Source organism: Bradyrhizobium sp. CCBAU 51745, from assembly GCF_028128715.1.
Classification (GTDB): Bacteria; Pseudomonadota; Alphaproteobacteria; order Rhizobiales; family Xanthobacteraceae; genus Bradyrhizobium; species Bradyrhizobium manausense.
This window is the reverse complement of sequence record NZ_LBJP01000078.1, coordinates 57,231-114,709: the sequence shown is the minus strand read 5'-3', so window position 1 is coordinate 114,709 and position 57,479 is coordinate 57,231. Positions and strand designations below refer to the sequence as shown.

52 protein-coding genes and 1 tRNA gene (2 of these 53 cut by a window edge) are annotated in these 57,479 nt (G+C 65.2%); 33 read left to right on the top strand and 20 right to left on the bottom strand.

Going from position 1 to position 57,479, the window contains the following annotated elements; genetic code table 11:
* Window positions 1-192: the 5' portion of a hypothetical protein gene (locus XH98_RS21010; RefSeq protein ID WP_057747080.1), read on the bottom strand. 45 nt of this gene lie to the left of the window's left edge; 192 of the gene's 237 nt are visible here — the first part of the coding sequence; it begins with the start codon at window positions 190-192; the stop codon falls past the left edge of the window.
* Between the two features lie 672 nt (window positions 193-864).
* Entirely contained in the window at window positions 865-1,389 is a 525-nt protein-coding gene (locus tag XH98_RS21005; protein ID WP_271619763.1) for a hypothetical protein, read from the bottom strand.
* A 154-nt stretch (window positions 1,390-1,543) separates the two neighbouring features.
* Between XH98_RS21005 and XH98_RS21000 the strand changes: the two genes are divergently transcribed.
* Window positions 1,544-2,350: a lytic murein transglycosylase gene (locus tag XH98_RS21000; RefSeq protein ID WP_271598367.1), complete on the top strand. Its 807-nt coding sequence runs from the start codon at window positions 1,544-1,546 to the stop codon at window positions 2,348-2,350.
* A 152-nt stretch (window positions 2,351-2,502) separates the two neighbouring features.
* On the opposite strand, the gene XH98_RS20995 is transcribed toward XH98_RS21000, so the two are convergent.
* On the bottom strand, window positions 2,503-3,327 hold the full coding sequence (locus XH98_RS20995) for an SDR family NAD(P)-dependent oxidoreductase (RefSeq protein ID WP_271619762.1): 825 nt from the start codon (window positions 3,325-3,327) through the stop codon (window positions 2,503-2,505).
* A 128-nt stretch (window positions 3,328-3,455) separates the two neighbouring features.
* Here XH98_RS20995 and XH98_RS20990 point away from each other — a divergent pair, with 128 nt between their 5' ends.
* The 4 genes from XH98_RS20990 to XH98_RS20975 all read left to right on the top strand — a co-directional run bounded on the left by XH98_RS20990 (window position 3,456) and on the right by XH98_RS20975 (window position 6,975).
* Entirely contained in the window at window positions 3,456-3,830 is a 375-nt protein-coding gene (locus XH98_RS20990) for a response regulator (protein WP_057747088.1), read from the top strand.
* A gap of 72 nt (window positions 3,831-3,902) precedes the next feature.
* Window positions 3,903-4,514 (top strand): LysE family translocator, encoded by a 612-nt coding sequence (locus XH98_RS20985; protein ID WP_271619761.1) that lies wholly within the window; start codon window positions 3,903-3,905, stop codon window positions 4,512-4,514.
* Window positions 4,515-5,116: 602 nt separating this feature from the next.
* Window positions 5,117-6,319, top strand: coding sequence for a GGDEF domain-containing protein (locus tag XH98_RS20980; RefSeq protein WP_271619760.1), 1,203 nt, complete (start codon window positions 5,117-5,119; stop codon window positions 6,317-6,319).
* Window positions 6,320-6,354: 35 nt separating this feature from the next.
* Window positions 6,355-6,975, top strand: coding sequence for a peptidoglycan recognition protein family protein (locus tag XH98_RS20975; protein ID WP_271619759.1), 621 nt, complete (start codon window positions 6,355-6,357; stop codon window positions 6,973-6,975).
* A 130-nt stretch (window positions 6,976-7,105) separates the two neighbouring features.
* On the opposite strand, the gene XH98_RS20970 is transcribed toward XH98_RS20975, so the two are convergent.
* From XH98_RS20970 to XH98_RS20960, 3 genes are all read right to left on the bottom strand, one after another.
* The gene (locus XH98_RS20970) at window positions 7,106-7,447 is read right to left on the bottom strand and encodes a hypothetical protein (RefSeq protein ID WP_271598371.1); all 342 of its coding nucleotides are present in this window, start codon (window positions 7,445-7,447) and stop codon (window positions 7,106-7,108) included.
* A gap of 183 nt (window positions 7,448-7,630) precedes the next feature.
* Window positions 7,631-8,530 (bottom strand): RNA polymerase sigma factor RpoH, encoded by a 900-nt coding sequence (rpoH, locus tag XH98_RS20965; protein WP_057747064.1) that lies wholly within the window; start codon window positions 8,528-8,530, stop codon window positions 7,631-7,633.
* Window positions 8,531-8,749: 219 nt separating this feature from the next.
* Window positions 8,750-9,757, bottom strand: a complete 1,008-nt coding sequence (locus XH98_RS20960) for an RluA family pseudouridine synthase (RefSeq protein ID WP_271619758.1) — start codon at window positions 9,755-9,757, stop codon at window positions 8,750-8,752.
* Here XH98_RS20960 and XH98_RS20955 point away from each other — a divergent pair.
* Both XH98_RS20955 and XH98_RS20950 read left to right on the top strand, forming a co-directional pair.
* Window positions 9,756-10,100, top strand: a complete 345-nt coding sequence (locus XH98_RS20955) for a hypothetical protein (RefSeq protein WP_271598373.1) — start codon at window positions 9,756-9,758, stop codon at window positions 10,098-10,100. The two genes, XH98_RS20960 and XH98_RS20955, sit on opposite strands and share 2 nt — an antisense overlap.
* A 230-nt stretch (window positions 10,101-10,330) precedes the next feature.
* Window positions 10,331-10,405 (top strand) — tRNA-Glu (locus tag XH98_RS20950).
* A 27-nt stretch (window positions 10,406-10,432) separates the two neighbouring features.
* On the opposite strand, the gene XH98_RS20945 is transcribed toward XH98_RS20950, so the two are convergent.
* Window positions 10,433-10,756 (bottom strand): hypothetical protein, encoded by a 324-nt coding sequence (locus tag XH98_RS20945; RefSeq protein ID WP_271619757.1) that lies wholly within the window; start codon window positions 10,754-10,756, stop codon window positions 10,433-10,435.
* Window positions 10,757-11,516: 760 nt separating this feature from the next.
* Here XH98_RS20945 and XH98_RS20940 point away from each other — a divergent pair.
* From XH98_RS20940 to XH98_RS20905, 8 genes are all read left to right on the top strand, one after another.
* Complete coding sequence (locus XH98_RS20940) at window positions 11,517-12,323, top strand: transporter substrate-binding domain-containing protein (protein WP_409363907.1); 807 nt, start codon at window positions 11,517-11,519, stop codon at window positions 12,321-12,323.
* A gap of 63 nt (window positions 12,324-12,386) precedes the next feature.
* On the top strand, window positions 12,387-13,049 hold the full coding sequence (locus XH98_RS20935) for an amino acid ABC transporter permease (RefSeq protein ID WP_271619756.1): 663 nt from the start codon (window positions 12,387-12,389) through the stop codon (window positions 13,047-13,049).
* A 6-nt stretch (window positions 13,050-13,055) separates the two neighbouring features.
* Window positions 13,056-13,718, top strand: a complete 663-nt coding sequence (locus XH98_RS20930; RefSeq protein ID WP_271619755.1) for an amino acid ABC transporter permease — start codon at window positions 13,056-13,058, stop codon at window positions 13,716-13,718.
* Window positions 13,719-13,729: 11 nt separating this feature from the next.
* The gene (locus XH98_RS20925; RefSeq protein WP_057747007.1) at window positions 13,730-14,500 is read left to right on the top strand and encodes an amino acid ABC transporter ATP-binding protein; all 771 of its coding nucleotides are present in this window, start codon (window positions 13,730-13,732) and stop codon (window positions 14,498-14,500) included.
* A 511-nt stretch (window positions 14,501-15,011) separates the two neighbouring features.
* On the top strand, window positions 15,012-15,479 hold the full coding sequence (locus XH98_RS20920; protein WP_271619754.1) for a hypothetical protein: 468 nt from the start codon (window positions 15,012-15,014) through the stop codon (window positions 15,477-15,479).
* A gap of 257 nt (window positions 15,480-15,736) precedes the next feature.
* Window positions 15,737-17,227 carry an amidohydrolase family protein gene (locus XH98_RS20915; RefSeq protein WP_442868613.1) on the top strand — a complete coding sequence of 497 codons (1,491 nt, stop codon included), beginning with the start codon at window positions 15,737-15,739 and terminating at the stop codon, window positions 17,225-17,227.
* Window positions 17,228-17,230: 3 nt separating this feature from the next.
* Window positions 17,231-18,157, top strand: coding sequence for a CobW family GTP-binding protein (locus XH98_RS20910; protein WP_271619752.1), 927 nt, complete (start codon window positions 17,231-17,233; stop codon window positions 18,155-18,157).
* Between the two features lie 67 nt (window positions 18,158-18,224).
* Window positions 18,225-19,094 carry an urea carboxylase-associated family protein gene (locus tag XH98_RS20905; RefSeq protein ID WP_271598378.1) on the top strand — a complete coding sequence of 290 codons (870 nt, stop codon included), beginning with the start codon at window positions 18,225-18,227 and terminating at the stop codon, window positions 19,092-19,094.
* Window positions 19,095-19,097: 3 nt separating this feature from the next.
* Here XH98_RS20905 and XH98_RS20900 read toward each other — a convergent pair whose 3' ends face one another.
* A complete protein-coding gene (locus XH98_RS20900; protein WP_271619751.1) occupies window positions 19,098-19,493 on the bottom strand; it encodes a GFA family protein in 396 nt (131 codons plus the stop codon).
* A gap of 47 nt (window positions 19,494-19,540) precedes the next feature.
* Window positions 19,541-19,918 (bottom strand): tautomerase family protein, encoded by a 378-nt coding sequence (locus XH98_RS20895; protein WP_271619750.1) that lies wholly within the window; start codon window positions 19,916-19,918, stop codon window positions 19,541-19,543.
* A gap of 156 nt (window positions 19,919-20,074) precedes the next feature.
* On the opposite strand from XH98_RS20895, the gene XH98_RS20890 reads away from it, so the two are divergent.
* The 5 genes from XH98_RS20890 (at window position 20,075) to XH98_RS20870 (ending at window position 29,721) form a co-directional block, all read left to right on the top strand.
* Window positions 20,075-20,674, top strand: a complete 600-nt coding sequence (locus tag XH98_RS20890) for a TetR/AcrR family transcriptional regulator (RefSeq protein WP_271619749.1) — start codon at window positions 20,075-20,077, stop codon at window positions 20,672-20,674.
* Window positions 20,675-20,812: 138 nt separating this feature from the next.
* The gene (locus tag XH98_RS20885; protein WP_271619748.1) at window positions 20,813-22,495 is read left to right on the top strand and encodes a methyl-accepting chemotaxis protein; all 1,683 of its coding nucleotides are present in this window, start codon (window positions 20,813-20,815) and stop codon (window positions 22,493-22,495) included.
* 153 nt (window positions 22,496-22,648) lie between these two features.
* Window positions 22,649-24,370 (top strand): AMP-binding protein, encoded by a 1,722-nt coding sequence (locus XH98_RS20880; RefSeq protein WP_271619747.1) that lies wholly within the window; start codon window positions 22,649-22,651, stop codon window positions 24,368-24,370.
* Window positions 24,371-24,382: 12 nt separating this feature from the next.
* Window positions 24,383-27,688 (top strand): acetyl-CoA carboxylase family protein, encoded by a 3,306-nt coding sequence (locus XH98_RS20875; RefSeq protein WP_271619746.1) that lies wholly within the window; start codon window positions 24,383-24,385, stop codon window positions 27,686-27,688.
* Window positions 27,689-27,870: 182 nt separating this feature from the next.
* Window positions 27,871-29,721, top strand: a complete 1,851-nt coding sequence (locus XH98_RS20870) for a sigma-54-dependent Fis family transcriptional regulator (RefSeq protein WP_271619745.1) — start codon at window positions 27,871-27,873, stop codon at window positions 29,719-29,721.
* 654 nt (window positions 29,722-30,375) lie between these two features.
* Here XH98_RS20870 and XH98_RS20865 read toward each other — a convergent pair.
* The gene (locus XH98_RS20865; RefSeq protein ID WP_271619744.1) at window positions 30,376-30,930 is read right to left on the bottom strand and encodes a flavin reductase family protein; all 555 of its coding nucleotides are present in this window, start codon (window positions 30,928-30,930) and stop codon (window positions 30,376-30,378) included.
* Between the two features lie 57 nt (window positions 30,931-30,987).
* Complete coding sequence (locus tag XH98_RS20860) at window positions 30,988-32,085, bottom strand: LLM class flavin-dependent oxidoreductase (RefSeq protein WP_271598386.1); 1,098 nt, start codon at window positions 32,083-32,085, stop codon at window positions 30,988-30,990.
* Between the two features lie 219 nt (window positions 32,086-32,304).
* Between XH98_RS20860 and XH98_RS20855 the strand changes: the two genes are divergently transcribed.
* The 3 genes from XH98_RS20855 (at window position 32,305) to poxB (ending at window position 35,682) form a co-directional block, all read left to right on the top strand.
* Entirely contained in the window at window positions 32,305-33,219 is a 915-nt protein-coding gene (locus tag XH98_RS20855; RefSeq protein WP_271619743.1) for a 2-dehydro-3-deoxygalactonokinase, read from the top strand.
* A 13-nt stretch (window positions 33,220-33,232) separates the two neighbouring features.
* The gene (locus tag XH98_RS20850; protein ID WP_271619742.1) at window positions 33,233-33,865 is read left to right on the top strand and encodes a 2-dehydro-3-deoxy-6-phosphogalactonate aldolase; all 633 of its coding nucleotides are present in this window, start codon (window positions 33,233-33,235) and stop codon (window positions 33,863-33,865) included.
* Window positions 33,866-33,945: 80 nt separating this feature from the next.
* Entirely contained in the window at window positions 33,946-35,682 is a 1,737-nt protein-coding gene (poxB, locus tag XH98_RS20845; protein ID WP_271619741.1) for a ubiquinone-dependent pyruvate dehydrogenase, read from the top strand.
* Between the two features lie 53 nt (window positions 35,683-35,735).
* On the opposite strand, the gene XH98_RS20840 is transcribed toward poxB, so the two are convergent.
* Entirely contained in the window at window positions 35,736-36,101 is a 366-nt protein-coding gene (locus XH98_RS20840; RefSeq protein WP_271619740.1) for a hypothetical protein, read from the bottom strand.
* Window positions 36,102-36,180: 79 nt separating this feature from the next.
* A complete protein-coding gene (locus tag XH98_RS20835; RefSeq protein WP_271619739.1) occupies window positions 36,181-37,089 on the bottom strand; it encodes a PaaI family thioesterase in 909 nt (302 codons plus the stop codon).
* A 132-nt stretch (window positions 37,090-37,221) separates the two neighbouring features.
* Here XH98_RS20835 and XH98_RS20830 point away from each other — a divergent pair, with 132 nt between their 5' ends.
* A complete protein-coding gene (locus tag XH98_RS20830) occupies window positions 37,222-37,539 on the top strand; it encodes a hypothetical protein (RefSeq protein ID WP_271598392.1) in 318 nt (105 codons plus the stop codon).
* Between the two features lie 122 nt (window positions 37,540-37,661).
* Here XH98_RS20830 and XH98_RS20825 read toward each other — a convergent pair whose 3' ends face one another.
* Both XH98_RS20825 and XH98_RS20820 read right to left on the bottom strand, forming a co-directional pair.
* Complete coding sequence (locus XH98_RS20825; RefSeq protein ID WP_271619738.1) at window positions 37,662-39,131, bottom strand: amidase; 1,470 nt, start codon at window positions 39,129-39,131, stop codon at window positions 37,662-37,664.
* A gap of 220 nt (window positions 39,132-39,351) precedes the next feature.
* The gene (locus tag XH98_RS20820; protein WP_271619737.1) at window positions 39,352-40,461 is read right to left on the bottom strand and encodes a ring-opening amidohydrolase; all 1,110 of its coding nucleotides are present in this window, start codon (window positions 40,459-40,461) and stop codon (window positions 39,352-39,354) included.
* 1,256 nt (window positions 40,462-41,717) lie between these two features.
* Between XH98_RS20820 and XH98_RS20815 the strand changes: the two genes are divergently transcribed.
* The 5 genes from XH98_RS20815 (at window position 41,718) to XH98_RS20795 (ending at window position 47,852) form a co-directional block, all read left to right on the top strand.
* Window positions 41,718-44,051, top strand: a complete 2,334-nt coding sequence (locus XH98_RS20815; protein WP_271619736.1) for a Tex family protein — start codon at window positions 41,718-41,720, stop codon at window positions 44,049-44,051.
* 155 nt (window positions 44,052-44,206) lie between these two features.
* Window positions 44,207-44,716, top strand: a complete 510-nt coding sequence (locus XH98_RS20810) for a hypothetical protein (protein WP_271598396.1) — start codon at window positions 44,207-44,209, stop codon at window positions 44,714-44,716.
* Between the two features lie 97 nt (window positions 44,717-44,813).
* Complete coding sequence (locus XH98_RS20805) at window positions 44,814-45,506, top strand: response regulator transcription factor (protein WP_057744614.1); 693 nt, start codon at window positions 44,814-44,816, stop codon at window positions 45,504-45,506.
* Window positions 45,493-46,581, top strand: a complete 1,089-nt coding sequence (locus XH98_RS20800; protein ID WP_271598397.1) for a sensor histidine kinase — start codon at window positions 45,493-45,495, stop codon at window positions 46,579-46,581. The genes XH98_RS20805 and XH98_RS20800 overlap by 14 nt, the downstream gene beginning before the upstream one ends.
* 29 nt (window positions 46,582-46,610) lie before the next feature.
* Entirely contained in the window at window positions 46,611-47,852 is a 1,242-nt protein-coding gene (locus XH98_RS20795; RefSeq protein WP_271619735.1) for an amidohydrolase family protein, read from the top strand.
* A 10-nt stretch (window positions 47,853-47,862) separates the two neighbouring features.
* Here the strand turns inward: XH98_RS20795 and XH98_RS20790 are convergent, their stop codons facing one another.
* Together XH98_RS20790 and XH98_RS20785 are read right to left on the bottom strand one after the other, a co-directional pair.
* A complete protein-coding gene (locus XH98_RS20790; protein ID WP_220006170.1) occupies window positions 47,863-48,234 on the bottom strand; it encodes a response regulator transcription factor in 372 nt (123 codons plus the stop codon).
* Window positions 48,231-49,097: a S1C family serine protease gene (locus XH98_RS20785; protein ID WP_271619734.1), complete on the bottom strand. Its 867-nt coding sequence runs from the start codon at window positions 49,095-49,097 to the stop codon at window positions 48,231-48,233. Before XH98_RS20785 ends, XH98_RS20790 begins: the two co-directional genes overlap by 4 nt.
* A 180-nt stretch (window positions 49,098-49,277) precedes the next feature.
* On the opposite strand from XH98_RS20785, the gene XH98_RS20780 reads away from it, so the two are divergent.
* From XH98_RS20780 to XH98_RS20770, 3 genes are all read left to right on the top strand, one after another.
* A complete protein-coding gene (locus tag XH98_RS20780) occupies window positions 49,278-50,243 on the top strand; it encodes a VOC family protein (RefSeq protein WP_271619733.1) in 966 nt (321 codons plus the stop codon).
* 100 nt (window positions 50,244-50,343) lie between these two features.
* Complete coding sequence (locus XH98_RS20775) at window positions 50,344-51,219, top strand: dihydrodipicolinate synthase family protein (protein ID WP_271619732.1); 876 nt, start codon at window positions 50,344-50,346, stop codon at window positions 51,217-51,219.
* Between the two features lie 334 nt (window positions 51,220-51,553).
* On the top strand, window positions 51,554-53,875 hold the full coding sequence (locus XH98_RS20770) for a xanthine dehydrogenase family protein molybdopterin-binding subunit (RefSeq protein WP_271619731.1): 2,322 nt from the start codon (window positions 51,554-51,556) through the stop codon (window positions 53,873-53,875).
* A gap of 195 nt (window positions 53,876-54,070) precedes the next feature.
* On the opposite strand, the gene XH98_RS20765 is transcribed toward XH98_RS20770, so the two are convergent.
* Genes XH98_RS20765 through XH98_RS20755 form a run of 3 tightly spaced genes read right to left on the bottom strand, consistent with a single transcriptional unit; the run spans window position 54,071 to window position 57,285 of the window.
* Entirely contained in the window at window positions 54,071-55,267 is a 1,197-nt protein-coding gene (locus XH98_RS20765; RefSeq protein WP_271619730.1) for an acyl-CoA dehydrogenase family protein, read from the bottom strand.
* A gap of 12 nt (window positions 55,268-55,279) precedes the next feature.
* On the bottom strand, window positions 55,280-56,428 hold the full coding sequence (locus tag XH98_RS20760; RefSeq protein WP_271619729.1) for an acyl-CoA dehydrogenase family protein: 1,149 nt from the start codon (window positions 56,426-56,428) through the stop codon (window positions 55,280-55,282).
* A gap of 5 nt (window positions 56,429-56,433) precedes the next feature.
* Complete coding sequence (locus XH98_RS20755) at window positions 56,434-57,285, bottom strand: enoyl-CoA hydratase (RefSeq protein WP_271598408.1); 852 nt, start codon at window positions 57,283-57,285, stop codon at window positions 56,434-56,436.
* 174 nt (window positions 57,286-57,459) lie between these two features.
* Here XH98_RS20755 and XH98_RS20750 point away from each other — a divergent pair, with 174 nt between their 5' ends.
* On the top strand, window positions 57,460-57,479 hold the beginning of the coding sequence (locus XH98_RS20750; protein ID WP_220006177.1) for a LemA family protein. 589 nt of this gene lie beyond the right edge of the window; 20 of the gene's 609 nt are visible here — the first part of the coding sequence; it begins with the start codon at window positions 57,460-57,462; the stop codon falls past the right edge of the window.

Below are 57,479 nucleotides of genomic sequence, written 5' to 3'. Positions count from 1 at the left end.
CGCCGGCCGTCCGCTCTTTTCCGCGATCTCGCGGTCCTGCTCCCTGATGAAGTTGCGCGCGGGTTCGTCGCCGTCGAGGCCGCCGAGCAGCTCGCTGGGGACGCGGCGGTTGGAGCGTTGCGAGCCGTCTTCGTAGACGACGTTGAAGAAGGCGAACTCGCCTTTCGGGTTGGTTCCGGGTTTCTTGGCCATGGCGGCTTGTCGTCGATCAGGGCGCCGCAGTCAAATGACTTCGCGCGGGAAGTCGACGTTCTTCGCGACCCGAATACCGGCGGAGCTCATGGATAGGGCTTGTCGTCGGCCAGCAGCGTCCTGATATCTGCGCGCGGCCCATCACCTCAATAAGCGGCGGGCCGATAAGCCCGCCGCTTATCTTGGGGTCCTCAGCGTCGGCCCGGGGCTGGCAGGGCGACAACCTGAGATAGAAAGCTATCGCTTGTGCGCCATGATGGCAAGGCAAATCGTGATGGCGACGATGTCGCAGCCAGCGCATCAGAATGCGGAAGATGTCACAAGCGGGTTCCCGTGATCCCGAGAGCAGATGCTTGGATATTAGAAATAATTCGTTCATCCTGCTGCGCTCTCGCAATGCAGCGAGAACGGGTGCGGTGACCGGGATTAAGCCCAGCGATCATGCTGCGGCGGGATGTGGTGATGGTGGATCGCACGACGCATCGCAGGATCGTTGCGAGGGCAGGCGCCTACGCCCGGAGTCTGCGATGCTGACACCATACTCCTGTTTTGCCCGACGGGTCAAACCGAAATTCGGAAAAAGAGCATCCTGTTGTGGCCCGGCTCCTACTGTGCATGGGGTTGTTTTGCGGTTTCTGTTTCGGCGCAGCTGGTCGCACGCCCTGCAGGCTCTCACGCCGCCGGCGCGATGTGGTCGTCCGCCTTGGTCTGCTGCATCTGCTGACGCGCCATCATGTCCTGCCAGAGCGTTGCGATGCTGGCCTGCGTCTGCGGCGCGATCAGGCAATGGCCTTCATTGTCGAAGCCGCAGAACCGCGCGGACGGGTCCTTCCTGACCACGGTCAGCGCCTGGTTGATCATTTCGAGGCAGGTCATGACCTGCTCGATCTGTTGCAGCCGGGTGTGGTGCAGGATGTCCATGAGGCGGAACGTCATCACCGCGGGCTGTCCGTAATTGATGCCGGGCCGGCCGAATTCGAACAGCACGTTCACCGCCGGGAAGGTGCCGCGGATGTGCTCGAGCACGCCGGCGACGTCGTCCACACTGCAGGCGACGAGATGGGCGGCTTGAGCCGGGATGGCCGCAGGCGCCCGCGGTGTCAGGCCGAGCGAAGTGATGACCTCCTGCTCGATCCATTGCCGCACCGGCGCAGGTGCATTGCGTATCTGGTCGGTGGTCAGGGTGATTCCGGTCATGGGCTGATCTCCTCGGCAGGCGCACCGTTTGCTCGAATTTATGAACAGGAGCGTGAGGCACGTTGATGCGGATCAAACCTGCTGCTTTGACCGTGCCCGCGTTCCCGGGCATGATCGCCTTCTGTTTCGCGCCACGCCATGAGGAATCTTTCGAATGTTGAGACCGCTTCTCGCCGCCGCCGTCATGGTTTGTCTCGCCGGCGGGTCGGCGAAGGCCGCGCGCTGCGGCGGCGACTTCAACAGCTTCATCGCCAGCATGGCTGCGGAAGCGCAAGGAGCCGGCGTCTCGGCCGCCGTGACCAGTGCGGCATTCGGCGGCATCACCCAGGATGGCGCCGTGCTCGCCTTCGACCGGCGCCAGCGCTACACCTTCAACAAGAGCTTCGAGCAGTATGTCTCGACCCGCGTCGGCCCCGGCCGCATCAATGGCGGACGCGCGCTCTTGCAGCGCCATGCCGCGCTGCTCTCGCGCATCGAGCAGCAGTTCGGCGTGCCCAGGCAGATCCTGGTTGCGATCTGGGGGCTGGAGAGCGATTTCGGCAAGGGCGACATGGGCAAGCTGCCTGTGATCCGCACGCTGGCGACGCTCGCGCATGATTGCCGCCGCACCGAGCTGTTCCAGGGCGAGCTGCTCGCTGCGCTCAAGATCGTGCAACGGGGCGACCTGCCCTTGCGCGACCTCATCGGCGCCTATGCCGGCGAGATCGGCCAGACCCAGTTCCTGCCGTCGTCCTACATCAAATACGGCGTCGATTTCGACGGCGACGGCCATGTCGACCTCCGCCACAGCGTCGCCGACGTGCTGGCCTCGACCGCGAACCTGTTGCACTCGAACGGCTTCAAGATGGGCCAGCCCTATGGCGAGGGCTCGGCCAATTTCGAGGCCATGCGCGAGTGGAACAGGGCGGTGGTCTACCGCAAGACGATCGGGTATTTTGCCGACCGGCTGGTGGGGCAGTAGCCCCATACGCGCGCTCGTAGGTCTCGTAGGGTGGGCAAAGGCGCAAAGCGCCGTGCCCACCATTCCCATCCGTCGCCGGAAAGTCGTGGGCACGCTTCGCTTTGCCCACCCTGCGGCAGCGGAGAATGAGGCGATGCCATCGCGTCCCTGACCTACTTCCCCAGCTTCTCCAGCCGCCGCTGCAACGGCGCCCAATACGTGCCCGGGCGAAAGCGCTGCAGGAGGTCCATGAACCTCGCATCGTTGCCGATCAGGATGCGCGGCTCATTGCGTTCGATCCCCCTGATGATGCGCAGCGCCGCGTCCTTTGGCGTCGTCTTTGCAGCACGTTCGAACCGCTCGATCGCCTCGGCGCGGCGCGCATTGTCGGTGACGCCGACCCCGGTGCGCGAGGAGCGCGCGATGGAGGTGGCGACGCCGCCGGGATGCACCACCGAGAGCCGCACCGGGCTGCGAGCGACCGCGAGCTCATGCCGCACGCTCTCGGAAAAGCCGCGTACCGCGAACTTGGCCGCCGCATAGGCTGATTGCCCCGGCGGCGCGATGATGCCGAAGATCGAGGAGATGTTGACGACATGCGCCTCCGCTTGCGTTTTCAGATGCGGCAGGAAGGCGCGGGTGCCGTGCACCACGCCCCAGAAATTGATGTCGAACAGCCAGTCCATCTGCGCCTGGTCGATCTCCTCGAACGTCCCCATCAGCGCCACGCCGGCATTGTTGATGACGATGTTGAGCGCGGGATGCGTAGCGACGGCCTCGGCTGCGAATTGCGCGATGTCATCGGGCTCGCTGACATCGACGCGATGCACGCTGATCTTGCGCTGTGCGCCGATCTCGGCGGCCAGCGATTTCAGCCCGGCCTCGTCGCGATCGGCGAGCGCGAGGTCGCAGCCGCGGTGAGCGAATTCGATGGCGAGCGCGCGGCCGATGCCGCTGGCCGCCCCCGTGATAGCCGCCGCGCCGCGAATCGTTGTCATGATGGCCCCCCGTCAAGCCCCGCATGCGGGAACAAGGATTTACATTTTTTCAGTTTGGAACCGAACCGTTGTCCCGCTCCATCTTTAACATGCGTTACTTGAACGGAGGCAAGCATTGGGAGCCGCCGATGGGACAATCAGAACCATTTCGTGCCACCGCCCTCGTCGTTGAAGACGACCTCATGCAGCGGGAGATGCTCTGCCTCCTGCTCGAGGAGAGCGGCTACCAGGTCATCCAGTGCGAAAGCGCGGAGGCCGCCGAGCGTGTGCTGGACAAGAACGCCGGCGCGCTCTGCCTGATGCTGACCGACGTGCAGCTGGCCGGTCGCATGAACGGCGTCGAGCTGGCGCATGTCGCCAAGGACCGCAATCCGAAGCTCGACGTCGTCGTCACCTCCGGCCGCCCCCTGGTGCAGGCGTTGCCCGCCGGTGCAAAATTCTGGGCCAAGCCCTGGGCGCCGCTGGACGTGTTGCGCGAAGCCGAGCTCGCCCAGCTGAACTGAGGCGCGCCCGGCGCGGCAGCGCTGACCGTGTCGTGACTTCTCGGCAAGCGGCAGGGGTGGTAGGGACGAGGCATGTCCTGGTCCTTCCTGCTCACCTCGCTCATCGTCGTCGCTTCGCCCGGCACCGGCGTGCTCTACACCCTGGCTGCGGCACTGACGCGCGGCTCGCGCGCCAGTGTGGCTGCGGCGTTCGGCTGCACGCTCGGGATCGTGCCGCACATGTGTGCTGCGATGCTCGGGCTTGCCGCCGTGCTCCATACCAGCGCGCTCGCCTTTGCCGCACTGAAATGGTGCGGCGTGGCCTACCTGCTCTACATGTCCTGGCAGGCGCTGCGGGAGACGGGGGCGCTTGCGGTCGACGGCGAGATCAAGGAACGTTCGGGCGGCCGCGTCATCGTCACCGGCTTCCTGATCAACATCCTCAACCCCAAGCTCTCGATCTTCTTCCTCGCCTTCCTGCCGCAGTTCATCGCGGTGGACGAAGCGCATATGCTGGCGCGGATGCTGGAATTGAGCGGCGCGTTCATGGCGATGACCTTTGTGGTGTTCGTCATCTACGGCCTCTGCGCCGCCTCCGTGCGCGAGCGCGTCATCTCCCGTCCCGGCGTGATGGCCTGGTTGCGCCGCTCCTTTGCGGCGGGCTTCGCCTTGCTGGGTGCCAAGCTGGCCTTCGCCGAGCGGTAGCCAATAAAAAAGCGGGCCTCGCGCCCGCCGTCTTCAAACTCTCTTAGCCTTGTCGCCTGTAGCTTTGCCGACGCCCGGGCGGAGCATGCTCCACCCGGGCAAAGAACATCCGCGCTACTTCTTCTTCGCGGCCTTCTTGGCCTTTTTCTTCGTCGCCTTCTTCGCCTTCTTCGCTTTCTTAGCCATAGGATCCTCTTAAGGGTTAATGGTGAAACGCGACACGAGGATCGCTCGGCGGAGGGCCAGCCTCGCAACATCCTCGTTGACGAACTCAGCAGATTCGCGCGTCTATGCCCCGCGCTGTCACATCTGCGTCATCACGTTATCCACAGCTCAGATGCGTTTTCAGGTGATTTTGGCCCGCGAATCCGCTTCGCGGTCGGCGTCGACGCGATCGCGCCTCGACCCCGGCGACGTGCCTAACGATCGATAACCGAGACGCTGCGTTCATGAATCCAAAACCAAGGGCGCGCTTTCGACAATCGCAGTGAGGTTCCGTTAAGTGCAACCAGCGCATGATCCTCCGCAAGAACGCGGGGGCGGGTCATGGACGAACTTCTGCTGGAGACAGGGGGCGGCACGCTGCGCGTATCGCGGCCGCCGTGCTGAACGTACCGACGCTCTGGATGGTCTTCGTCGTCAACTTCTCGGCGCTCGGTCTGATCTGGGCCTATGTGACGCGCTCTTATCCGAAATTCGAAGCTGCACGGTTCTGGATGGCGTCGGCTTTCGTCGGCGCAGCCGGCGCGAGCACGGCATTGACCGGCCTGTTCGTCAATTCCGTGGTGCCGCTGCTGTTCGGGGCTGCCGGCATCATTGCCGCGAGCTGTTTTGCGGCTGCGGGCATTCAGCGTTTCTACGATCGGCGGGCGTCCTGGCGCCTTATGACCGCGACCGCGATCGCAAGTCTCGCCGGTGTCATGTTCTTTAAGTTCGGCTTCGACCAGATGCAGCTGCGAATGCTCTGCTACACCATCGGCCAGGGCTGGCCGCTGGTGTTGTCGTTGCGCCTGCTGCTGTCGCCGCCGGAGGGCCGCGCCAGCCCCGGCGCGCGGCTTGCCGGCATCGTCATCCTCACCATGATCGCGGTGTTCGTGGCCCGTACGGTCGGCAACGCGCTTGGCGGCGATTTCTCGGCAGTCGCGCGCGGTCAGAACCATGCCGTCATGGTGCTGGTGCTGCTCTTCCTGTCGATGACGCTCAATTTCGGCTTCCTGCTGATGGCGATGGATCGCCTCCGCAACGAGGTCGCCGACCTTGCGCTGCTCGACGATCTCACCGGCGTCGCCAATCGCCGCCATCTGTTGCAGCGCCTGTCCGAGGAATGCGCCCGTTCGGAGCGCAGCGGTGAGCCGTTCTCGCTGCTGGTGATCGATCTCGACGGCTTCAAGTCCATCAACGACACCTATGGCCACGCCGCGGGCGACGCCTGCCTCCGGCACTTCACCCTGATGGCGCAGACGCGCCTCCGGCCCGGCGACATGCTCGCCCGGACCGGCGGCGACGAGTTCTGCGTCGTGCTGCCGTCCTCGTCGTTGCGCGAGGGTGCGCTGATCGCCCGCCGCATCCTCGAGGTCTGCCGCCAGGACGCCGCCGGTTGCTCGGGCAACGACATACCGATCGCGATCTCGATCGGCGTTGCGGAATGGGATCGCGGCATCGGCCAGTTCCCGGACAGGCTGATCGCCCACGCCGACCATGCCCTCTATGCCGCCAAGAAGAACGGCAAGAACGATTTTGCGATCTACGATCAGGCCCCGCCGCTCTCGCCCGAGCCGGTCGAACCCGCGCGCAAATTCGCGTAAATCTGCTACGCTGGGGTCCGTTGTTGGATCCTGTGATGATATCTCGCCTCGTTGCGGCGGTTCTCGCCGCCTTCCTGATCGTCCCTGCCGCTGCCATGGATGCCGAGCTCGCAAAGCTCGCGCGCAGCAGCGGCACGCCCGATATTCCCGGGCTGAAGATCGTCTGGCTGGCGCCGTGGGGCGATGTCGCGAACGCCCATCCCTGGCGCAACATCATCGTGCACCAGACCGAAGGTCCATCAGGCTCGGCGCGCGGCGGCGCGCAGGAGCAGTTCAAGAATCCCACCCGGCGTGGCGTGATGGTCTGGGTCGAGACCGATGGCACGGTCTATTGGTCGGTCGCGGACAATCTGGTGCCGACCCACACCGACGGCGCCAACCGCAACGACAACAAATACATCAACAACAGCACGACCTATCATCAGGTCGTGCGCGACAATTCGATCGGCGTCGAGTTCGCCGGCAACTATCCCGATGTCGCGATCGGTCCGACCGAAGCGCAGGTCGCGGCCTGGAAGATCCTGGTCCAGGTCCTGCGCGCGCGCTACGGCATCCCGCTCGATCACGTCTATGCCCACAACTGGATCGACTTCAAGGACGCCCGCTATTGCGAAGGCTGCTGGCTCGCGACGCTGGCAAGGATTTGGGGGGAGTAGCGCTGTCATTCTGCGGCGCGACGAAGTCGCGAACTATGATGCGCAATAGCGCATCTGAGAATCCATTGATCCACTAACTCCGTCGCCTGATGGATTCCAGGCTCGCGCTGCGCGCGCCCCGGAATGACATTCACACCGGCTGTGCCATCCAGCCGAACAGGCGCCGGATCAATCCCGGCTGCTCAGGCAATTCCGGCGGGCCGTCCGCGGCCAGCACGCGTTTGAGGAAGTAATCCAGGAACACCATGTCGTTAGGCTCGGTGACGGTGAATTCCTCCTCGCCGAAATAGACGCTGTAATTGAAGAAGAACGGGCGCATCAACGGAATCGTCGCGGTCGAGGCATAGTCCTTGGAGATCACGAACTCTGCCGGATCGAAGCCGTGGTCGCGCATGGCCTGCTCGACCAGCGGCAGCTTGCGCATGAACTGGGCGGAGAAGCCGCCGACGGTGGATTGCAGGATGATCGACACAATGCGTGTCCGTTCTCTGGATAGGGTCCGACAATCTTTGGTCGGTCGAGCCGTCACCTGCGTTCAACAGCCTCGCCGGCACAACGGGCGACCATACTGCGGCTCACACAACAAAAAGCCGGCGTTACCGCCGGCTTTTCGTCAATCTCGATCCGCCAATTCCTGGCGCAGGAAACGCCGCGCTTAGTGCGCGGCTTCCAGCGCGGCCTGCTCCTGCCTCGCGATCGTGCCCTTGACCGCGGACTGCACCTTCTCGAAGGCGCGGACCTCGATCTGGCGGACGCGCTCGCGCGACACGCCGAACTCGGCGGCAAGGTCTTCCAGCGTCATCGGCTCATCGGCGAGGCGGCGGGCCTCGAAGATGCGGCGTTCGCGCGGGTTGAGCACGCCCATGGCGCCATTCAGCGCGTCACGGCGATGGTCATATTCCTCGTGCTCCGCCATCATGGCTTCCTGGTTGGGCGTATTGTCGACCAGCCAGTCCTGCCATTCGCCGGCCTCGCCGTCGTCCCGGATCGGCGCGTTGAGCGACGCGTCGCCACCGAGGCGGCGGTTCATGTCGATCACGTCCTGATCGGTGACGCCGAGGCGCTTGGCAATGACCTTCACCTGGTCGGGACGGAGATCGCCCTCGTCCAGCGCGTTGATCTTGCTCTTCGCCTTGCGCAGGTTGAAGAACAGCTTCTTCTGGTTCGCGGTGGTGCCCATCTTCACGAGCGACCAGGAACGCAGGATGTACTCTTGAATCGACGCCTTGATCCACCACATCGCGTAGGTGGCGAGACGGAAGCCCTTTTCGGGCTCGAAGCGCTTGACCGCCTGCATCAGGCCGACATTGCCTTCCGAGACGACCTCGGAGATCGGCAAGCCGTAGCCGCGATAGCCCATGGCGATCTTGGCGACGAGCCGGAGATGGCTGGTGACGAGTTGATGTGCCGCGTCGCGATCGTCATGCTCGCGCCAACGCTTGGCGAGCATGTATTCCTGCTGGGGCTCCAGCATCGGGAACTTGCGGATCTCGGCGAGGTAGCGAGAGAGGCCGGATTCTCCATTGAGGACCGGCAAAGCAGCGGTACGGGCCATTATGAAGCCCTCCAAAGGTTCAGGCCCCCGATAGCGGCGGGCCAGGCAGACGACCGCTTGGTTAAAGCCGGTCGTACCTGCGATGTTCCACGTTGGTCACTTCCAACGCAGGCGCAATATACCCCATCGGGGGTCAAAAAGGGAAGGATTGCTGACGTCACGTCCCCGTGTGGCAGCTATAACTTTTTGTAATGTAACGCTTTTCTTAAAGCCCCTGCGTCATAGCGCCGCTTTCAGAGCGCTTTCAAGGAGAAGCAAATCCTCTGGTAGAGCTGCCTCCCAGTGAAGAAGTTCTCCGGTTCTGGGGTGCTCTAGTACCAGCAGATAGGCATGCAGAGCCTGCCGCCCAAGCGCCGTCAAAGCGGCTTGCGACTCGGGTCCGAGCTGGTTGGCCTTGGTCTTGAAATGCGGGCCATAGACCGCGTCCCCCATCAGGGGGTGACCGATATGGGCGAGGTGGACGCGGATCTGGTGGGTGCGTCCGGTCTCGAGCTCGCAGGCCAGCAGCGCTGCGACCGGCTTGCCGTCGCGGCCGTTAAAACTCTCCAGCAACTCCCAATGCGTCACCGCCTCGCGGCCGTCCTGGCGCACCGCCATCTTTTCCCGGGCATGCGGATGGCGGTCGATCGGCGCATCGACGGTGCCGCGATGCCGGCCCGGCAGCCCCCAGGCGAACGCCATGTAGCCGCGCCGCATCGCACCCGTCCGGCCGTGATCGGCGAATTGGGCGGTGAGCGAGGCGTGTGCGAGGTCGTTCTTGGCAACCACCATCAATCCCGTCGTGTCCTTGTCCAGTCGGTGCACGATGCCGGGCCGGCGCACTCCGCCAATGCCCGACAGCGAGCTGCCGCAATGGGCGATGAGGGCGTTCACCAAGGTGCCGGTCTCGTGCCCGGCAGCGGGATGCACAACCAGGCCTTTGGGCTTGTTGATAACGACGAGGTCGTCGTCCTCGAACACGATATCCAGAGCGATATCCTCGCCCTTGGGCTCGGGCGGGGCTGCCTCCGGCACGTCGATTCTGATCGTATCGCCTGAGGCGACGTGATAAGCGGGGTCGCGGATCTCGGCGTCCTTGAGGCTCACCGCGCCCGCCAGAATCAGGGCTTTCAGCCGTGATCGCGACAGCTCCGGCAGGCGCGCCGCCAGCACGCGGTCGAGCCGGGCCGAGCCCTCGTCGCCTTCGACCACGACTTCCAATCTCTGCGCTGAACCCAGGCTTTCCATGACGACGTCTGATACCGTTGTTCCCGAACCGACCCCCGAGCAGGCCGCGCTGTTCGCGCGGGTGCGACGGATGATGCTGATCGCGGGGTTGACCACGGCGCTGGCCGTCTGCGCCGTCCTGATCGCGGTGGGCTACCGCCTTTTCAAGTCGGAGGGAAGGGCGCCCGAGCCCACGGGCGACGTCATCGCGACCCTGCCGAAAGGCGCCAAAATCGTCTCCACGGGCGTTGCCGGCGACCGCCTCGTGGTGACCCTGGATATCGGCGGCGTCACCGAGATCCGCACCTTCGATGCCCACACGCTCAAGCCGGCCGGAAAGCTGAAATTTGCCAACGAGCCGTGAGGGCGGCCCGGATAGGCGCCCCAACCCCCCGCTATCGTCCTGGCGAAGGCCAGGACCCATAGCCACCGAATTCGGTTGCGTGAACGAGATCGGCACTCCGATGTGCCTTAACCACGACCATTCGGGGTAATGGGTCGTGACTTTCGCCAGGACGAGGCTGCGGAGACGTTCGAAACCCGTCAATCCCACCTTGCCGTCGGCAAAATTCGCGGCTATGTCCTCTCCCTCACGCTCCCTTCGTCTAGCGGTTAGGACGCGGCCCTCTCAAGGCTGAAACAGGGGTTCGATTCCCCTAGGGAGCGCCAGTTTCAAGGCCGCGCCTCACGCGTGGCTCAGCCGGACCGAAGCCACTGCTCGGCGGTCAGGGCCTTCAGCTGCTCGAAATATCTGACATTCGGATCCTCGCCGGCTCCTGTTCCGGGCTTCGCGCCACGCTCTTCGAACTTGCGGACCAGCTCGTTCATGTGTCCGGCAAGGACAGAGCCGACCGCATGAATGGTCTCGTGGCGATCGAGCCCCTCGTCCATCAGTCGTTCCACCGTGCTTCGCACCGGCAGTTCGGGATCGGCAATCTGGCTCTCGACCACGGCATGGAGGGTCGCGTGCAGTTCGGGCCGCGGAAGGCGGATTCCGGCGCGGCGATGGTAATCCGTCACGAGATCGATCCGTTCTTCCTCACCAATGCAAGCCATTGCTCGGGGGGCCGGAGAACGCGAATGATCGCATCCAGCCCTGCGCGATGGGCCAATGCGTAGCCGTTCACCATGGCCCAGAGCTCGCCAACGTCTGGCGCGACGCGCGCGCGAAGCGCGGCACCGAGATCAGCCAAGGCGTCGATCTGGCGATCTTTCGTTTGGCCCAATCGACCGGCGACCTTCGCGAAGTAATTTCAGTCTCTCAAACCAATTCAAACCAAAAGTCTCCGCAATGCAAAGCAGCGCATTGGTAGATCGTCGTCACAACCGTCGTGCCGGATGTGCCTGCCAACGATTATGCGATGGCCTGCATCATCAACCAGAGATTAAGATGATGCACTATGGCGAGACCGGCTGTGAAAGCCGTGAGCTGTCTAACGACGAATTCCCGATTGGATCGCGCATTCCGCAACAGCCGAAGACTTCGTTCGGGTCCCGCCGCCGCAACCGGCGAGATTGGCCAGCTTATGGGTCTTGATGTGGGGGCGAACGGCCAGACCTGCCCGGTCGAATGACCTTGTGCTGCGTGCGATGTTCCGCAGCACGACGCGAAATCGATCACCTACCGCCGAGGTCCAGCTTCCACGTGCTCCAAAAGCAGTTGACAAAGATCAGGGCATGTCCACTGATAAGGTAGTCCGCTGTAGCGTTTGTATGTCTACTATAATGGACACAGGGGTAGAGCATGGCAATGAATCCGAAGGCAGTGGTGCTGGGGCTCATGGCGACCGCGTCCGTCGCCCTTCTTCCGAACGGCGCGATGGCGGCCAAGCTCGACGACGTGCTGGCACGCGGCAAGCTCGTGGTGGGCACCGGCTCGACCAACCCGCCTTGGCACTTCAAGGACGCGTCCGACACGCTTCAGGGCTTCGATGTCGACATGGCCAAGATCATCGCCAAGGCACTGTTCGGCGACGCGAAGAAGGTCGAGTTCGTCAACCAGTCGTCTGACGCGCGCATCCCCAACATCACCACCGGCAAGGTCGATATAACCTGCCAATTCATGACCGTGACCGGCGAGCGCGCCCAGCAGGTCAACTTCACGATCCCGTATTACCGTGAGGGCGTTGGCCTGATGCTGAAGGAAGGCGGCCAGTACGCCGACTACGCCGCACTGAAGGCGGCCGGCTCGTCCGCGACCATCGCCGTTCTCCAGAACGTCTATGCCAAGGAACTCGTCCACAAGGCGCTTCCCAAGGCGAGCGTCGACCAATACGAGTCCCAGGACCTGCTCTACCAGGCGCTTCAGTCGGGCCGCGCGGATGCCGCCGCCACCGACCAGTCGTCCATCGCTTGGTACGTCACACAGAACCCCGGCCAGTACAAGGACGCCGGGTACGGTTGGAGCCCGCAGACCTATGCCTGCGCCGTTGCCAAAGGCGATCAGGACTGGCTGAACTTCGTCAACACTGCCCTGCACGAAGCGATGACGGGCGTCGAGTTCGACACCTACGCCGCCTCCTTCAAGAAGTGGTTCGGCAAGGATCTGCCGCCCCCGGCGATCGGCTTCCCGGTCGAGTTCAAGTAACCGGCTGAGCTGGCGGTCCAGGCTCCGCGCCCGCACCGCCCCACGCCCAAGCGAGTGATCCCGATGGGATACACCCTGAACTTCGACGCCGTCTGGCGCAACTTCGACAACCTGCTCTGGGGTCTGGGCCTCAGCCTCACCCTGGCCTTTGTGGCGATCGGGATCGGCTGCGCCCTCGGCCTGATTCTCGCCTTCGGGCGGATCAGCCGATCCCGGCCCCTGTCGGTGCCCTCGGGTGCCTACGTCACACTGTTCCGCAACCTGCCCCTTCTCGTTATCGTCCTGTTCTCCTTCTTCGCGTTGCCGCAGCTTGGGCTGCGTCTGTCGAAGGCGAACTCGTTCGTGCTGGCGCTGGCCCTGTATTCGGCGGCCTATCTGGCCGAGGTGTTCCGCGGCGGCCTTCTGGGCCTGCCCAAAGGCCTGCGCGAGGCGGGCCTCGCCATCGGCCTGACGGAAGGGCAGATCCGCCGGCGGCTCGTCCTGCCCGTGATGTTCCGAGCCGTCCTGCCGGCGCTGGGGAGCACCTTCATCGGCCTGTTCAAGGACACTTCGCTCGCCGCCGCGATCGCGGTGCCCGAGCTGACCTTCGAGGCGCGCAAGATCAACGTCGAGACCTTCCGCGTGATTGAGACGTGGATCGTGGCGAGCGGGCTCTACATCGCGACCTGCGCGATCCTTGCCGCCCTTCTGCGCCGCCTCGAAGCGCGACTCGCCGTTTCGAGGTAAGGCCCCGTGACCCCACCTCTCTCTTTCTTCGAGATCGTCTGGCTCGCGCGCTGGCCGTTGCTCTACGGCCTCGGCACCACGGTCGCGATCTCCGCCCTCGCCATTCTGGGCGGCACGGTGCTCGGCACCGGCCTCGGCCTCGCTCTAACCTACGGCAACCGCGCCATGCGGGGAATCGCCCGCGTCTACACCGACGTGATCCGCGGCACGCCGGTCCTCGTCCTGGTGCTGGCGAGCTTCTACATTCTCGGCACTGTCGGCCTCGATCTGTCCGCCTTCCAAGCTGGCGTCCTTGCGCTCACCCTGTTTTGCGCTTCGCATGTCGGCGAGATCACACGCGGGGCGCTGCAAACCCTGCACAAAGGACAAACGGAGGCCGCCAAGGCGATCGGCCTGACGTTCGGGCAAACCTTTCGCTACGTACTCGGTCCCCAAGCGCTGCGTCTGGCTCTCCCGCCGCTCATCAACACAGCGGCTGAGATGGTGAAGGCCTCGACGCTTCTCTCGGTCATCGGTGTTGCCGAGCTTCTCCTGCGCACGCAGGAGGTCATCAGCCGCGCCTTCCACAGCCTCGAATTCTATCTCCTCGCCGGCTTCCTATACTTCCTCGTCAACTTCGCCATCGAGCGCCTCGGCCGGTACGTCGAGCGCCGCGTGAGCCTCGCGTGAAAGGCGCTTTAATGACCGCGAACCTTCTGGAAATCCGGGACCTACGAAAAAGCTACGGTCCGGTCGAGGTGCTCAAGGGCGTCGACTGCGACGTGCGGGCGGGCGAGGTGATCTCGATCATCGGCTCGTCGGGCTCCGGCAAGACCACGATTCTGCGCTGTGTCAACATGCTGGAGGAGTTCGAGGGCGGCACGATCCGCATTGACGGCGAGGAGATCGGCTATTCCACCGCCGGCGGCCAGCGCAAGCGCAAGGCCGAGAAGGAGATCGCCCGCCAGCGCGCGCTCACCGGCATGGCCTTCCAGCAGTTCAACCTGTTCCCGCACATGACGGCGTTGGAGAACGTCACGCTCGGCCTGACGCTCGTGCGCAGGATGGGCCGCGAGGAGGCGCGCGCCCTCGGCGAAACTTGGCTCGACCGCGTCGGTCTCCTCCAGCGCAAGGACTACTACCCCGCCAAGCTCTCCGGCGGCCAGCAGCAGCGGGTGGCCATCGCGCGCGCCATAGCCATGAGCCCGCGCCTGATGCTGTTCGATGAGGTGACCTCGGCGCTCGACCCCGAACTCGTGGCGGAGGTCCTGCAGGTGGTGCGCTCGCTCGCCGACGATGGCATGACCATGCTTCTGGTCACCCACGAGATGCGTTTCGCCTACGAGGTATCGAGCCGCGTCATCTTCATGAACGGCGGACGCATCGGCGAGGAGGGGAACCCGCGCGAGATGTTCGCCGCCCCGAAGACCGAGCGCCTTGCCGCATTTCTCCAATCTTCCCGCTTCAACTGACAAGACAGGATACATACAGCACGACCCGCAAGCGCCATGGAGCCGGCGAGAGCGGCGAACGGAAAATCATCTCGCAAGGTCGAGGGGCACCTAATCGTGGGAGCGGCAGCGCTGGCAGCGCACTCGGCCTGTTCGACCTAGTTATTGGTCGGTGTTCATAAAGATGATTGGATTCATTTCAACAACATACGAGTTCGGTTCTGCTCTGAAGGCGCACCATTCGCACCCATCGCAGTGTTAAGATCCCCGTTCGTCCGCGCCGGTTTCCGACGAGCTCTGGTTGATTTCACACCCGCCGGTCATTGACTTGCCACACCGAATCCCGAGGCGCAGATTGCGCTTCGCGGTTTCCGTCCATGCTTCGGGGGGAATGGTACTTGGACAAGGGCGAAAATGATCGCAATGGTCGCTACGCCATTAAGCCCGTCGCCGCGAAGGCGGATTTGCAGGCCATCGGATCGCCGCTCGCAGCTGACTTGCTCGGCTCCCGCACTGCAGAGATATTCGACAGTTGCGCAGCGGTATCGGTTTCCGCCTGCTGGCGGCCGTTCTGCTGTTCAGCTCGCTCGTCACGCTGACGCTGACTGCGCTTCAACTTTATCTCGACTATGATCATGAGGTCGGCGTCATCGAGACGCGTCTCGACGAGATCGGCCCGAGCTACCTTGCGAGCCTCAGCGACGCCTTTGGGCGCTCGACCAGAACCATCTCAAGCTTGCAGCTCAATGGCATTCGGCGCCTGCCCGGTATCCGCGCGGTCGAGATTCGCGAAGTCATCGATGGTCCGAATCCGATTCACATCTCCGTCGGCAACCGCAGTGCGCGCGCCAGCATCGCCCGCGAATATCCGCTCGACTACATCGTTCGCGGCACCAAGCGTCCGATCGGGATCCTTTCTGTCGAAGCGACACTCACCGAGGTCTACCGCCATCTGCACAAGACCCAAGCCGACTCGCGCGGCGCCTCGCTGCCGTTCTGAAACAGATGAAGGCGGAGGGCCTGCTGGAACGATACAGGCAGGAAGCGCGCGAGAAGTGATGGTGGTGTCATTTGCGCCCAAGAGTAGCGGCCTGACACCCCTGGCTGCGGCGGCCGGACCTCCGGTCCGGGCATGATGCATCGGCTTCCGTGGAGGTGGTGGCTGGCTTGGAAATCTGTCTCTATAGAGATGATCTCGCCTCCGAAGCTGCTGCCGGGCCTTTGGGGGCTTTGGAAATGGCTTGGCGGAGTGGCGATATGAGCGGTTTGGTGATCTCGGGCGGCCGGGTGGTGGATCCTGCGAGCGGAATGGATGCCATCGGCGACGTGGCCGTGGTCGACGGCAAGATCGCCGCGGTCGGCGCCTCGCTCGGCGGCGCCGAGCGGGTGATCGATGCGACCGGCCTCGTGGTCGCGCCCGGCTTCATCGATCTGCACGCCCATGGCCAGTCGATTCCCGCCGACCGCATGCAGGCGTTCGACGGCGTCACGACGACGCTGGATCTCGAGGCCGGCGTGCTGCCGGTCGGCTCCTGGTACGAGCGTCAGGCGCGGAAGGGTCGCGTGCTGAACTACGGCGCGGCCACCAACTGGGCCTTTGCGCGCATCGGCGCGATGACCGGCTCCAATGCGGAGAGCTCGCTGGAGGCGTTCGGCAATGCCATGCGCGACCGACGCTGGATTGATAACGTGGCGAGCGATGCCGAGGTGACGGGTATCCTCGATCGGCTTGCGCGCGGCCTCAACGAAGGCGGCATCGGCATCGGCATCCTGAACGCCTACGCCCCGGGCGCCGGCGTGCAGGAGCTGACCGCGGTTTGCCAGCTCGCCGCCGAGCAGAACGTGCCGACCTTCACCCATGTCGCCTACATGTCGCGCATCGACCCTGAAAGTGCGGCGGAAGCCTATATCCGCCTGATCGGCTATGCCGGCGCCACCGGCGCGCATATGCACATCTGCCATTTCAATTCGTCGAGCAAGACCGACGTCGAACGCTGCCGCGTGCTGATCGAGAAGGCGCAGGCGCAAGGCCTGCCCATCACGGTCGAGGCCTATCCTTACGGCACCGGCTCGACGGTGCTGGCGGCGGCCTTCTTCAGCGATCCCGAGTTCGTCGAGCGCAACGGCACCGGCTACGATTCCGTGCAGCGCGTGACCGACGGCTACCGCTTCCACGACCGCGAGGAGCTCTTGAAGGCGCAGGCCGAGGAGCCGTCCTCGCTGGTGCTCTGGCACATCCTCGACACCGAGCACAATGCGCATCATCGCGATCTGCTCGACATGTCGGTGCTCTATCCCGGCGGCGCGATCGCCTCCGACGCGATGCCGTGGACGACGTCGGACGGCAAGACCTACACCGGCGACGCCTGGCCGCTGCCTGACGATGCCACCTCGCATCCGCGCTCGGCCGGCTGCTTCACGAAATTCATCCGCGAATGGGTGCGCGAGCGCAAGACCGTGTCGCTGCTCGAAGGCGTGCGCAAATGCGCGCTGATCCCCGCCGAGATCCTGTCGCAGAGCACGCCCGCGATGCGCGCCAAGGGCCGGCTCGCCAGGGACGCCGACGCCGACATCGTCGTGTTCGACTACGAGAAGCTGTCGGACCGTGCGACTTTCACCGCGATGAATCGTCCGGCGGAAGGCGTGCGGCATCTCGTCGTCAGCGGTCAGCTGTTGATCACTGACGGCGTGCTGGATGTCGCGGCACGGCCCGGAAAGCCCATCCGCCGTCCCGTCATTGCGAGCTGATCCATGCCGGTCCCCATTCTGCTGGTGACGGGCTTTCTGGGGGCGGGCAAGACCACGGTCGTCAATCGTCTGCTGGCTCACGCGGAGGGACGGCGCATCGCCGCCGTCGTCAACGATTTCGGCGCGATCAATATCGATGCGGAGTTGATCGCAGGCGCAAGCGATGGCGTTGTCAGTCTCGCCAATGGCTGCATCTGCTGCTCGCTCGAAGGTGATCTGCTCCGCACGCTCTCCACCTTGCTGCGGCGTGATCCCAGGCCGGAATACATCGTCATCGAGACCAGCGGCGTCGCCGATCCCGCCGACATCGTGCGCAATCTGATGGATCCGGTGATCCTGCGCGAGGCGCCGCTGGAAACGGTGCTGTGTGTGATCGACGCGGCAACGCCGGCGGCGGCGCTGGACGATGCGCTGCAGCGCTCGCAGCTGCGCGTCGCCGATATCGTGGCGTTGAGCAAGCTGGATCTGGCCGGCGAAGGCGCAGGCGCGCGGATGCGCAAGGCGATCCGCGCCCAGCGCGTGCCCGCCGTCGTGGTCGATGCCAGGCACGGCGAGATTCCATCCGCCTTGCTGTTTCCCGCCAGCGATCGCGCGCCCGCGCCGCGCCAGCCGGGGCCGAAACGTCCGGCCGAAGAACGCTTCGAGACGCTGAGCTGGACCTCTGACCATCAGCTCTCGCTGCCGCGCCTGCAGCAGGTGATCGGCAAGCTGGCACCGAAACTGGCGCGCGCCAAAGGCCTGTTCGAAACCGTCGAGCAGCCCGGCCGCCAGATGGTGTTCCAATTCGCCGGCGGCCGCGCAACGCTTGCGCCGGGTGACGCGCCCGCACCAGGCATGCCCCGCGCGCGCATCGTCTTCATCGCCGAGCTCGGCGTGCTCTCCAAGGCCGAGCTCGACGCGCTGATGGAGGGGTGCATTGCTTCGCCTTGAGGTGAGGCGATAAAATCACTTCTCCAGTGTGAGCCGCCGCCTGTCTTGCCCCGTGATTGAGGCCATCATGTCCCTGAAGAACTCATCCGTCCCCACCGATGCAGACTCACGCCGTGCTGCCAAGCCGGCCATCGTCTATCCGGCGGGGTCGATGCCCGGGCCTGACATGACCACGCTCGAATCGGCGCGGCAGACGATGGTCAAGACGCACGAGCTCATCGTGCCGCCGCGCGATGCGCGCGCCTTTCGCGTGGCGCGCGGCCAGTTTGTCCGCATCGTCAGCATCGAAGGCCCGCAGGTCGGCGACCTCAATCTCTGGAACGAAGCTGATCTCTCCGAGCGCTTCTTCAGCGGCAAGACGCGGGCGCTTCACGGTACGCATGTCGGCCTCGGTAACAGGCTCTGGAGCACGATGCCTTATCTGCGGCCGATGGCGACCATCAGTCACGATACGCTGGGCTGGTATGGTTTCGACGCCGACGGCGCCGGCATCCATGATGTGATCGGCACGCGCTGCGATCCCTACACCAATCTCCTGCTGAACGGCACGAGTTACGATTTCTGCTGCCACTCCAACCTGTCGCGCGCGCTCGCCGCCGAATTGAAGCTCGATCCCGCCGCGGTGGAGCATCATGTCCACGATGTGCTGAACGTCTTCATGTGCACCGGCTTCACAAAGGACACGCACCAATATTTCATGAAGGCAAGTCCGGTCCGTCCCGGCGACTTCATCGAGTTGTTTGCCGAGATCGACCTGCTCGGCGCGTTGTCGGCCTGTCCCGGCGGGGACTGCAGCGCAACTCATTCCAGCGATGCCGCAGCCTGTCATCCGCTCAAGATCGAAATCTTCGAGCCGGATCGATCGACATTGAAAGGCTGGTCCTGGCCGGCGCCGAGCGCGTATCACCGTCACCACGGCGCGCCTGCGGGAAGCTGAGCCTTAGTGCTCGACCGGCAATTCATCTCCGTGCACATACCATTCCGCACGCGAGGCCCACTGCACATGTCGGTCGGGCCTTGCGCCCAGCGGCTCGTCGAACGCGCCGGCGTGGATGATCGCCTCGCGCCCGCTGCGCGTCAGATGCGGCATCGGGCTGCCGCAGGTCTTGCAGAATGCGGTGGCAAAGCTGCGCGCGTCGGGCAGATCGAAGCGCGCGACCGATGCTTCACCGCGCAGCCAGCGCAGCGCGCTTGCCCTGACGATCACCTCGCACGAATGTGCCGTGCCGGTCGCCTTGCGGCATCGCGAGCAATGGCAGTTGAGGAAGCGATCGAACGGCCCCTCGACCTCGAACGCAACCTCGCCGCACAGACAGCTTCCCCGGAACGTCGTCATGTCACGCCTCCTTCGCAAGTCTCAAGAAGGTGACAGGTCCTCAGCGGTCACGCAAACTGAGCAACGCCGTGTCCGACCGACCAGTTCTCCGCGGGGGCATCGAGCACGTTGACGAAAACGTCCTCGGGGCGGATGCCGGGGTTGTCGCCGAGCAGCTCGGCGATCCGGCGGTACAGCGCCTTCTTCTGCTGAGGGGTGCGCGAGGCGAACACGGTGATCTGGATCAGCACGGCGTCGTCGCTGCGGTTGACGCCGTAGGCGTTGCCGCAGCGGAAGTTTGCCGGCGATAGCTCGCTGATGGTCATGAACTCGTCGCCCTCAGGCACGTTCAGCGCTTCGTGCATGGCACGATAGAGACCGTCGAGGATTGCCTGCCGGTAGGCGTCGGGCTTTCCGGCCCGCATCGAGATGTGAAGCAGGGGCATCGGCTGGTCCCTTTACGTGCGACGCCGACCGGCCCGGTGTATGCACGCACCGGTCGTTCGGCCCCTTGGCGAAACGGGCTATCAATCCCGCCTGGTTTTTGACACGATGTCTAGAAATCACATTCTTGACGCTGTGTCAAATACTCGGAGTGTCCATTGAGGCCGCGCGAATTCGATCATGACGAGGTCCTGCGCATCGCATTCGATCAGTTCTGGCGCAAAGGCGTGCGCGGTGCCTCACTGTCGGACATCGCGCGCGCTTCAGGCGTTCAGCGCGGCAGCCTCTACAACGCCTTCGGCAGCAAGGAGGCGCTGTTCCTCCAGGCCTATGAGCGTTACGCCGGCGACTACCTGCTCGCCCTGCAAAAGAGGCTTGCCACCGGCTCATTGCGCAAACGACTGATGTCGTTTTTCGACCTCACCATCACCAATTTCCGCTCCGGCTCGCCGCCGCGCGGCTGTCCGACCACGCGCGGGCTGATGGAGCTTGGTGCGGCCGAAGGTGAAGGTCTTGACGAGGACGCGCGGGAGGCCTTTGCGAACCTGATATCGCGCATCGCCGCACTGGTTCAGGACGCATTGCAAGCAGCCGCCGCGCGCGGCGAGTTCAGCGGCGACCCGGCCGCCGCTGCGCTGCACATCATCACGGTGACGCGCGGCCTCGCCGTGCTCGAACGCGCCTTCGATGACGAGCCCCAGTTGCGCAAGATCGCCGCCCACACCATCGACCTCGTGCTCGGCAAGGGCGGCCGCTAGGCGTAACCAACAGCATTGATCTGGTTTCGGTGCCAGCGATTCGCAGAAGATCCGCCTCGGGAACCCGAATGCTTAAAGCTTTGCTAAGGGGGAGCGGGATAATCTGGCATATCTCCCCGCCAAATCTTGCGAGCACCGATGATTTTCTCACGCATCAGTTTCAAGCTGGTCCTCATTGTCGGCATCAGCCTCGTCGGCATGATCGTGCTGGCGCCGATCGCGCTGTCGACCCTGCGCAGCCAGATGATTGCCGACCGCCAGGCCAAGACCCAGCACATGGTCGATGTCGGCTACGGCATCCTCGCGCATTACCAGAAGCTCGAGAGCGACGGAAAGCTCACGCGCGAGCAGGCGCAGGCCGGCGCCATGGCGGAGATCAAGAGCCTTCGGTACGACAAGGTCGAGTATTTCTGGATCAACGACATGGCCCCGAAGATGATCATGCATCCGATCAAGCCCGAGCTTGACGGCAAGGATCTCGCCGCAATGAAGGATCCGTCCGGCAACGCGCTGTTCGTCGGCTTCGTTGACGTCGTCAAGAAACAGGGCGCGGGCTTCTACAGCTATCTTTGGCCGAAGCCCGGCTTCGAGCAGCCGGTCGCGAAGATCTCCTATGTGAAGGGCTTTACGCCCTGGGGCTGGATCATCGGCACCGGCATCTATCTCGACGACGTCGACGTCGTCTTCCGCCAGGATGCGACGACGTTTGGTCTGGTGTGCCTCGCGGTGTTCGTGCTCGTGCTCGGCGCTTCCTTCGTGATCGGCCGCAGCGTGACCCGGCCGCTGGCGAAAATTACTGACCTCACCGAACGCCTCGCAGCCGGCGACAGCGCGTTCGAGGTGCCCTACACCAATCGCGCCGACGAGGTCGGCGGCCTCGCCAAGGCGCTGGCCGTGTTCAAGGACAATGCGTCGGCCGTAAGCCGTATGCATGCCGAGCAGCAGGAAGCCAAGCAGAAGGCCGACGACGAGAAGCGCAAGACCATGGCCGATCTCGCCGGCAAGTTCGAGGCGAGCGTCCACGCCGTGGTCCGCGACGTCTTCAACGAGGCGCGCGCGATGCAGCAGGCCGCGCAATGCATGTCGGAGACCGCCGACAAGGCAACCGAGCGCGCCAGCTTCGTCGCCACCGCCTGCCAGCAGGCCTCGCACAATGTGCAGACGGTTGCGTCCGCCGCCGGGCAGCTGTCGGCCTCGATCACCGACATCAGCCAGCGCGTCGCGCAGGCGGCGACCGTCGCCGACAAGGCGGCCGCCGACGGCCAGCGCACCAACGACACCGTGCAGGGGCTCGCGCAGGCCGCCCACAAGATCGGTGAGGTCATCGATCTCATCAACCAGATCGCCTCGCAGACCAACCTGCTCGCGCTCAATGCGACGATCGAAGCTGCGCGCGCCGGCGAGGCCGGCAAGGGCTTTGCAGTGGTCGCGAGCGAAGTGAAGTCGCTGGCGAGCCAGACCGCGAAGGCCACCGACGAGATCGGCGCGCAGATCACCGCGATCCAGGCCGAGACCAACCAGGTCGTCGGCAACATCGAGAGCATCCGCGCCACCATCATGGAGGTCAACGAGATCTCCTCGTCGATCGCGGCCGCGGTCGAGGAGCAGGGCGCCGCGACGCAGGCCATTGCCAACAGCGTGCAGGAGGCAGCGTCCGGCACCGACCAGGTCTCGCAGAACATCTCCCGCGTCACCGATGCGACGGCCGAGACCGGTCAGGCCGCAGGCCTCGTGCTGCAATCGAGCGGACGGCTCGCCGAGAAACTGCAATCGCTGGAGAACGAGGTCGGCGCCTTCGTTTCCGGCGTGCGGGCGGCCTGACGCGCGCACCCGCTCGGCGTTTTTCCGCGTCACGGCATCGCCCGGGATGCGGATGAACTGTTTGTCTTGACATGACGTTCGCCGTGCTCGACGTGTAATCACGTCGATAAGGCACATCTGTGCCAGAAAAGAAAAAGCACCGGGAAAGACGTCATGAGTGCAGGCCTCAACGAAAAGGACTACCTCGCCACCTTGCACGGGCTGTGGGAGAAGGCCTGGCCCAAGGGCCTGCCGCGCTCGCCGAACTATCTGCATGGCGAAGTTCCCCTGACGGAATATCTGCGCGCCTGGGCGAAGCAGAGCCCGACGCGCCCGGCGGTGATCTTCTACGGTCACGTCACGACCTATGCCGATCTCGACCAGCAGAGCGAGCGCTTTGCGGCGCTGCTGCAGGCCAAGGGTGTGCGCAAGGGCGACCGCGTCGCGGTGTTCCTGCCGAACTGCCCGCAATTCCACATCGTGTTCTTCGGCATTTTGAAGCTCGGCGCGGTCCATGTTCCCGTGAGCCCGCTGTCGCGTGCGTTCGAGCTGTCCTACGAGCTCAACGACACTCAGGCGGAAGTGATTGTGGCGCTGGATCATTTGATGCCCGTCGTCGAGCAGGTGAGGGGCGAGGTGAAGCTGCGCGAGATTATCGTCACCAGCTTTGCCGATGTCGTGCCGGCAACGCCGGCCTTTCCGACGCCGGAGTCGATCCGCACGCCGCGCATCGCGGTCGCAGGCGCGACCGACCTGCTGCCGGCGCTTGCCGCGCTGCCTGCACCGGCGCCGCTGCCGCCGCCCGGCCTCGATGAGGTCGCGGCGCTCAACTACACCGGCGGCACCACCGGCATGCCCAAGGGCTGCGTCCATACCCACCGCGACATGGTCTATACGGCCGCCGCCAACTATGGCGTCTCGATGCAATCAGATGAGAGCAGCGTCTCCCTGTCGTTCTTTCCGGAGTTCTGGATCGCCGGCGAAAACGCCGGCCTGATCTTCCCGCTGTTCGCCGGAGGGACGCTGGTGTTGCTGGCCCGCTGGGACGCCGTCGGCGCGATGGCCGCGATTGACAAGTACAAGGTCACGATCACGGCGATGCCGGTCGATTGCGCCGTCGAGCTGATGGACCATCCGCGCTGGAGCGAGTTCGATCTGTCATCGCTGCAGCAGGTTCGCGTCGTCTCCTTCGTCAAGAAGCTCAATGCCGATTATCGCAAGCGCTGGAAGGACCTCACCGGCACCATCCTGATGGAGGCGGCCTGGGGCATGACCGAGACCCACACCTCCAACACCTTCACCGCGGGCTTCCAGGACGACGATTTCGACCTCAACAACCAGCCGATCTTCGTCGGCCTGCCGGTCCCCGGCGCCGAGTTCAAGATCACCGATTTCGAGACCGGCGCGCTGCTGCCGCTCGGTGCGGAAGGCGAGATTCGCGTCCGCACGCCCTCGTTGCTCAAGAGCTACTGGAATAAGCCGGAGGCCACCGCGGAGTCGCTGATCGACGGCTGGCTGCGCACCGGTGACATCGGCGTCATCGACAAGGACGGTTTTCTGCACTTCCTCGGCCGCCGCAAGGAGATGCTGAAGGTCAAGGGCATGAGCGTGTTTCCGCCGGAGATCGAGGCGCTGCTGGGACAGCACCCGAAGGTGCTGGGCTCGGGCGTGGTCGGGCGCGACGATCCTGACAAGGGGCAAGTGCCGGTAGCCTATATCCAGCTCAAGCCGGAGGCATCAGGCACCATCTCCGCCGAAGACATTCGCGCCTGGTGCGCCGAGCGCATGGCCGTCTACAAGGTGCCGGAGATACGCATCATCGAGGCATTGCCGTTGACCGCGACGGGCAAGGTGAAGAAGCAGGATCTCAACCCGAACCAGCCTGCCGCAGTCTGAGCGAGAGAGACGATGTCGTTCAAGAAACTTCTCATCGCCAATCGCGGCGAGATCGCCATCCGCGTCGCCCGCGCCGCGGCTGATGCCGGGATCGCCACGGTCGCGATCCATCCCGCTGACGATTCGCTCTCGCTGCATGTGCGCGTCGCGGACGAGGCGGTCGAAATCCCCGGCCGCGGCGCAAGGGCCTATCTCGACATCGAGGCGGTGGTGAAGGCGGCGAAGCGCGCGGGCTGCGATGCCGTGCATCCCGGCTATGGCTTTCTCAGCGAGAACGCGGCATTCGCAAAAGCCTGCACTGACGCGGGCATCGCCTTCGTTGGACCAAAGCCGGCCGCACTGGAGCTGTTCGGCGACAAGGTCGCGGCGCGACAATCGGCAAAGCGCTGCGGCGTGCCCGTCATCGCCGGCACCAGCGGTCCCTCGGGCCTGGAGGAGATTTCGGCGTTCTTCACCTCGCTCGGCGGCAATGCGGCGATCGTGATCAAGGCGATGGCGGGCGGCGGTGGCCGCGGCATGCGCGTCGTCGAGAACGCCGCCGATCTCGCCGAGGCTTATGCGCGCTGCCAGTCCGAGGCCAAGGCGGCGTTCGGCTTCGACGGCGTCTATGCCGAGAAGTTGATCCGGCAGGCACGCCACATCGAGGTGCAGATCATCGGCGACCGTCACGGTGCGATCTCGCATCTCTGGGAGCGCGAATGCACCATCCAGCGCCGGCACCAGAAGCTGATCGAGGTGGCGCCGAGCCCGTCACTGAGTGACAGCTTGCGCGGCCGTATCATCGAGGCCGCGAAGCAGCTTGCGGCTGCGGCATCGTATGACAATCTCGGCACCTTCGAATTCCTCATCGACGGCACCGCCGAGGACAGCTTTGCCTTTATCGAGGCCAATCCGCGGCTCCAGGTCGAGCACACTGTCACCGAAGAAGTGCTCGGCCTCGACCTCGTCCGTGCCCAGCTCGCGATTGCCGCGGGCTCGTCGCTGGCAACGCTCGGTCTCGCGCAAGGTGCGATTCCCAAGCCGCGCGGCTATGCGATGCAGCTGCGCGTCAACATGGAGACGCTGGACGAGACGGGCGCGACGCATCCGACCGGCGGCGTGCTCGCGGTGTTCGAGCCGCCGTCAGGCCCCGGCGTCCGCGTCGATAGTTTTGGCTATGCCGGCTACAAGACCAGCGCGGCCTTCGATTCGCTGCTTGCAAAAGTCATCGTGCATACGCCGGGCGAGTCCTGGCACGACGTGGTCGCAAAGGCCTCGCGCGCGCTGCGCGAGTTCCGGATCGACGGCGTCGTCACCAACATCGCCTTTCTCCAGGCGGTGCTGGCGCATCCCGATTTCCGGACCAACCGCATCGCGACCGATTTCATCGATCGCAACATCGCCAAGCTGGTCGAGGCGGCCGACGGTGCGGCCAAGCCGCTCTATTTTGCCGCAACCGAGCACGGCGGTGCACACGCCGCCGAGGCGCACGTGGCGCAAGTGGTGCCCGAGGGCGCGGTCATGGTGGCCGCACCGCTGCAGGGAACCATCGTCACCATTCAGGTCAAGGAGGGCGAGATCGTGCGCCCCGGCCAGCAGCTCGCCGTGATCGAATCCATGAAGATGGAGCATCTCGTCATGGCCGAGCAGGGTGGCCGCGTCATGAAGGTCGCGGCCGGCGACGGCGTCACGCTGCTGCATGGCGAGCCGATCCTTTATCTGGAGCCGCTCGACGTGGCGGCCGATAGCGCTGATGTCGAGGCCGACATCGATCTCGATCACATCCGCCCTGATCTCGCCGAGCTGATTGCGCGCCAGGCCAACACGCTCGATGAAAACCGCCCGGCCGCGGTCGAGCGCCGCCGCAACACCAACCAGCGCACCGCGCGCGAGAACGTCGCGCAGCTGGTCGATGACGGCTCGTTCATGGAGTATGGCAGCCTCGCCATCGCGGCGCAGCGGCGCCGGCGCAAGCTCGACGATCTCATCAAGAACACGCCGGCCGATGGCCTCATCATGGGCGTCGCCACCGTCAACGCCGAGAAGTTCGGACCCGAGGGGGCGCGCTGCATCGTCCTGGCCTATGACTACACCGTGCTCGCGGGCACGCAGGGCCACATGAACCACAAGAAGATCGACCGCATGCTGACGCTTGCGGAAGACTGGCGCGTGCCGCTGGTGTTTTACGCCGAAGGCGGCGGCGGCCGGCCGGGCGACACCGACCGGCTCGGCATGACCGGCCTCGATGGTCCGTCCTTCGTGCAGTTCGCAAGGCTTTCCGGCCTCGTGCCTGTCATCGGAATCGTCTCCGGCTATTGCTTCGCCGGCAATGCCGCGATGCTCGGCTGCTGCGACGTCATCATCGCCACCAGAAACGCCTCGATCGGCATGGGCGGCCCTGCGATGATCGAGGGCGGCGGGCTCGGCGTCTATCACCCGGCCGAGGTCGGCCCCGTCTCGTTCCAGTCCCCGAACGGCGTCATCGACATCCTCGTCGAAGACGAGGAGCAGGCGACCTCGGTCGCACAAAAATACCTGTCCTACTTTCAGGGCGCAGTGAAGGATTGGGAAGCGGCCGATCAGCGCCTGCTCCGCCGCGCCATCCCCGAGAACCGTCTGCGCGTCTACGACATCCGCAGCGTGATCGATCTCCTCGCCGACAAGGACAGCGTGCTGGAGCTGCGGCGCGACTACGGCGTCGGCATGATCACGGCTCTGATCCGCATCGAAGGAAAACCGTTCGGCCTGATCGCCAACAATCCGCGCCATCTCGGCGGCGCCATCGATGCCGATGCCGGCGACAAGGCGGCGCGCTTTCTCCAGCTCTGCGATGCCTTCGATCTGCCTGTCGTCTCGCTCTGCGACACGCCCGGCTTCATGGTTGGCCCGGAAGCCGAGAAGACCGCGATTGTCCGCCACGTCTCGCGCATGTTCGTCACGGGTGCGAGCCTCACGGTGCCGCTGTTCGGCATCGTGCTGCGCAAGGGCTATGGTCTCGGGGCGCAGTCGATGATCGGCGGCGGCTTCCACGCCTCCTTCTTCACCGCGGCCTGGCCGACCGGCGAGTTCGGCGGCATGGGCCTGGAGGGCTATGTCCGCCTCGGCTTCCGCAAGGAGATGGAGGCGATCGCCGACCCTGGGGAGCGCGAGACTTACTACCGCAACAAGGTCGCCGAGCTCTATGCCAACGGCAAGGCGGTCTCGATCGCCTCGGTGTTCGAGATCGACAACGTCATCGATCCCGCCGAAACGCGCCGCTGGATCATGGCGGGGCTGCGGTCCGTGCCGAAGCCGCCGGCGCGGACGGAGAAGAAGCGGCCGTGCATCGACACATGGTGAGGGCGGTGCAGCAATAGCAACGCAACGTCATTCCGGGGCGCGCGTTAGCGCGAACCCGGAATCTCGAGATTCCGGGTTCGGCTCTTCGAGCCGCCCCGGAATGACTGCGAAACCGGTTCCCGATTGACATCCCCGCCTGTGGTGCCAACTTTGCACAATAATACAGGGTGGAGACGTCCGCGATGGCCAGCCTTTCGGCCTCGAACCATGTCGCCCGTGTCTTGTCCGTGGCCAATCAATTGGCCGAGGTCGACGCCTCCTCGCGCATCGAAAATTCCTGGCGGCGCTGCCTGATCAATCACAAGCTGGACCCCGCCCGTCTGGGCCCGCCGCAGACGCTCACCGAAGCCGAGATACGTCACGTCGCCGAGCCGATGGAAGAGACCATCCGGCTGCTGACGCCCGAGCTCGACGATCTCGCCCGCGTGCTGCGCGACGCCGGCTATTGCGTCAATCTGGCCGATGCCAACGCGACCATGCTGTTCAGCCGCCTGCCTGGAGAGGCCGACGCGCGGATGTTCATGGACTGGAAGATCTATACCGGCTCGAACTTTGCCGAGACCTTCGAGGGCACCAATGGCCTCGGCACCTGCCTCGCCGAGCAGAAGCCGATCCTGGTGCATCGCGACGAGCATTTTCGCGCGCAGTGGCACATGTTCTCCTGCGCCGTTGCACCGCTGTTCGACCAGGCCGGGCACCTCGCCGGCGCGGTCAACATCACCTCCTGCCGCGCGGATCTCGAGCGCGCCGCGCATCAGCTCGCGCTCGCGGTGACCATGGAAGCGACCCGGCGGATGGAAGGCGCGATCTTCCGCGATCACTTCCGCAATGCCTGGATCGCGACCGTGCCCGGCGATGGCGGCAGCGGCCTGCTCGCCTACGACGATGACCGCCGCATCGTCGGCGCCTGCCGCTCGGCGCGCGCCTTGCTGGGTCTCACCGACGGCCTGATTGCCTCAGGCATCGATCTGGCGCGCTACATCAAGCACGATCATACGCGCAACGCGGACGAGATCGTCGAGCTGCGCCGCGCTGATGGCCGGCCGCTGGGCCAGAGCCATGTCTCCCCGCCGCTGCGCGCAAGATCTGCCCCGCTGCGTCACGATGCGCCCGTCGATCGCTTCGACGCGCTGCATCGGCTGGCCGGGCGTGATCCCGGGATGGTCAAGAGCGTGAAGCGCCTGAAGAGCATCGGCGATCATAATCTGCCGGTGCTGCTGCATGGCGAGACCGGCGTCGGCAAGGACGTGTTCGCTCGCGCCATTCACGCCGCCAGCAACCGCGCGCGCAACAATTACGTCGCGCTGAATTGCGCGGCGATGCCGGAGAGCCTGATCGATGCCGAGCTGTTCGGCTATGAGGCCGGTGCCTTCACCGGCGCGCGGCGCGACGGCTCGAAGGGCCTGATCGTGCAGGCCGATGGCGGCACGCTGTTCCTGGACGAGATCGGCGACATGCCGATCGCGTTGCAGACACGGCTCTTGCGCGTGCTGGAAAACCGCGAGGTCTGGCCGCTCGGCGCGCTCAAGCCTGTCGCCGTCGATATCCGCCTGATCAGCGCCACCCATCGCGATCTCGGCCGCATGGCGGAGGAGGGGGCTTTCCGTGCCGACCTCTATTTCCGCCTGCGCGGCATGGAGGTGCACCTGCCCGCCTTGCGCGACCGCGCCGACCGCGACGACATCATCAGCAAGATCGCGCGCGAGGAGGCGCCGAACTGCCGCCTCTCGCCTGAGGCTTGGGCGCGGCTCTCGGCCTATCCCTACCCCGGCAACATGCGCCAGCTCCGCCACGTGCTGCGCCTCGCCGGCTGCACGGCGGAGGACGGCGTCATCACCGATGCCGATCTCGACCTGCCGCCTTTCGGCGGGAGAACTGCGGAGAGCGATCTCGCAACGGCCGAGCGCGCCACGATCATCGAGGCGCTCCGCAAGCACAGCGGCCGCGTCACCGAAGCCGCCCGCGCGCTGAAGCTCAGCCGCGCCACGCTGTACCGCAAGATCAAGCAGCTGAAGATCGAGACCGCGCGGTAGTGTCCAACCGCATGCAGCGACACGAGTGAGGGATATCTCTCCGCTGGCTCGGAATCGTAGGGTGGGCAAAGGCGCACTTGCGCCTTGCCCACCATCTCTCGCCGAATGTTGCAATACGTGGGCACGCTTCGCTTTGCCCACCCTACGATACCGTACTCGCGGCGAGAAGCGCTGCCCTTATGAAAATCCGTCCAGGTATCTGTCCGCTGGCTCGGAATCGTAGGGTGGGCAAAGGCGCACTTGCGCCGTGCCCACCATCTCTCGCCGAATGTTGCAATACGTGGGCGCGCTTCGCTTTGCCCACCCTACGATACTGTTTTCGCGTCGAGAAGCGCTGCCCTTATGAAAATCCGTCCAGGTAATCTGTCCGCTGGCTCGGAATTGTAGGGTGGGCAAAGGCGCACTTGCGCCGTGCCCACCATCTCTCGCCGAATGTTGCAGGACGTGGGCACGCTTCGCTTTGCCCACCCTACGATACCGTACTCGCGGCGAGAAGCGCTGCCCTTATGAAAATCCGTCCAGGCTCGGAATCGTAGGGTGGGCAAAGGCGCACTTGCGCCGTGCCCACCATCTCTCGCCGAATGTTGCAGGACGTGGGCACGCTTCGCTCTGCCCACCCTACGATACCGTACTTCGCGGCGAGAGGCGCGCCCCTCACGAAAAATCCGTCCAGCTCAGATGCCGTGAGTCGAGGTCGCCGACTGAAACGGTCTCGCGGATTTCCTGCGGCGTGTGGAAGCTGCTGCGCAAGTAAACCAGCGGCGCGGCCGCGGCCGAATGCGTCGCGCTGCGTACCTCGCCGACGAAGATCGAGTGCGTCTTCGTTTCGAACTCCTGCGCCAGCACGCAATCGAACGCCGCGACAGCGTCCGTCAAAACCGGCGCGCCTGTAGCACCGCGCGTCCATCGGCCGAAGGCAAAGCGGTCATCGCCATTGACGCCCTTCTGGCCGCTGAAGGTCAGCGCCAGCAACGCGTGATCCTCATGCAGGAAGTTGATCGCGAACGCGCCCTCCTCGCGGATGCGGGCGTGCGCGCTGGCGTTGCGGTTGACACAGACGATCAGCGACGGCGGATCGTCCGACAGCGAGGTTGCCGACGTCACCGTCAATCCGGTGCGCTTGCCGTGCTCGGCGCCGACAGTGACCAGCGCAACCGCGCCTGCGCATTGGCGCATCGCCTGCTTGAACTCCTTTGCGTCGACGCTCACGCGACAATCTCCGAAACAGAGGCGGGTGCGGCAGGTTCACGCCGCACCCGCGATGCGTCAAGCTGCCTTCTTCGCGGAGCCGAGATGCGTCAGGCGCGGCATCACCTCGTTCTTCAGCAGCGCGAGCGAGCGGTGCCAGGCTTCCGGCTTGTGCTTGTAGTCGAAGCCGAACACCAGCAGCACGCCGAAGCCGCCGACCTCGTCGTAGATCTTTTCGATCTTCTCGGCGACGGTCGAAGGCGAGCCGACGACCCAGTTCCGCTTGGCGCAATATTCGACCGTGACGTCGCTGTCGGGCACGTCAGGGGCGTGCTTGAGATAGTCCTTGAAGCCGAAATGGCCGAGCAACGGCAGGAAGTACTCGCTCATCATCCGGCCCATCATGTCGCCGGTCGAGAGCTTCCAGGCCTCTTCATCGGTGTCGGCGACGAACACCTCGCGCACCAGGCGCCAGTCCTGACGGTTCGGCTTGCGGCCGGTTTTCGCGGCGCCAATCTCGACCGAGTCCCAATGGCTGGAGACATAGGCCGGGTTGAGGTTGAGGCTCATGGGAATGAAGCCGCGCTCGCCCGCGAGCTTCAACGTGTCCGAGTTCTTCGACAGCCCCGCAACGCCGATCGGCGGATGCGGCGCCTGCAGCGGCTTGATGTGCGGTTTCAGGAAATCGAACATCGTGTCCGGCTTGGTCACCGTCCAGAATTTTCCTTTGTGGGTGAACGGCGCGGGCTCGGTCCATAGCTTCAGGATGATCTCCAGCGCCTCGCGCGTCATGTCGCGGTTCTGCCCGCTCATGCCGTCGACGTTGAACATCGCCCAGTCGCTCGGCAGCCCCGAAGCTGCGACACCGAAATTCAGCCGGCCCTCGGAGAGATGGTCCAGCATGGCGACGCGGTTGGCGAGCTCGGCCGGGTGGTGATAGGGCAGCAGGAAGCCGCCCGGTCCGATCCGCATACGCTTGGTCTGCATCAGGGCCTGCGCGATCAAGAGGTCCGGCGTGGGATTGGGTTCCCAGGGCGCGGTGTGGTGCTCGCCGACCCAGGCCTCCTGATAGCCGAGCTCGTCGAGCCAGCGCATGACCTGCAGGTCCCAGTCATGTCCTTCCTTCAACCCGCACTCCGGCGGATGCGAAGGCATCGTGAAATAGCCGATCTCCATGGGTTTCCTCATCTGATGTTGACGCGTCTTGCTGCGCGTTCGCTGGCGTGAACAGGAACAGCTTCAGCAAGCGGTGTGCCAGCGCGCCCCATGCCCGACCTTGCGAGAAAACGCTGGTTTAGGGCCGCAATTGCCGATATTCCCGGGACAGATTTGCCGGGATGCCGTCGCGTTGTCGTGAGACGGCGTCTCAGCCGTGAGACGAGGATACGTTTCGAAATGACCGAACCCGCTTATGTCGCGGTGGACTGGGGCACCAGCAGCTTCCGGCTCTGGCTGGTCGATCGCGCCGGACGCGTGCTCGCCGAGCGCCGCAGCGACGAGGGCATGCTGGCGGCGGCCAAGGCCGGCTTCCCCGGCGTGCTGCAAGCGCATCTTGCTGCCGTGAGCGCGCCCGATCATCTGCCGGTCCTGGTCTGCGGCATGGCCGGCGCCAAGACCGGCTGGGTCGAGGCCGGCTATGTCGACACGCCGGCGCCGCTCGCGGCGATCCTGAAGCAGGCCGCGCGCGTTCCCGGCGCGGCGCGTGACATCCGAATCCTGCCCGGCATCGCACAGCGCGACAAAGTCGCCCCCGACGTGATGCGCGGCGAGGAGACGCAGTTGCTCGGCGCACTCGGTCTCGAGGCCGCAGGCGAGACACTGGTCTGCATGCCCGGCACCCATTCCAAATGGGTGCGGGTCAAGGACGGCACCGTCGCGCATTTCTCCACCTTCATGACCGGCGAGCTGTTCAGCGTCGTCTCGCGCGAGACCATCCTGTCGCTCGCCGTCGCCGGCGCCGACGAAGCCGAGGACACCGCGAGCTTCAAGACGGCCGTGAAAGCCGCGTTCGCGGCGCCGGCCTTCGCCGCCAATCTCCTGTTCACGGCGCGATCGCGGCAGCTGCTGTTCGGCGGCACGCCGGCCGCCGCGCGCGAGACGTTGTCGGGCACGCTGATCGGCACGGAGCTGGCGGCGGGTCTTTCCGGCAGCGTGCCGAAGGCCGGCATCACGCTGATTGCGTCGGGTCGCCTTGCGACGCTTTACCGGCAGGCTTTCGATGCACTGTCGGTCAATGTGACTCCGATCGATGCCGATGAAGCAGTTCGCCGCGGCCTGTCGATGGCGGCTGCTGCGATCTGGACGAAGTAGAAGGATTTTTGAAATGAGCGTTCCCTTTCCGCCGATGCAGCGGCCCCTGGTCGCGATCCTGCGCGGCGTCAAGCCGGAGGAGACCGAGGCCGTCGTCGGCGTGCTGATCGAAGCCGGCATGACCGCGATCGAGATCCCCTTGAACTCGCCCGATCCGTTCCGTTCCATCGGCCTTGCGGCAAAGCTCGCGCCATCGGGCATGCTGATCGGCGCCGGCACGGTGCTGTCAGCTGCGGATGTCGATCGCCTCAACGACGTCGGTGGCAGGCTCATGGTCTCGCCGAATGTCGACACCGACGTGCTGGCGCGCGCGCATCAGCACGGCATGGTGACGCTGCCCGGCGTGTTCTCGCCGACCGAGGCGCTGCTCGCGGCGCGCTCCGGCGCATCGGGCCTGAAGTTCTTCCCGGCAAGCGTGCTCGGCGCCTCCGGCATCGCCGCGATCCGCGCCGTGCTTCCCGCAGGCGTGATGATCGCCGCCGTCGGCGGCGTCTCCGATCAGAATTTTGCCGAGTACATCAAGGCCGGCGTCACCGCTTTCGGCCTCGGCTCCAGCCTCTATAAGCCCGGCATGTCGGCCGCCGATGTCGCCGCCCGCGCGAAGGTGACGATCGAGGCCTACGATCGGGCGATTGCGAAAGACTGACGCGGCAATAAACAAGCCGTGATGCCGTCACGCTGGTGCGTTGTCCTATCTTGCGTAACTTGCGAGATCAGGAGACCGACATGGCGATCAACAACATAGCCGATCTGTTCGTGGCAACGCTCGAACAGGCCGGCGTCAAGCGCATCTACGGCATTGTCGGCGACAGCCTGAATGGTCTGACCGAGGCGCTGCGCCGCCGCGGCACCATCGCATGGATCCACGTCCGCCATGAGGAGGTCGCGGCGTTCGCGGCCGCTGGCGAGGCCGAGATGACGGGCAGCCTTGCGGTCTGCGCCGGCTCCTGCGGCCCGGGCAATCTGCATCTGATCAACGGCCTGTTCGACGCGCATCGCAGCCGCGTGCCGGTGCTGGCGATCGCGGCGCAGATTCCGTCGGCCGAAATCGGCGGCGGCTACTTTCAGGAAACCCATCCGCAAAGCCTGTTTCGCGAATGCAGCCATTATTGCGAGCTGATCTCCGATCCGAGCCAGCTCCCCTTCGTGCTGGAGAATGCGATCCGCGCGGCCGTAGGCCTGCGCGGCGTTGCCGTGGTCGCGATGCCCGGCGATGTCGCGTTTCGCTCACCGCCGAAGCGCGCGATCTCCACGGCCCGCGGGCTTGCGCTCGCCGCGCCGAAGGTCGTGCCGCAGGCTGCCGAGGTGAAGGCGCTCGCCGATCTGCTCAACGGCGCCGAGCGTATCACGCTGTTCTGCGGCCGCGGCTGCGCCGGCGCGCATGTGCCGCTGATGCAGCTTGCAGAAAGTCTGAAGAGCCCGATCGTGCACGCCCTCGGCGGCAAGGAGCATGTCGAATACGACAACCCCTACGACGTCGGCATGACCGGCTTCATCGGCTTCTCCTCCGGCTATGCCGCCATGCACGCCTGCGACGCCCTGGTGATGCTCGGCACCGACTTTCCCTACAAGCAGTTCCTTCCCACGGACGCCAAGATCGCGCAGATCGACATCCGTCCGGAAAATCTGGGACGGCGTGCCAAGATTGATCTCGGCGTCGTCGGCGACGTCAAGCTCACCATCGAAGCGCTGTTGCCGCTGCTCAAGACCAAGACGCAGCGCAGGCATCTCGACGATGCCATCGCACATTACAAGAAGGCGCGCGAAGGCCTGGACTCACTTGCGAAGGGTACGCCCGGCAGCAAACCGATCCACCCGCAATATCTGGCAAAGGTCATCAGCGACCAGGCCTCCAACGACGCCGTGTTCACGGCCGATGTCGGCACGCCCACGGTGTGGGCGGCGCGCTACCTCACCATGAACGGCCGCCGCCGGCTGATCGGCTCTTTCGTGCACGGCTCGATGGCCAACGCCATGCCGCAGGCGATCGGCGCGCAGGCCGCCCAGCCCGGCCGCCAGGTGATCTCGCTGTCGGGCGACGGCGGCTTCACCATGCTGATGGGCGATCTGATCACGCTGACGCAAGAAAAGCTGCCGGTAAAGATCGTTGTCTTCAACAATGGCGTGCTCGGCTTCGTTGCGCTGGAGATGAAGGCCGCAGGCTTCGTCGACACCAATGTCGATCTGGAGAATCCTGATTTCGCGGCGATGGCGCGCGCGATGGGCATCTTTGCAAGGCGCGTCGAGGACCCCGGCGAGCTCCCCGGCGCGATGAAGGAGATGCTGGCGCATAACGGCCCGGCGCTGCTCGATGTCGTCACCGCCAAGCAGGAGCTGTCGATGCCGCCGACCATCACGGCCGAGCAGGTCAAGGGCTTTAGCCTCTGGGTGCTGCGCGCCGTGATGAGCGGCCGCGGCGACGAGGTGATCGACCTTGCGAAGACGAACCTGCTGTCGCGTTGATCTGGGCCGAAGGGGTTGATTCACCTCTCCCGCTGGAGAGAGGTGAACAACCCTCAGCCGCGCTTTACCGACGGCGCCGGGAGCTGCTCATGGCGGCGCTGGAAGCGCTGCCAGTGCAGCACGATGCCGATCAGCGTCGCCGGCACGAAGCCGAGCAGCAGCAGCCAGAGCGGTAATTCCTTCGGCGAGATGAAGGCGATGGCGATGTCGGAGATCAGCCAGAGCGCTGCGAACATCACCGCGAAATCCGTGCGCGGGCAGCGCAGATAATAGAACACGGCGGTGATGACGATGGCGGGCGCGATCGCAATCGCGATCATGACCGCCGTCAGCTCCTTCGGCGTCACCGCGTCGAGCACCATCGAGGCCAGCAGCCAGATGGCGGCAAACATGGCGATGATGTCGATCGGATGCCGCAAGCGAATACCTCTCGATGGAACGCGCTATGGTGGGGCCCCAACGTTCGACGTCAAGCCCGTTCCGTCAAGTCAAATACGCCTATTCCTCGTCGCTGCCGGGCGTCGGACGCAGCATGAAATGACCGAAGGCGGACGCAATCGGCTTGGCCGGATCGTCCTGCCAGGCCCGCGCCTCGAAGGCGACGATACGCCGTCCCTGTTTCACGATCGAGACATTGGCCATCGTGTCCAATGCCCGGCCGGAGCGCAAATAATTGACGGTGAGCCCGATCGGCTTCGGCAGCGTCGCGATCCCGAGCTCGCGCCGCACGCCAAGAATCGCCGTCGTCTCGAGGAAGGCGCCGGTCATGCCGCCATGGATCGCAGGCAGGATCGGATTGCCGACGATCTTTGGCGAGAACGGCATGGTCAGCGTGCCGTCATCATTGACGCGAATGCCGAGGGCGCGCGCGAACGGGCTGCTCGCGAACGGGCCGTCCGGATCATCAGGCGCCTCCAGCGTCGGAATGCTGCGCGAGTCCATGCGGCGGTCCGCCAGCATGTTGGTGCGATTGGCGCCGATCATGAAGCAGGCGGTGGCGGTTGCCACCGGATCGTCCTCGGTCTCCTGGTAGGCCGTGGCGCGCACGAAGGCGATCGAGCGCGTGGTGCGGTAGCAGACCGAATGCGCCTTGATGGCGAGCCCCGGCGTTGCCGGCTTCTGGTAGTCGATGCGCAGGTCCAGCGTTGCGATCGCGCTGGTGCCGTCGAGCGCCAGCTGCACCGCCATGCCGCAGCTCTCGTCCAGCATCGCGGTGACGACGCCGCCATGCAGCACGCCGGTTTCGGTGTTGCCGACGAAGACAGGGCGGTAGGGCAGGCTCGACCAGGCCTCGCCAGGCGCGAACCGGTCGAGCTGGAGCCCGCTGATATGGCCGTAATCGGAACGGCGGCCCTTGATGGCCTCGGCAAGTTCCTCGAACGGAAGTGAGGTCGATGAGTTGGACATGGTGATGTTCTAGACCAGTCGAGGCCCCGCGCAAAACCCCGCATGCGAAGCTGGCAGGCAGGTTTGGCCTCGACAGCGCCTGCCGAAGCAACGATGGTGGGCGTCCGTTCCCTGCCTCGCGAGGAGTACCCCATGGCCGATCCCGAAACACCAGCCGCCAAAGAGGGGCCCGTCACCATTTCGACCTCGAGCTCGGAGCGCGCGCCGATCATCTATTTCGACGGCGCGTCCTGCTTTGGCCATCACAACGGCGCCATCCAGATCGAGCTGGCCGCAAATCTCCTGATGCCTGTCGGCGCCGCCGTCAGGGTCGACGTGGTCCAGACCGCGCACTTACGCTGCAGCGCGGCCGCGGCGCTGGCCTTGCGCGAAGCGCTCGACAAGGCGCTCGCGATGCTCAAGCTCGGTCAGCAGCAGCCGGAGGACGCGATTCCAGCGGTGAAGAACTAGGGCCGACATTTAGACGTGTGCGTAGCCCGGATGGAGCGAAGCGTCATCCGGGAATCTTGGAGCCGCCCCCGGATTGCGCTTCGCTCCATCCGGGCTACGAAGCTGCACAGATCGGCTCTGCCTCAGCCGACATGCACCTTCGGCTTCTTCCCGCCGTTCCACTTGCCGTCCAGCGCGCGCTCGATCTGGGCGGCGAGTTGCAGCAGGAGGCCGTCATTGGCCTGCTTGGCGATCGCCTGGATGCCGAGCGGCAGGCCGTGATCTTGGGCAGCCATCGGCAGCGAGATCGCCGGGATGCCGCAGAGATTGCCGAGCGGCGTGAAGGCGAAGAAGCGCCAGAGATTGCCGAACCAGTCGAGCACGTCAGGATTATCCGAGGTGGTGAGATATTGCTTGGTGCCGACCTTCGGCGTCGGCAACGCCGTGATCGGCGTCAGGATCACGTCCCACTGCTCGAAGAAACTGCCAAAGCCGCGCGAGGTCGTGTTGAACACGGCCTGCATCTTGGCCCGGTCGGCAAAGCTGGTATGAAGCCCGGCTTCCCAGATCCGGATGTTCATCGGCTCGATCAGGTCTTCCGGCGGGCGCTCCAGCCCGCGTGCGGCGAGCATGTTGGAGATCACGACCGAGAAGTTCGAGATGTAGCAGGTGGTCTGCGCGGCGAAGGCGGCGCGGAAATCGAGCTCGGGCAGCGCATAGTCGACATGATGACCGAGGCCTTCGAGGAAGCGGCCGGTCTTCTCCAGCTCGGCCTTGATCTCTGATGTCGCCGTGTAGTCGCCCCAGGTGTGAGACAGCGCGATGCGCAGTTTTGACGGATCGCGCTTGATCATCTCGCTGTAGGGCTGCGCCGTGGTCCAGAACGGCATGAACTCGCCCGGGGCGGGCCCGCGGGCATGGTCGACGAACGCCGCGGTGTCGCGCACGGTGCGCGACTGGCAGCCCTGGATCGAGACGAGGCCGGTGAGGTCGGACATGTGCGGCGCCAGCGAGAACACGCCGCGCGAGACCTTCAGCCCGATATTGCCGTTGACGCCGGCGGGAATGCGGATCGAGCCGCCGCCATCGGTCGCGTGCGCGATCGGCACCACGCCGGCCGCGACCATCGCGGCGCTGCCCGCCGACGAGCCGCAGGTGGTGTAATCGGTATTCCAGGGATTGCGCGTGACGTAAACAGCGGGATTGTCGGCCGACGAGCATACGCCGAATTCCGGCGTCGTGGTGCGCCCGATCAGGTTGAGTCCTGCCTGGCGGAATTTGCCGGTCAGGAACGTGTCGGCCGCGGCGCGATTGCCGCGCATCAACAGCGAGCCCATCTCCTGCAGCCGGCCCTTCATGGTCGGTCCCAGATCCTTCATCAGGAAGGGCAGGCCGGCGAAGGGGCCTGCGAGATTGGCACCATCCTTGGCGGGATCGGCGATCACGTCGTCGAACAGCTCGACCACGCCCGACAGCGTCGGATTGACCTTGGCGACGGCGGCGGCGGCCTGCCGTGCCAGCTCCTTTGCCGACAGCTCGCCCTTGCGGACGCGGGCCGCAAGGCCAACGCCATCGTGCTGCGCCCATTCGTTCCAGCTCATCGGCAAGGTCATGAAGTCAAAATCCCCTAAGATGCGGCGTCACCTTTTTCGCAAGGGCCCGCCTGAATCAACTGAGCCGGCGCGAAGGGCAGGGTTGCGCCGGGCGGAGGGGTGGCCTCTCATAAAACATGATCCGGAAAAGTGTGAAGCGGGTTTCCCGCGACAAACGCGGAACGCGTTTGCGCTGAGATCATGCTCAAACAACAAGCTAAAGCGCGATGTCAATCGCGCTTTAGGAGAGCCGCGCGATCACCGCAACCGGGCCGCCACCGGCAGGTCCCTGATGCTCGGCGCCGCCGGAGACGTAGACCGCGCTGGTCCCGGCAAGGCCGGCGATCAGGCCGCCGACGGCCGCGCGGGCGTGGCGTGTCGAGCTGATGTCGGTGTCCTCGAGCATGGTGTGGCGGAGGCCGCGCACGGTGCCGTCAGGCGAAGCCTCCGCCTTGGCGAAGACGTTGACGAGCTCGCGGCCTGCTTTTGCCTGCGCGCCAGCCCTGATTCCGACGCTGCCCAGCGCCTCAGTCACCGCGGCGGCATCGATGGCGTCGCTCATCACGGCGTGCCCGATCTCGAATTCGCTCGCGGACGTCCCCGAATTGCCGAGCACGATGACGACGTTGTGCATCAGTTCGATCCCTGAAGAAGTCGAGGCCACCTTCGAGAACAGGTCGTAGCGCCGCAGCACGTCCTCATCGCGGATATCTGACGCGATTTCGCCGAGCGCGACTGCAACCCCGAGCGCCGAGGCGCCGCGCGAATAGGCCATCGAGCTGTAGGCGCTGATCGTCGCCGTCTTGTGGCCGCGCGCGGCGGCCGCCTCGACACGCTCGCTGGTCAGCAGCGGGCATTTGATCTGGACGAAATGAACATCAGTGGCATCGCTGATGCCGGCATCCGCCATCGCGGCCTTCACCGCGCTCGCGGTCTCGCTGATCTGTGCGGAACGGCCGAGCTCCTCGGGCAGGAAATCGCGGGTCTGTGCCATGCCGATGCTCAGGCGCTTGCCGGCGATGCCGGCGGGCGGCGTTTCGACCTGCTGGCGCGTGAACACCGTGAGGTGCGGGCTGAGCACGCCCTCGGTCCCGCCCGACATCACGAAGGCGATGCGCTGCTCGACCGCTTCAGGTGTCAGCGCGAGTTTTGGCGCCAGCGCGTTGCACAGCGCCGCGACGGCATATTCCCGGGTGAAATCATTGACGCCGCCATTGCCCTCGGTCTTGCCGAGGATCGCCAGGATCGAGGTGGGATCGATCGCGCCTTGCTGGATCAGCCGCATCAGTCCGGAGACATCGCCGGGGCCCTTGGTGGCGATCTTGAAGACGCCGACCGATGTGGTGCGCATGGAGTGTCCTATGAAGTTCGGTAGCCGGCGCGCCAGCCAGCCGCAGAACCGAGGTGGATGTCAAGGCCGTAGCCGGACGGAGCGCAGCGATATCAGGGACAACAAGCCCCGACCGTCATTCCGGGGCGCGCGTAGCGCGAACCCGGAATCCATCGTGCAGCGCGCTGTGACGGTGAATGGATTCCGGGCTCGCGCCAAGCGGCGCGCCCCGGAATGACGGGGTGGGAGCGGCTGCCGTCGGCTCCTGTTTCGTAATGCATCAAGCCATCTACTCAAAAATATTTCGCTTTACCGAAATTCGGATTTGTCGTATATTTCGCCCATCCTGATCCGGCGAAAAGGGGCGGTCGTACGTCGTCACGAGCCGCGGATCGGGCTGCGGTGGACGTGGGCAGCGTCGTCGCGGATGCGGGTCGCAGGGCGGGGCGATGGATTGAGCCGAGCCCCGTGAGCGACTTGCAAGCCGCGTTGTACGAACGGCGCCGAAGCCCTGCGAAGCGTCTTGGCGAAGCAGGGTCGTCCGCGTACGGCAAAACCGTGTGGTCCCGGCCGTCGTCGCTACGGTCAAGTCTTGCGGATGCGGCATCAGCGTCAACCGGCGCGGTGCCGGTGACTTCCGCAAGGCGAGGGAGGCCAGAAGGAATTCGGCTCCCGGGAGAGCACGGCATAAGCCGTCCGACCATCGCGCAGGGAAGGCCGTGTGTTCGGCACCACCTGTATGCTGCTGTGCGGTCTCCTTGCGCTATATCTTCGCGCAGCAGACCGCGGGTGCCTGCCGGCACCCGGCCTTCCCTGCGCCCTTTGATTGCAGAGGGAGCGAGCGTGAAGCAAAACTCGGGCGAAACGCGCCGCGAGGAGGCGAGGGTGTGCCCTACGATCTGGTGTCTGGCGCAATCTATCACCGTCACCCTGAGGTGCGCGCGCTGCGGCGCGATAGCGGCGCAGAGCAAGCCTTGAAGGGCGACGGCCCGGCTGCGGCAGCGGGGCCGTACATCCTTCGAGGCTCTCCGCACGGCGCGTTGCGCCGCGCGGCTCACACCTCAGGATGACGGAGCTAAATAATGTAAGCGAAGCAAGCAAAAGCCCCCGCGCCATCCCCACGATTGTGGCGAGATCGCATCGGTCTGGCAAAAAAATCCCTTGTCGACGGTTGCGCCCCGCACCTTGATGAATCAACCTCGGTTGGTCCATAAGCGGCGTCCCGCGGCCGGATTTCGGTCTGCGTCGCGTGCTTGGGAATAGAGAGGAAATCTCGCGTGGCCAATATCAACCAGAAAATTGCGCAGGAGCTTGGGGTACGGGCGGAGCAGGTCGAGGCGGCAGTGACGCTGCTCGACGGCGGCGCCACGGTTCCCTTCATCGCGCGCTACCGCAAGGAAGCGACCGGTGCGCTCGACGACGCGCAATTGCGCACCCTGGAGGAGCGCCTGGTTTACCTGCGCGAGCTCGAGGACCGCCGCAAGGCCATCCTCGAATCGGTCCGCGAGCAGGGCAAGCTCGATGCCGCGCTGGAAGCCTCGATCATGGCCGCGGACAGCAAGGCGCGCCTCGAAGACATCTATCTGCCGTTCAAGCCGAAGCGCCGCACCAAGGCGGAGATCGCCAAGGAAGCCGGCCTCGAGCCGCTCGCCAACCAGCTCCTCGCCGAGCCCGGCAACGATCCCAAGATCGTCGCAGAAAGCTTCATCAACGCCGAGAAGGGCGTTGCCGATGCCGCCGCCGCGCTCGACGGCGCCCGCGCCATTCTGGTCGAACGCTTCGACGAGGACGCCGATCTGATCGGGGCCTTGCGCGAAGACGTGTGGAGCAATGCGCGCATGGCCTCCAAGGTGCGCGACGGCAAGAAGACCGAGGGCGAAAAATTCGCCGACTATTTCGACTTCTCCGAGCCGCTGACGAAACTTCCCTCGCATAGAATTTTGGCGATGTTCCGCGGCGAGAAGGAAGAGATCCTCGATCTCCAGATCCAGGCCGAGGAAGCGCCGCCCGCCGGCGTGCCAGGCGCCTACGAGCTGAAGATCATGAAGCGGTTCGGCATCGCCGACCTCAAGCGTCCCGGCGACCGCTGGCTGATCGACACCGTGCGCTGGGCCTGGCGCACCAAGATCCAGGTGCATCTCAACATCGATTTGCGCATGCGGCTGTGGAACGCGGCCGAGACCGAGGCCGTGCGCGTGTTCGCCTCGAACCTGCGCGACCTGCTGCTGGCCGCGCCCGCCGGCACCCGTGTCACCATGGGGCTCGATCCCGGCTACCGCACCGGCGTCAAGGTTGCTGTCGTCGATGCCACCGGCAAGGTGGTCGACACCACCGCGATCTATCCGCACGAGCCGCAGCGGCAGTGGAACGAGTCGCTGGCAACGCTCGGCCGGCTCGCGATCAAGCATCGCGTCGAGCTGATCGCGATCGGCAACGGCACCGCCTCGCGCGAGACCGACAAGCTCGCGACCGAGCTGGTCAAAGGTCTCCCCGAGCTGAAGATGAGCAAGATCGTGGTGTCGGAAGCGGGCGCGTCGGTCTATTCCGCCTCGGCCTTCGCATCGGAGGAATTGCCGGGCCTCGACGTCACGCTCCGCGGCGCGGTCTCGATCGCCCGCCGCTTGCAGGATCCGCTCGCCGAGCTCGTCAAGATCGAGCCCAAGGCGATCGGCGTCGGCCAGTATCAGCACGATCTCGGCCAGGCCAAGCTCGCCAAATCACTCGATGCCGTGGTCGAAGACTGCGTGAACGCGGTTGGCGTCGACGTCAACACCGCCTCTGCGCCGCTGCTCGCGCGCGTGTCGGGCGTCGGCTCGGGCCTCGCCCAGAGCATCGTGGCGCATCGCGACGCCAACGGCCCGTTCAAGTCGCGCAAGGCGCTGAAGGATGTGCCGCGCCTCGGTCCAAAGGCGTTCGAGCAGTGCGCGGGCTTTTTGCGCATCCTCGGTGGCGAGGACCCGCTCGATGCTTCCGGCGTGCATCCGGAAGCCTATCCGGTGGTGCGCCGCATCCTCGCGGCGACCAAGAGCGACATCAAGGCGCTGATCGGCTCGAGCGAAATCGTGCGCACCTTGAAGCCGAAGGATTTCGTCGACGAGACCTTTGGTCTGCCGACCGTCACCGACATCTTGAAGGAACTGGAAAAGCCCGGCCGCGATCCGCGTCCGGCATTCAAGGCCGCGGTGTTCAAGGAGGGCGTCGAGGAGATCAAGGACCTTCAGAAGGGCATGATCCTGGAGGGTACCGTGACCAACGTCGCCGCCTTCGGTGCCTTCGTCGATATCGGCGTGCACCAGGACGGCCTGGTACACATCTCGGCGATGTCCAAGACCTTCATCAAGGATCCGCGCGAGGTGGTGAAGCCCGGCGACATCGTCAAGGTCAAGGTGCTGGACTTCGAGGTCGCCCGCAAACGCATCTCGCTGACGCTGCGCCTCGACGACGAGGTTGGGCCTAAGAAGGACGCTCCCGGCATGCAGCGCGACAACACGCGCAACACCAACCGCGTGATGTCGTCGGCCCCCCGCAAGCAGGAATCCTCCAGCGGCGGGGGTGCGCTCGCCGAGGCGATGCGCCGGGCCGCGGAGAAGAACAACGGCAAGCGGGCGTGACATCTTAACTTCTCCCCGCTCTTCGGCGGGGAGAGCATGCATCCTAACATCCGCGTCAGAATCTGGCGCGCTTGTAAGTTGAAGCTGCCCGTCCGTTCCTCTCTGATCCCTCCGGTGCGGCAGCGATATCGCCGCGCAGCACGGAGGATGCTTCGATGGACAACAGGCTTCTCAAGGGCCTCGCTGCGGGAGCGATCGCTGCAGCGATGGCGCTGGGCTCACCGGTGCTGGCCCGAGGTGGCGGCGGAGGCGGCGGAGGCGGCGGTCACGGCGGCTTCGGCGGTGGTGGTCACTTCGGTGGCGGCGGCATGCGCGCCGGCGGCTTCGGCGGCATGCATGTCGGCGGCATGGGCGGTGCACACTTCGCCCATGTCGGTGGGCCGGGCTTCGGCGGAGCTCGCTTCGCGCATGTCGGCGGACCTGGCTTCGGTGGCGTGCGTTTCGCCCATGCGGCGATCGGGCCGCGCTTCGTCGGCGGCGGCTGGCACGGCAGGCCCTTCATCGGCCGTCACGCCTTCTTCTTCCGGCATCATCGCTTCCACCGGTTTGCCGTGTTCGGCGCGCCCTTCTACTACGCCAACTATTACGACGACGGCTGTTGGCGCAGGAGCTGGACGCCCTATGGCTGGCAATGGGTCAATGTGTGCGGGGACAGTTGGTACTAGCATCGCCGGTCCGCACCATTGTCGCGATCGCCACCGGGTGGTTCCGCTCAGCCCCGGAACGGGATAATCTGGTGGCGATCGTCGCGCGGAGTTTGTCATGACCGGAGGCCATCGCCGCATCCTTGTCGTCGAGGACGATCCGGAAACCGCAGGCCAGCTCGTCGAGGAACTGACGACATCAGGCTATGAGGTCGATCTCGCTGCCACAGGGCGCGAAGCCCTCAGCCACGGCGCCGCACGCGACTATGCCGTCATCACCATCGACCGCATGCTGCCCGACATCGATGGCATCACCGTGATGCGGCAGATGCGCGACGACGGCGTTGCCTCGCCGTTCCTGATCATCTCCGCACTCGGCGAGGTCGACGAGCGCGTGCGCGGCTTGCGTGCCGGCGGCGACGATTACCTCGTCAAGCCGTTTTCCTTCGTCGAGCTGCTCGCGCGCCTCGAGGCCCTCGGCCGCCGCAGCGAGACCATCGCCAAGGAAACGATCCTGCGCGTCGGCGACCTCGCCGTCGATTTGATCGCGCGCAATGCCAGCCGGCGCGGCCGCAAGATCCCGCTGTTGCCGCGCGAATTCCAATTGCTCGAATATCTCGTCCGCAATGAAGGCCGCGTCGTCTCCCGCGCGATGCTGCTGCAGCACGTCTGGGACCTGCATTTCGATCCCTCCACCAACATCATCGACGTCTATGTCGGACGCGTCCGCCGCAAGGTCGACGATGCCCAGGCCTATCCATTGATTCACACCATCCGCGGCATCGGATATTGCCTCCGTGCTCCTGGCTAACACGCTCCGGTCCTCGACCTTCCGCCTGGCACTGATCGCGATTGCGATCTTCGGCCTGATCGTCGCGGCGATCATGGCTTACGTCTATGTCGGCACGCTCGCTTATGTGCGCAGCCGCGTCGGCGATGCCGGCGACCACTCCGGCTTCGTCGCGATGCTCGAGCTGGCGACGATCGCCGTCGCCGTGCTGCTGGTCGTGCTGTCGGGCGTCGCGGCCGTGCTGGTGACGCGGCGCACGGTCGGACGTATCGAGGAGATCAATGCCACCAGCCGCGCCATCATGCTCTCGGGCCTCGACCGGCGCATTCCCTTGCGCGGCAGCCATGACGAATGGGACCGCGTCGCCGAAAACCTCAACCAGATGCTCGATCGCATCGAGACGCTGATGGGCGAGGTCAAGCAGGTCAGCGACAATGTCGCCCACGATCTGCGCACGCCGCTGACGCGGATGCGGGGCCGGCTGGAAAAGGCCTATCATGCTCCGCGCAACGATGCGGCCGATGCCGCCCTGATCGGCGACACCATCGCCGACCTCGATGCCGTGCTCGGGATGTTCGCCTCGATCACCCGGATCTCCGAGATCGAGACGCGCGCCCGCCGCAGCGCGTTTCGCCCGCTCAATCTGGCCGAGATCGCCGGCGAGGTGGTTGAACTCTACGACGCCGCTGCCGAGCAGGTCGCAACGCGCCTGAGCCTCACTGGCGAGCGCGAGGTCGCCGTCACAGGCGACCGCGACCTGCTGTTCGACGCCATCGCCAATCTGGTCGACAACGCCATCAAGCATGGCCGCCCAGGTGGAAAGGTGACGGTGATCTGCCAAGGCACCGAGAGCGGCGCCTCGATTACCATTGCCGACGACGGCGAGGGCATTCCGGCCGACCAGCGCGACCACGTATTCAAGCGCTTCTATCGGCTCGAGCAGAGCCGCTACACCCCGGGCAACGGTCTGGGGCTGAGCCTGGTCGCGGCCGTGGCCCGCCTCCATGGCGCCGAGATCATGTTGCATGACAATGGTCCGGGCTTGAAGGTCCGCCTCGATTTTCCGCCGCACCGGCCCGGCACCCAACTTGCATGATCGCAAATGTATCGCGTGAGAGTCCTGCCATGCCAAGCCTGCCTGATCTCGTCATCACCAACGCGCGCATGCGCAGCCGCGAGCTCGTCGACATCGCGATGACCGACGGCGTGATCACGGCGATCAGCGACCGGCTCGATCACGCCGCGCAATCCGTCATCGATGCCGGAGGCGGCCTGGTGACGCCGGCGTTCGTCAATCCGCATCTGCATCTTTGCAAGGTCTGGACCCTGCCGATGATGTCGGAGGCGGCGCTGGAGGCCTATCAGGGCGTCGACATGAGCGAGACAGGGAAGGCGATCGAACTCGCGGCGGTGGTCAAGAGCAAGTACGACGCCTCCTGGATCATTCCGAACGCGCGGCGCGCGGTGGCGCTTGCGGCGCTCCACGGCAATCTCCATATCCGTGCCTTCGCCGATGTCGACACCAAGGCGAGGCTCGAGGGCGTCAAGGCGCTGCTCGCCATCCGCGAGGAGTTTCGCGGCGTCGTCGAGATCCAGGTGGTCGCGTTCCCGCAGGATGGCCTGTTGCGCGAGCGAGGGGCCGACGGCCTGATGCGCGAGGCGATGGCATCAGGGGCCGATATCGTCGGCGGCATCCCCTGGATCGAGGCCAACGAGCAGGACATGCGCCGCCACATCGATTTCTGCTTCGACCTTGCCGCCGAGCACGGCGCCGATATCTCGATGCTGCTCGACGACGTCGGCGACGCCAATATGCGCACGCTCGACATGATGGCGCGCGCGGTGATCGCGCGCGGCATGGAGGGCCGGGCGCTCGCTCATCATTGCCGCGCCATGGCGCTCTATCCCGAGAACTATCTTCGCGAGCTGATGGTCCTGCTCGGGAAGGCCCGTATCAGCGTCGTCAGCGACCCCCACACCGGCCCGCTGCACGCGCGGGTCAAGGAGCTGCTGGGCGCCGGGATCAATGTCTGTCTCGGCCAGGACGATATTTCCGACGCCTATTATCCGCTCGGCCGCAACAACATGCTGGAGGTGGCGTTCCTGGCCTCGCACCTGCTGTGGATGACGAAGAAGAGCGAGCTCGAGACGCTCTACGACATGATCACCACGCGCGCCGCCGCGGCGCTCGGCCTCGAGCGCTACGGCCTCGGCCTCGGCTGCGCAGCCAATCTCGTCATCCTCGACCAGGGCGACGTCACCGAGGCATTGCGCTTTCATGCGCCGCCGCGTGTCGTCATCAGCCATGGCCGCGTTGTCGATACTGACCGCATGCGGGCGCTCGCGGAGGCTGCAATTGTCCCCTGAGGCGCGCTGCTCAGAGCTCGATCACGCCGCGGCGCGCCGCGTGTGCCACCGCATCGGTGCGGCCGGTCGCATCCAGCTTGTCGAGCAGCGAGCCGACGTGGAATTTCACGGTATGCACGGAGATGTTGAGCTGGCGCGCGATCATCTTGTTGGAGGCGCCTTCGGCCATCAGCGCCAGCACGTCGAGCTCGCGCTGCGTCAGCGCGATATCCTCGGGCATGACACGCGGATCGCGGGCGACGATCGTCGCATTGGCGGCCTCGCCGGGCGCGGCAAGGCGAAGCCCCGCGACACTGCCAAGCAGTGTCGCGAGGCGGTCGGCGAGCGCTGGATCGTCGATCTCGAGCGACAGCACGATATCAGGCGAGATGTCCGCGCTCACGCCTCGGGCCTCTCGCCGATCGTGACCCTGAAGCTCGCAGGTTCGCCGCCACGGCGGACCGCAACATCGACCACCCGGCCGACGCTGGCGGGTCCCAGCGTCCGCAACAATGCGCGCACGCCTGATAGCTTCTGGTCGTTGACCGCCACGATCACGTCGCCCTGGCGGATGCCGGCGCTGGCCGCTGGACCGGCCTTGTCGACATTCATCACCATCGCGCCGATGCCGTCATCGAGCCGCAGCGGCTGCAGTCCGAGCCCGAGATATCCCCGCGCAATGCGGCCGCGCGTCTCCAGCTGGGCTGCGACCCGCTCGATCGTCGCCGTCGGAATCACCAGCACGCGCCGCGGTCCGAGCACGGCCATGCCAAAGGCCTGGCCGGAAGCATCGAGGGCAAGGCCGCCCTCCTGGCTCGAACGGAGGCGAACATCGAGCTCGATCCGCGCATCGATCTCGCCGCCGCGCAAGGAGCGCCAGCCCTGGCCTGAGACGGATACCATCCCCAGCGCCGCACTCGGCGCATCCCTGTTGGTGGCGACCACGACGGAGAGCGCACCGAGAGCGGGCACAGTCGCGGCCAGCTTGACCGGGGCAATATTGGTTTCGGCGCGTAGCAGCGCGATATCGGTCGTGTGGTCGCGGCCGACGATCGTGGCGGCAACCGTGCCGCCATCGGCGAGCACGATCTGGACATCGCCCTCGTCGGCCAGCGCCTCGTCGGCGGTGACGATCAGGCCGGGCTTCCAGACGAAGCCGGTCGAGCCGGAGCGATGCGAATGGACTGAGACAACGGACGGCGCGATCCGCGCCACGACATCCGCCAGCGCCGATGACAGCGAGGTGAGGGGGGTGAGGTCGGTCATGAAGGGCTCCCTAAGCTGTCCTCAATCTGGTACCTCGCGGGCGATTGCGAAACTGGCCGGGTGGCCAGTCCTTCAGGGCCGTAGCCGACCAACATGTGATTGGGAACCCCTCACGGCAACGTGTAGCAATCTCCCAATTGCGCCTGACGGCCCCAAACCATTTTCAGCGAGCCCCGACCGATGACCATCGACCTCACCCGCCGCACCCTGCTTCAACTGGCCGGCGCCAGCTCGCTCGCGATGGCTGCGGCCGGCGCGGCGCGCGCCGAGGGCAATCCGCAAGGCGGTGGGCCAACCTACGCCAGTCGCACGCCGATGCGGATCGGCATGGTGACGCTGCGGGTGAAAAATCTCGATAAGGTGGCCGATTACTACCGCGACGTGATCGGGCTTACCGTGATGGAGCGCTCAGGCAGCGCCGCGAAGCTCGGCACATCAGGTATCACGCTGCTGGTGCTGGAAGCTCGTCCCCACGCCGCGATCGAGCCGCACAACGCCGCCGGCCTCTACCACACCGCCTTCCTGATGCCGACGCGAAAAGACCTCGCGCGCTGGCTGGTCCATGCCGCCTCGCATCGGGTGCCGCTGTCGGGCTTTGCCGATCATCTCGTCAGCGAGTCCGTCTACCTCGACGACCCCGAAGGCAACGGCATCGAGGTCTATGCCGACCGCGATCCCTCGCAATGGCAGTGGAGCGAGGGCAGCGTGAAGATGGCGACCGACGAGCTCAACATTCCCGACCTGCTGTCGCTGACCAACACGCGCGTCAGCGACTATGCCAGGGCGCCGGATGGCCTGCGCCTCGGCCACATGCATTTGCGCGTCGGCGATCTCGCGCAGGCGCAGAGTTTTTACCATGGCGCTGTCGGCCTCGACCCGACCCGCAGTCGGGGCGGCGCCGCGTTCCTGTCGTCGGGGCGCTATCATCACCATCTCGGCATGAACGTCTGGCAGAGTGAGGGTGCCGGCCAGCGCGACGACGCGATGACCGGACTCGCCTGGTTCTCGCTGGTGACGGAAAAGCAGGACATCCTCGCCGCGCAGGAAGAGCGCCTGCGCAAGGGCGGCGCGCGCGTCGTGCAACTGCCTGACGGCGTCGAGGCCGTCGATCCCTGGGGCACGCGGGTGCGATTGCTGAAGGTGTGAGCCGCCCCGCGTGCTTGCTGGCAATAGGACCCCATGGTAGCACGCGACGTATCGTGCGCCTGCCAGACTGGACTCAGCTTCCCCCGGACTTATTCCCGACATGACCGAATTTCGCGGCGTCTTCCCCTACCTCGTCTCGCCCGTCAGTGCTGATGGCACGGTGCGGACCGATGTGCTCGCAAGGCTCTGCGACGATCTGATCGGCGCCGGTGTGCATGGGCTGACGCCGCTCGGCTCCACCGGCGAGTTCGCCTATCTCAATGCCGCGCAGCGGATGGCGGTTGTGCAGACCACGATCGAGGCTGCGCAGCGCCGCGTGCCAGTGGTGGCGGGCGTCGCCTCAACCTCGACGGCCGATGCGGTGGCGCAGGCGCAGGCCTATCAAAAGCTTGGTGCCGACGGCATCCTGGCAATCCTCGAAGCGTATTTCCCGCTTCTTGACGCCCAGGTCGAATCCTATTTCCGCAGCATCGCCGATGCCGTGGACATTCCCGTCGTCATCTACACCAATCCGCAATTCCAGCGCTCCGACCTCACGCTCGATGTCATCGCACGCCTCGCCGAGCATCCGCGTATCGGCTACATCAAGGACGCCTCGACCAACACCGGGCGGCTGCTCTCGATCATCAACCGCTGCGGCGATTCCTTGCGCGTGTTCTCGGCCTCCGCCCATATCCCGGCTGCAGTGATGCTCATCGGCGGCCTCGGCTGGATGGCGGGGCCGGCCTGCATCATCCCGCGCCAGAGCGTTGCGCTCTACGACCTTTGCCGGGCGGGCCGCTGGGACGAGGCCATGGCACTGCAGCGCCGGCTGTGGCGGATCAACGAGGCGTTCGCGCGCTTCAACCTTGCCGCCTGCATCAAGGCTGGCCTTGCGATCCAGGGCTACGACGTCGGCGATCCCATTCCGCCGCAGGCGCCGCTCACGGCCGATGCGCGCAGGGTGGTGGAAGCGGCGCTCAAAGAGTTGGCCTAGGCCTATCCGAAGTCGTCATGGCCGGGCTTGTCCCGGCCATCCACGCCTCGCCGCGCGAAAGAACGTGGATGCCCGGGACAAGCCCGGGCATGACGAATCCGTGGGTGCACATGCCGTAGGGTGGGCAAAGCGGAGCGTGCCCACGACTTTTGTCACTGTCCAAAAAGATCGTGGGCACGGCGCAAGCGCGCCTTTGCCCACCCTACGGAATCACAGCTTGACGGGACGGCATGATGAAATCGCGGATATTCCGCCCAAAACCGCGGCTGGTCTCGCATGGCTCGATCCGCTAAAAGGCTGCCCGCGTTTCAAGAGACCCTGAGGACCCCACGGAATGAACATTCTTCCCGGCAATTTGCGTTTCGGAGCGGGCCAGCCCGTCAAGCGTTTGGAAGACCAGCGGCTGCTCACCGGGAAGGGGCAATTCATCGACGACAAGCCGGAAGATGGCGCGCTGTGGTTGCACCTGCTGCGCTCGCCACATGCGCATGCGAAGATCATCTCGATCGACACCGGCGCTGCCGCGTCGATGCCTGGCGTCACCGCGATCTACACCGGCGCCGATCTGATCAAGGATGACGTCGGCACCATTCCGACGCTCAGCATCTTCAAGCGCCCCGACGGCAAGCCGATGACGGTGCCGCCGCGGCGACTGCTCGCTCATGACGTGGTGCGTTACACCGGCGAGGCGGTGGTGGCAGTGGTGGCGTCGTCGCGTGCGGAGGCCCAGAGCGCGGCCGAGGCGATTGTGGTCGAATACGACGTGCAGCCCGCCGTGGTCGATCCCGTCGAGGCCGTCAAGCCCGGTGCGCCGGTGGTGTGGCCTGAAGCGCCCGACAACATTGTCGGGGCGATGAGCTATGGCGACGCCGCCAAGGTGGACGAGGCCTTCGCCAAGGCCGCGCACACCGTCGAGCTCGATCTCGTCAGCCAGCGTCTGGTGCCCTCCGCCATGGAGCCGCGCTCGACCATTGCCGAGATCGACAAGAAGACCGGCCGTCTCCTGCTGCATGTGCAGTCGCAGACCCCGGCCTCGACCCGCGACGTGCTCGCCGAAGCCGTGCTGAAGCGTCCCAAGGACAGCGTGCGCGTGCTCGTCGGCGATATCGGCGGCGGCTTTGGCCAGAAGACCAACCTCTATCCGGAAGACGGCATCGTCGCCTATGTCGCGACCAAGCTGAACAAGAAGATCCGCTGGCGCTGCGACCGCACCGACGAATTCGTCGGCGGCACGCATGGCCGCGATCTCACTTCGACCGCGTCCTTCGCGCTGGACGAGAAAGGCAAGGTGCTGGCCTATCGCGTCAAGTCGATCGGTTGCACCGGCGCGTACTCGTCGGGCGCTGCGAACATCATTCCGCTGGTGCTTGGACCGTTCGTGCAGACCGGCGTCTATGACCTGCCGCTGGTGCATTTCGAGGTCAAGTCGGTGATGACCCACACTGCGCCGGTCGGAGCCTATCGTGGTGCTGGTCGCCCCGAAGCGGTCTTCATCGTCGAGCGCCTGTTTGACGCTGCCGCGCGAAAAATCGGCATGGATCCGCGCGCAATCCGGAAGGCAAACTACATCAAGCCCGGTCAACTGCCCTACACCAATGCAGTCGGGCAGGTTTACGATTCCGGTGCCTTCGCGCACATGCTCGATCGGGCCGCGAAGCTTGCAGACTGGGACGGCTTTGTCGCGCGCAAGAAGGCCGCGAAGAAGAAGGGCCTGCTTTATGGTCGTGGCCTCACGTCGTACATCGAATGGACCGGCGGCCGCGCCCATACCGAGAAGGTCAGCCTGCACGCGACCGCGCAGGGCCGCGTCGTCCTGCATTCCGGCACCATGGCGATGGGGCAGGGGCTGCAGACCACCTACACCCAGATGATCTCCGACACGCTCGGGATCGCCATGGACAAGATCGACGTCGTGCAGGGTGACACGGATCTCGCGATGGGTTTTGGCAGCGTCGGCTCGCGTTCGCTGTTCGTCGGGGGCACTGCCGTTGCGGTCTCCTCCAACGATCTGATCCAGAAGGCGCGCGAGAAGGCGGCCAACGTGCTGGAGACTTCGATCGAGGACATCGAATATCAGGGCGGCATGCTCACCGTGGTCGGCACCGACCGCCGCATCAGCCTGTTCGATCTCGCGGAGAAGGAGACCGGCGCCAGGCTCAGTGTCGATTCCGAAGGTGAGGTTGACGGGCCGAGCTGGCCGAACGGCACTCATATCTGCGAGGTCGAGATCGACCCTGAGACTGGCGTGTCCAAGGTCGTGCGCTACACCACCGTCGACGATGTCGGCGTTGCCGTGAACCCGATGCTGGTGACAGGGCAGATCCATGGCGGCGTCGCGCAAGGCATCGGCCAGGCGTTGTATGAAGGCGTCTCCTACGATGCCGACGGCCAGCTCCTCACCGCCAGCTACCAGGACTATTGCATCCCGCGCGCCGACGACGTGCCGCCGATCGTGGTAACGCTGGATGATTCCGCGCCCTGCCGCACCAATCCGCTCGGCGCCAAGGGCTGCGGCGAATCCGGCGCCATCGGCGGCCCGCCTTGCGTGACCAACGGCGTGATGGACGCACTCGCCGAACTCGGCATCACCCAGCTCAACACGCCACTGACGCCGCAGAAGATCTGGAAGGCGATCAGGGACGCGAAGACGAGCTAGTCGCATCCGGCTGCCGCCATAAACTCGGTGTCGTCCCGGCCTAGTGCGCAATTGCGCACTGGGGGCCGGGACCCATAACCACCGAATCCAGTTTGGCGAAGATTAGCCATGACTAGCTCGCGCCACATTCCTTCTGCGGCGTATGGGTCCCGGCCTTCGCCGGGACGACACCGGGAATGTGGCGAGCGTGTTCCCCTAAATCCCCAGCATCATCTTCGCGATAATATCGCGCTGGATCTCCGAGGTGCCGCCGAAGATCGTATAAGCGCGGCCGTTGAGATATTCCGGCACCACCGTCAACATCTCCTCGGGCAGCGCGGGCTCGTGATTGAGCTTGTAGAGCGGGCGCATCGGCTCGACGGCGAGCGCGTCATGGCCGATCACGTCGACCCCTAACCGCGTCACGGCCTGCCGGATCTCGCTGTTGCGCAGCTTCAGGATTGACGAGACCGCTCCGGGATTCTGTCCGGTCTGCAGCGCGGAGAGCACGCGCAGTTCGGTCATTTCAAGCGCGTCGATGTCGATCTCGACCTCGGAGATGCGCGTCGCGATATCGGGGCTGTCGATGGCACGCCCCGTCAGATCGGACTCCGCGAGCTCGGTGATCGCGCGCAGCCCCTCGCGCAGCTTGGCTGATGCAATGCCCGAGCCGCGCTCGAATTCGAGCAGGTATTTGCCATAGGTCCAGCCCTTGCCTTCGTCGCCGACCCGGTTGGCCACGGGCACGCGCACGTCGTCGAAGAACACCTGGTTGACCTCGTGGTCGCCGCCGATGGTGAGGATCGGGCGCGTGGTGATCCCGGGCGTCTTCATGTCGATCAGGATGAAGCTGATGCCGTCCTGCTGTCGCGGGCCGTCGCTGGTGCGCACCAGCGCGAACATGCGGTTGGCGTGGTGGGCATGCGTGGTCCAGATCTTGGTGCCGTTGATGATGTAGTCGTCGCCGTCGCGCACCGCGCGCGTCTTCAGCGACGACAGGTCCGAGCCGGAGCCCGGTTCGGAATAGCCCTGGCACCAATAATCCTCTCCGGAGAGAATCCGCGGCAGGTAGAAATTCTTCTGCTCAGGGCTGCCGAAGCCGATGATGACGGGGCCGACCATCTTCACGCCCATCACATTCACATTCGGCACGCCGGCCCGCGCGCATTCGCTCTCGAAGATCCAGCGCTGCGCCGGGGTCCAATCGGGACCGCCATATTCGACCGGCCAGCCCGGTGCGCCCCAGCCGCGGCCGTGCAGCGCGCGCTGCCAGGCCATGCCGATATCAGGATCGGAGAACACCGACGGCGTCAGAGCGGTCGCGCGCTTCATCTCGTCGGTGAGATTCTTCGCAATGAAGCTGCGCACCTCGCTCTGGAAGGCGCGCTCTTCGGCATTGAACGACAGGTCCAAGATGCGCTCCTCTCAGGCCGAAGCGGTGCTGCGGCCAAGCTCGGCGTGGCGGCTGTAGTGGTGCGCGGTGCCGCCGAACAGCGTGTCGAAGGCGACGAGCCGCTTGAAATAGGCGCCGACCTCGAGCTCCTCGGTGACGCCCATGCCGCCATGAAGCTGGATCGACTGCTCGCCGACGAAGCGGGCGCATTTACCGATCTTCGCCTTGGCGGCCGAAGCTGCGCGAGCCCGCTCAACCGGCGCGCTATCCGCCTTCAGCGCGGCGCGCAGCGCCATCGAGCGTGCCTCGTCGAGCTGGATCGCCATATCGGCGAGGCGATGGCGGATCACCTGGTTGGCGGACAGCGGCCGGCCGAATTGCTTGCGGATCTTGGTGTACTCGAGCGTGGCGTCGAGCAGCGTCTGCATGATGCCGACGGCCTCCGCACCAAGCGCAGCCATCGCGCGATCGACGGCCCATTCGATCGCCGGCAGCGCGTCGTTGCCGTCACCGAGCAGTGCATCCTCCGACAGATGCAGGTCGGACAGCTCGATGTTGCAGGCGCGCCCGCCGCCGAGGCGCGGATAGTCGGAGATTGCGAGGCCGGAGGCGGTTGCCGGCACCAGGAACAGGCCGATTCGTCCCGAGGGTCCGTGATGATCGTGCAGATGCGCGGAGACGATGATCTCGTCGGCGGCGTGGCCGTCGAGCACGGCGATCTTGCTGCCGGTCAGGCGCCAGCCGTTGCCTGACTTGGTCGCTGATGTCGCGACCTTGGCGAGATCGAACCGCGCGGCCCGCTCGGAATGCGCGAAGGCGAGCTTCATTGAGCCGTCCGCGATCTTGGGCAGGCTCGCCTGCTTCTGCGCCGTGCTGCCGCATCGCTCGATCAGCGCGGCGCCAAGCACGACCGTCGCGACATAGGGCTCGCACACCAGCCCGCGGCCAAAGGCTTCCATCAAGATGCCGACCTCGATCGGACCGCCACTGAGCCCGCCAAACTCTTCCGGGATCGGCAGCGCCAGCCAGCCGAGCTCGGCGAACTGTTTCCACACATGAGGGCTGAAGCCGAGCGGATCATTCGTCATCTTGCGGCGGTGGTCGGCATCGTAGCTCTCGGCCACGAAGCGCTCCGCGCTCTCGCGCAGCAGCTTTTGCTCGTCACTGAGATTGAGATCCATGGCGCTTATTCCGCGGCGGCCGGCTTGCGCACCGAGGGATGCAATCCGGATGGATCGACCACCATGCCGAACTCCTGAAGATTATGGGCGTGACAGAGCTGATGCAGGGCAAAGGCCTGATCGATTGCGGCGGGCTGCCCCATCACGTCGACGGAACGGTTCACCGCTTCCTTGGTCAGCTTCAGCGCAAAGGACGGCTTTGACGCGATCCGCCGCGCCAGTTCCAGCACGCGTGCGGGCAATTCCGCGCGCGGCACGACCTGGTTGACCATGCCGAGCTGATGCGCCTCCTCGGCGCTCCAGCTGTCGGCCGTGAACAGGAATTCCTTGGCCTTGCGCGGGCCGAGCTCCCAGGGATGCACGAACCATTCGACGCCGCAAACGCCCATGGTGACGACGGGGTCGCAAAACTGCGCATCATCGCTGGCGACGATGAGGTCGCAGGCCCAGGCCAGCATCAGGCCGCCCGCAATGCATTTGCCGTGCACTTCCGCGATGGTCGGCTTCGCCAGATTGCGCCAGCGCCGCGTGATCTGGAGATATATTTCCTGCTCGCGCGCAAAGCGGCCGTGGGCGTTCGCCTCGGCAAAGCCACCCCAATGTCCTATCGGCGGAAAATCTGTGCCCGCGGCATTCTTAGTCCCGGGGCGCAGGTCATGACCGGAGGAGAAGTGCGGCCCGTTGCCGGCGAGAATGATGACCTTGACCGTATCGTCCTGAACCGCTTCGTCGAAGGCGGCGTTGAGATCGTAGGTCATTTGCAGATTCTGCGCGTTGCGCGCATCGGGGCGGTTCATCACGACCCGGGCGATCGCCGGCTCCGGCCGCTCCACGAGGATGGTCTCGAACGAGGACATGGCGCGCTCCCCTGCTGTTTTTCGTCTTGTTTGTCGTGAGTTGACTATGTCGCGTGATGATAGGCAAGGGGCTTGCGTCAGCCGGCTACGTGTCGCGCGCGTCCGCGCGGGACATCTGGCGTTGTATGCGCTCGATCTGGTAGTTTGCGGGCCGATTCCACCGGGAGAAATTTGATGCGCAAGATCCTGACCGT

Bases quoted from the DNA above. Each gene is read 5' to 3' on its own strand.
- XH98_RS21005 (WP_271619763.1), bottom strand. From the start codon at position 1,389: ATGACCGGAATCACCCTGACCACCGACCAGATACGCAATGCACCTGCG.
- XH98_RS21000 (WP_271598367.1), top strand. From the start codon at position 1,544: ATGTTGAGACCGCTTCTCGCCGCCGCCGTCATGGTTTGTCTCGCCGGC.
- XH98_RS20995 (WP_271619762.1), bottom strand. From the start codon at position 3,327: ATGACAACGATTCGCGGCGCGGCGGCTATCACGGGGGCGGCCAGCGGC.
- XH98_RS20990 (WP_057747088.1), top strand. From the start codon at position 3,456: ATGGGACAATCAGAACCATTTCGTGCCACCGCCCTCGTCGTTGAAGAC.
- XH98_RS20985 (WP_271619761.1), top strand. From the start codon at position 3,903: ATGTCCTGGTCCTTCCTGCTCACCTCGCTCATCGTCGTCGCTTCGCCC.
- XH98_RS20975 (WP_271619759.1), top strand. From the start codon at position 6,355: ATGATATCTCGCCTCGTTGCGGCGGTTCTCGCCGCCTTCCTGATCGTC.
- rpoH (WP_057747064.1), bottom strand. From the start codon at position 8,530: ATGGCCCGTACCGCTGCTTTGCCGGTCCTCAATGGAGAATCCGGCCTC.
- XH98_RS20955 (WP_271598373.1), top strand. From the start codon at position 9,756: ATGACGACGTCTGATACCGTTGTTCCCGAACCGACCCCCGAGCAGGCC.
- XH98_RS20960 (WP_271619758.1), bottom strand. From the start codon at position 9,757: ATGGAAAGCCTGGGTTCAGCGCAGAGATTGGAAGTCGTGGTCGAAGGC.
- XH98_RS20940 (WP_409363907.1), top strand. From the start codon at position 11,517: ATGGCGACCGCGTCCGTCGCCCTTCTTCCGAACGGCGCGATGGCGGCC.
- XH98_RS20935 (WP_271619756.1), top strand. From the start codon at position 12,387: ATGGGATACACCCTGAACTTCGACGCCGTCTGGCGCAACTTCGACAAC.
- XH98_RS20925 (WP_057747007.1), top strand. From the start codon at position 13,730: ATGACCGCGAACCTTCTGGAAATCCGGGACCTACGAAAAAGCTACGGT.
- XH98_RS20915 (WP_442868613.1), top strand. From the start codon at position 15,737: ATGAGCGGTTTGGTGATCTCGGGCGGCCGGGTGGTGGATCCTGCGAGC.
- XH98_RS20910 (WP_271619752.1), top strand. From the start codon at position 17,231: ATGCCGGTCCCCATTCTGCTGGTGACGGGCTTTCTGGGGGCGGGCAAG.
- XH98_RS20905 (WP_271598378.1), top strand. From the start codon at position 18,225: ATGTCCCTGAAGAACTCATCCGTCCCCACCGATGCAGACTCACGCCGT.
- XH98_RS20900 (WP_271619751.1), bottom strand. From the start codon at position 19,493: ATGACGACGTTCCGGGGAAGCTGTCTGTGCGGCGAGGTTGCGTTCGAG.
- XH98_RS20895 (WP_271619750.1), bottom strand. From the start codon at position 19,918: ATGCCCCTGCTTCACATCTCGATGCGGGCCGGAAAGCCCGACGCCTAC.
- XH98_RS20885 (WP_271619748.1), top strand. From the start codon at position 20,813: ATGATTTTCTCACGCATCAGTTTCAAGCTGGTCCTCATTGTCGGCATC.
- XH98_RS20880 (WP_271619747.1), top strand. From the start codon at position 22,649: ATGAGTGCAGGCCTCAACGAAAAGGACTACCTCGCCACCTTGCACGGG.
- XH98_RS20875 (WP_271619746.1), top strand. From the start codon at position 24,383: ATGTCGTTCAAGAAACTTCTCATCGCCAATCGCGGCGAGATCGCCATC.
- XH98_RS20870 (WP_271619745.1), top strand. From the start codon at position 27,871: ATGGCCAGCCTTTCGGCCTCGAACCATGTCGCCCGTGTCTTGTCCGTG.
- XH98_RS20860 (WP_271598386.1), bottom strand. From the start codon at position 32,085: ATGGAGATCGGCTATTTCACGATGCCTTCGCATCCGCCGGAGTGCGGG.
- XH98_RS20855 (WP_271619743.1), top strand. From the start codon at position 32,305: ATGACCGAACCCGCTTATGTCGCGGTGGACTGGGGCACCAGCAGCTTC.
- XH98_RS20850 (WP_271619742.1), top strand. From the start codon at position 33,233: ATGAGCGTTCCCTTTCCGCCGATGCAGCGGCCCCTGGTCGCGATCCTG.
- poxB (WP_271619741.1), top strand. From the start codon at position 33,946: ATGGCGATCAACAACATAGCCGATCTGTTCGTGGCAACGCTCGAACAG.
- XH98_RS20835 (WP_271619739.1), bottom strand. From the start codon at position 37,089: ATGTCCAACTCATCGACCTCACTTCCGTTCGAGGAACTTGCCGAGGCC.
- XH98_RS20830 (WP_271598392.1), top strand. From the start codon at position 37,222: ATGGCCGATCCCGAAACACCAGCCGCCAAAGAGGGGCCCGTCACCATT.
- XH98_RS20825 (WP_271619738.1), bottom strand. From the start codon at position 39,131: ATGACCTTGCCGATGAGCTGGAACGAATGGGCGCAGCACGATGGCGTT.
- XH98_RS20820 (WP_271619737.1), bottom strand. From the start codon at position 40,461: ATGCGCACCACATCGGTCGGCGTCTTCAAGATCGCCACCAAGGGCCCC.
- XH98_RS20810 (WP_271598396.1), top strand. From the start codon at position 44,207: ATGGACAACAGGCTTCTCAAGGGCCTCGCTGCGGGAGCGATCGCTGCA.
- XH98_RS20805 (WP_057744614.1), top strand. From the start codon at position 44,814: ATGACCGGAGGCCATCGCCGCATCCTTGTCGTCGAGGACGATCCGGAA.
- XH98_RS20795 (WP_271619735.1), top strand. From the start codon at position 46,611: ATGCCAAGCCTGCCTGATCTCGTCATCACCAACGCGCGCATGCGCAGC.
- XH98_RS20785 (WP_271619734.1), bottom strand. From the start codon at position 49,097: ATGACCGACCTCACCCCCCTCACCTCGCTGTCATCGGCGCTGGCGGAT.
- XH98_RS20780 (WP_271619733.1), top strand. From the start codon at position 49,278: ATGACCATCGACCTCACCCGCCGCACCCTGCTTCAACTGGCCGGCGCC.
- XH98_RS20775 (WP_271619732.1), top strand. From the start codon at position 50,344: ATGACCGAATTTCGCGGCGTCTTCCCCTACCTCGTCTCGCCCGTCAGT.
- XH98_RS20770 (WP_271619731.1), top strand. From the start codon at position 51,554: ATGAACATTCTTCCCGGCAATTTGCGTTTCGGAGCGGGCCAGCCCGTC.
- XH98_RS20760 (WP_271619729.1), bottom strand. From the start codon at position 56,428: ATGGATCTCAATCTCAGTGACGAGCAAAAGCTGCTGCGCGAGAGCGCG.
- XH98_RS20755 (WP_271598408.1), bottom strand. From the start codon at position 57,285: ATGTCCTCGTTCGAGACCATCCTCGTGGAGCGGCCGGAGCCGGCGATC.